At 73.1% G+C, this 57671-nt stretch carries 48 protein-coding genes (1 of these 48 running past the window's edge); 30 read left to right on the forward strand and 18 right to left on the reverse strand.

The window, feature by feature from the left end:
* Positions 1-134: 134 nt before the first annotated feature.
* Positions 135-968, reverse strand: a complete 834-nt coding sequence (locus tag ACFYZS_RS05195) for an AraC family transcriptional regulator (protein ID WP_389007002.1) — start codon at positions 966-968, stop codon at positions 135-137.
* 28 nt (positions 969-996) lie between these two features.
* Here ACFYZS_RS05195 and ACFYZS_RS05200 point away from each other — a divergent pair, with 28 nt between their 5' ends.
* The 4 genes from ACFYZS_RS05200 to ACFYZS_RS05215 all read left to right on the forward strand — a co-directional run bounded on the left by ACFYZS_RS05200 (position 997) and on the right by ACFYZS_RS05215 (position 4451).
* Positions 997-1470 (forward strand): DUF2000 family protein, encoded by a 474-nt coding sequence (locus ACFYZS_RS05200; RefSeq protein WP_389007004.1) that lies wholly within the window; start codon positions 997-999, stop codon positions 1468-1470.
* A 136-nt stretch (positions 1471-1606) separates the two neighbouring features.
* Entirely contained in the window at positions 1607-2611 is a 1005-nt protein-coding gene (locus tag ACFYZS_RS05205) for a hypothetical protein (protein ID WP_389007006.1), read from the forward strand.
* 96 nt (positions 2612-2707) lie between these two features.
* Positions 2708-3823: a C40 family peptidase gene (locus ACFYZS_RS05210; protein WP_389007008.1), complete on the forward strand. Its 1116-nt coding sequence runs from the start codon at positions 2708-2710 to the stop codon at positions 3821-3823.
* A gap of 73 nt (positions 3824-3896) precedes the next feature.
* Positions 3897-4451 (forward strand): GNAT family N-acetyltransferase, encoded by a 555-nt coding sequence (locus tag ACFYZS_RS05215; RefSeq protein ID WP_389007009.1) that lies wholly within the window; start codon positions 3897-3899, stop codon positions 4449-4451.
* On the opposite strand, the gene ACFYZS_RS05220 is transcribed toward ACFYZS_RS05215, so the two are convergent.
* Together ACFYZS_RS05220 and ACFYZS_RS05225 are read right to left on the reverse strand one after the other, a co-directional pair.
* Positions 4448-7147, reverse strand: coding sequence for a DUF6493 family protein (locus ACFYZS_RS05220; RefSeq protein ID WP_389007011.1), 2700 nt, complete (start codon positions 7145-7147; stop codon positions 4448-4450). The two genes, ACFYZS_RS05215 and ACFYZS_RS05220, sit on opposite strands and share 4 nt — an antisense overlap.
* The gene (locus ACFYZS_RS05225) at positions 7144-8571 is read right to left on the reverse strand and encodes an SWIM zinc finger family protein (protein ID WP_389007013.1); all 1428 of its coding nucleotides are present in this window, start codon (positions 8569-8571) and stop codon (positions 7144-7146) included. The genes ACFYZS_RS05220 and ACFYZS_RS05225 overlap by 4 nt, the downstream gene beginning before the upstream one ends.
* Before the next feature lie 280 nt (positions 8572-8851).
* On the opposite strand from ACFYZS_RS05225, the gene ACFYZS_RS05230 reads away from it, so the two are divergent.
* On the forward strand, positions 8852-10432 hold the full coding sequence (locus tag ACFYZS_RS05230; RefSeq protein ID WP_389007015.1) for an FG-GAP-like repeat-containing protein: 1581 nt from the start codon (positions 8852-8854) through the stop codon (positions 10430-10432).
* A gap of 129 nt (positions 10433-10561) precedes the next feature.
* Complete coding sequence (locus tag ACFYZS_RS05235) at positions 10562-11092, forward strand: 2'-5' RNA ligase family protein (protein WP_389007017.1); 531 nt, start codon at positions 10562-10564, stop codon at positions 11090-11092.
* 21 nt (positions 11093-11113) lie between these two features.
* Here the strand turns inward: ACFYZS_RS05235 and ACFYZS_RS05240 are convergent, their stop codons facing one another.
* Positions 11114-11485, reverse strand: a complete 372-nt coding sequence (locus ACFYZS_RS05240; RefSeq protein ID WP_389007018.1) for a winged helix-turn-helix transcriptional regulator — start codon at positions 11483-11485, stop codon at positions 11114-11116.
* A 90-nt stretch (positions 11486-11575) separates the two neighbouring features.
* Here ACFYZS_RS05240 and ACFYZS_RS05245 point away from each other — a divergent pair, with 90 nt between their 5' ends.
* Positions 11576-12415, forward strand: coding sequence for an SDR family oxidoreductase (locus ACFYZS_RS05245; protein ID WP_389007020.1), 840 nt, complete (start codon positions 11576-11578; stop codon positions 12413-12415).
* Positions 12416-12508: 93 nt separating this feature from the next.
* Here the strand turns inward: ACFYZS_RS05245 and ACFYZS_RS05250 are convergent, their stop codons facing one another.
* Complete coding sequence (locus ACFYZS_RS05250; RefSeq protein WP_389007022.1) at positions 12509-13474, reverse strand: amidohydrolase family protein; 966 nt, start codon at positions 13472-13474, stop codon at positions 12509-12511.
* A gap of 353 nt (positions 13475-13827) precedes the next feature.
* On the opposite strand from ACFYZS_RS05250, the gene ACFYZS_RS05255 reads away from it, so the two are divergent.
* From ACFYZS_RS05255 to ACFYZS_RS05270, 4 genes are read left to right on the forward strand one after another with little or no spacing between them, the layout of a single operon-like run.
* Positions 13828-14943, forward strand: coding sequence for a hypothetical protein (locus tag ACFYZS_RS05255; protein WP_389007024.1), 1116 nt, complete (start codon positions 13828-13830; stop codon positions 14941-14943).
* Positions 14940-15608, forward strand: a complete 669-nt coding sequence (locus tag ACFYZS_RS05260; protein ID WP_389007026.1) for a hypothetical protein — start codon at positions 14940-14942, stop codon at positions 15606-15608. Before ACFYZS_RS05255 ends, ACFYZS_RS05260 begins: the two co-directional genes overlap by 4 nt.
* 3 nt (positions 15609-15611) lie before the next feature.
* Positions 15612-16265, forward strand: coding sequence for an RES family NAD+ phosphorylase (locus tag ACFYZS_RS05265; RefSeq protein ID WP_389007028.1), 654 nt, complete (start codon positions 15612-15614; stop codon positions 16263-16265).
* Positions 16266-16280: 15 nt separating this feature from the next.
* Positions 16281-20261 carry a CHAT domain-containing protein gene (locus tag ACFYZS_RS05270; RefSeq protein WP_389007030.1) on the forward strand — a complete coding sequence of 1327 codons (3981 nt, stop codon included), beginning with the start codon at positions 16281-16283 and terminating at the stop codon, positions 20259-20261.
* A 47-nt stretch (positions 20262-20308) separates the two neighbouring features.
* Here the strand turns inward: ACFYZS_RS05270 and ACFYZS_RS05275 are convergent, their stop codons facing one another.
* From ACFYZS_RS05275 to ACFYZS_RS05285, 3 genes are all read right to left on the reverse strand, one after another.
* The gene (locus ACFYZS_RS05275) at positions 20309-22174 is read right to left on the reverse strand and encodes a caspase family protein (RefSeq protein ID WP_389007031.1); all 1866 of its coding nucleotides are present in this window, start codon (positions 22172-22174) and stop codon (positions 20309-20311) included.
* Between the two features lie 98 nt (positions 22175-22272).
* A complete protein-coding gene (locus ACFYZS_RS05280; protein WP_389007033.1) occupies positions 22273-22647 on the reverse strand; it encodes a VOC family protein in 375 nt (124 codons plus the stop codon).
* Between the two features lie 149 nt (positions 22648-22796).
* Positions 22797-23105, reverse strand: a complete 309-nt coding sequence (locus tag ACFYZS_RS05285; RefSeq protein WP_389007035.1) for a putative quinol monooxygenase — start codon at positions 23103-23105, stop codon at positions 22797-22799.
* 251 nt (positions 23106-23356) lie between these two features.
* Here ACFYZS_RS05285 and ACFYZS_RS05290 point away from each other — a divergent pair, with 251 nt between their 5' ends.
* Together ACFYZS_RS05290 and ACFYZS_RS05295 are read left to right on the forward strand one after the other, a co-directional pair.
* Positions 23357-23791, forward strand: coding sequence for a hypothetical protein (locus ACFYZS_RS05290; RefSeq protein ID WP_389007036.1), 435 nt, complete (start codon positions 23357-23359; stop codon positions 23789-23791).
* Positions 23792-24105: 314 nt separating this feature from the next.
* The gene (locus ACFYZS_RS05295) at positions 24106-24597 is read left to right on the forward strand and encodes a hemerythrin domain-containing protein (protein WP_389007543.1); all 492 of its coding nucleotides are present in this window, start codon (positions 24106-24108) and stop codon (positions 24595-24597) included.
* A 77-nt stretch (positions 24598-24674) separates the two neighbouring features.
* Here the strand turns inward: ACFYZS_RS05295 and ACFYZS_RS05300 are convergent, their stop codons facing one another.
* Positions 24675-25118, reverse strand: coding sequence for a DUF5709 domain-containing protein (locus ACFYZS_RS05300; RefSeq protein ID WP_389007038.1), 444 nt, complete (start codon positions 25116-25118; stop codon positions 24675-24677).
* Positions 25119-25275: 157 nt separating this feature from the next.
* On the opposite strand from ACFYZS_RS05300, the gene ACFYZS_RS05305 reads away from it, so the two are divergent.
* Positions 25276-25671: a hypothetical protein gene (locus tag ACFYZS_RS05305; protein WP_389007039.1), complete on the forward strand. Its 396-nt coding sequence runs from the start codon at positions 25276-25278 to the stop codon at positions 25669-25671.
* Positions 25672-25741: 70 nt separating this feature from the next.
* On the opposite strand, the gene ACFYZS_RS05310 is transcribed toward ACFYZS_RS05305, so the two are convergent.
* Together ACFYZS_RS05310 and ACFYZS_RS05315 are read right to left on the reverse strand one after the other, a co-directional pair.
* Entirely contained in the window at positions 25742-27556 is a 1815-nt protein-coding gene (locus ACFYZS_RS05310) for an IPT/TIG domain-containing protein (protein ID WP_389007041.1), read from the reverse strand.
* A gap of 543 nt (positions 27557-28099) precedes the next feature.
* Positions 28100-28543 (reverse strand): hypothetical protein, encoded by a 444-nt coding sequence (locus tag ACFYZS_RS05315; protein WP_389007043.1) that lies wholly within the window; start codon positions 28541-28543, stop codon positions 28100-28102.
* Positions 28544-28700: 157 nt separating this feature from the next.
* Between ACFYZS_RS05315 and ACFYZS_RS05320 the strand changes: the two genes are divergently transcribed.
* The 6 genes from ACFYZS_RS05320 (at position 28701) to ACFYZS_RS05345 (ending at position 35968) form a co-directional block, all read left to right on the forward strand.
* Complete coding sequence (locus tag ACFYZS_RS05320) at positions 28701-30425, forward strand: serine/threonine-protein kinase (RefSeq protein WP_389007045.1); 1725 nt, start codon at positions 28701-28703, stop codon at positions 30423-30425.
* 61 nt (positions 30426-30486) lie between these two features.
* Entirely contained in the window at positions 30487-30885 is a 399-nt protein-coding gene (locus tag ACFYZS_RS05325) for a nuclear transport factor 2 family protein (protein ID WP_389007047.1), read from the forward strand.
* Positions 30886-30956: 71 nt separating this feature from the next.
* Positions 30957-32174: a glycosyltransferase gene (locus tag ACFYZS_RS05330; RefSeq protein ID WP_389007049.1), complete on the forward strand. Its 1218-nt coding sequence runs from the start codon at positions 30957-30959 to the stop codon at positions 32172-32174.
* A 66-nt stretch (positions 32175-32240) separates the two neighbouring features.
* Positions 32241-33749, forward strand: a complete 1509-nt coding sequence (locus tag ACFYZS_RS05335) for a DUF4246 domain-containing protein (protein WP_389007051.1) — start codon at positions 32241-32243, stop codon at positions 33747-33749.
* A gap of 183 nt (positions 33750-33932) precedes the next feature.
* A complete protein-coding gene (locus tag ACFYZS_RS05340) occupies positions 33933-35510 on the forward strand; it encodes a purple acid phosphatase family protein (RefSeq protein ID WP_389007053.1) in 1578 nt (525 codons plus the stop codon).
* 185 nt (positions 35511-35695) lie between these two features.
* Positions 35696-35968 carry a hypothetical protein gene (locus ACFYZS_RS05345; RefSeq protein WP_389007055.1) on the forward strand — a complete coding sequence of 91 codons (273 nt, stop codon included), beginning with the start codon at positions 35696-35698 and terminating at the stop codon, positions 35966-35968.
* Here the strand turns inward: ACFYZS_RS05345 and ACFYZS_RS05350 are convergent.
* On the reverse strand, positions 35926-38421 hold the full coding sequence (locus ACFYZS_RS05350) for a SpoIIE family protein phosphatase (RefSeq protein ID WP_389007057.1): 2496 nt from the start codon (positions 38419-38421) through the stop codon (positions 35926-35928). The two genes, ACFYZS_RS05345 and ACFYZS_RS05350, sit on opposite strands and share 43 nt — an antisense overlap.
* 469 nt (positions 38422-38890) lie before the next feature.
* On the opposite strand from ACFYZS_RS05350, the gene ACFYZS_RS05355 reads away from it, so the two are divergent.
* The 5 genes from ACFYZS_RS05355 (at position 38891) to ACFYZS_RS05375 (ending at position 46741) form a co-directional block, all read left to right on the forward strand.
* Positions 38891-40540: a purine-cytosine permease family protein gene (locus ACFYZS_RS05355; RefSeq protein ID WP_389007059.1), complete on the forward strand. Its 1650-nt coding sequence runs from the start codon at positions 38891-38893 to the stop codon at positions 40538-40540.
* Between the two features lie 502 nt (positions 40541-41042).
* Positions 41043-42518 (forward strand): xanthine dehydrogenase small subunit, encoded by a 1476-nt coding sequence (locus ACFYZS_RS05360; RefSeq protein ID WP_389007545.1) that lies wholly within the window; start codon positions 41043-41045, stop codon positions 42516-42518.
* The gene (xdhB, locus tag ACFYZS_RS05365) at positions 42515-44914 is read left to right on the forward strand and encodes a xanthine dehydrogenase molybdopterin binding subunit (protein WP_389007060.1); all 2400 of its coding nucleotides are present in this window, start codon (positions 42515-42517) and stop codon (positions 44912-44914) included. The genes ACFYZS_RS05360 and xdhB overlap by 4 nt, the downstream gene beginning before the upstream one ends.
* 1 nt (position 44915) lies before the next feature.
* Positions 44916-45866: a xanthine dehydrogenase accessory protein XdhC gene (gene xdhC / locus ACFYZS_RS05370; protein WP_389007062.1), complete on the forward strand. Its 951-nt coding sequence runs from the start codon at positions 44916-44918 to the stop codon at positions 45864-45866.
* 191 nt (positions 45867-46057) lie between these two features.
* The gene (locus ACFYZS_RS05375; protein ID WP_389007064.1) at positions 46058-46741 is read left to right on the forward strand and encodes an N-acetylmuramoyl-L-alanine amidase; all 684 of its coding nucleotides are present in this window, start codon (positions 46058-46060) and stop codon (positions 46739-46741) included.
* A gap of 49 nt (positions 46742-46790) precedes the next feature.
* Here ACFYZS_RS05375 and ACFYZS_RS05380 read toward each other — a convergent pair whose 3' ends face one another.
* The 6 genes from ACFYZS_RS05380 to ACFYZS_RS05405 form a co-directional block, all read right to left on the reverse strand.
* Positions 46791-47225 (reverse strand): VOC family protein, encoded by a 435-nt coding sequence (locus ACFYZS_RS05380; RefSeq protein ID WP_389007066.1) that lies wholly within the window; start codon positions 47223-47225, stop codon positions 46791-46793.
* Positions 47226-47266: 41 nt separating this feature from the next.
* Positions 47267-47926 carry a GNAT family N-acetyltransferase gene (locus ACFYZS_RS05385; protein ID WP_389007068.1) on the reverse strand — a complete coding sequence of 220 codons (660 nt, stop codon included), beginning with the start codon at positions 47924-47926 and terminating at the stop codon, positions 47267-47269.
* A 115-nt stretch (positions 47927-48041) separates the two neighbouring features.
* Positions 48042-49835 carry a hypothetical protein gene (locus ACFYZS_RS05390; protein WP_389007069.1) on the reverse strand — a complete coding sequence of 598 codons (1794 nt, stop codon included), beginning with the start codon at positions 49833-49835 and terminating at the stop codon, positions 48042-48044.
* A 241-nt stretch (positions 49836-50076) separates the two neighbouring features.
* Positions 50077-51759 (reverse strand): hypothetical protein, encoded by a 1683-nt coding sequence (locus tag ACFYZS_RS05395; protein ID WP_389007071.1) that lies wholly within the window; start codon positions 51757-51759, stop codon positions 50077-50079.
* 188 nt (positions 51760-51947) lie between these two features.
* Positions 51948-52430 (reverse strand): hypothetical protein, encoded by a 483-nt coding sequence (locus ACFYZS_RS05400; protein WP_389007073.1) that lies wholly within the window; start codon positions 52428-52430, stop codon positions 51948-51950.
* Between the two features lie 35 nt (positions 52431-52465).
* Positions 52466-52960 carry a hypothetical protein gene (locus ACFYZS_RS05405; protein ID WP_389007074.1) on the reverse strand — a complete coding sequence of 165 codons (495 nt, stop codon included), beginning with the start codon at positions 52958-52960 and terminating at the stop codon, positions 52466-52468.
* Positions 52961-53351: 391 nt separating this feature from the next.
* Here ACFYZS_RS05405 and ACFYZS_RS05410 point away from each other — a divergent pair, with 391 nt between their 5' ends.
* From ACFYZS_RS05410 to ACFYZS_RS05430, 5 genes are all read left to right on the forward strand, one after another.
* Entirely contained in the window at positions 53352-54467 is a 1116-nt protein-coding gene (locus ACFYZS_RS05410) for an LLM class flavin-dependent oxidoreductase (protein WP_389007076.1), read from the forward strand.
* Between the two features lie 5 nt (positions 54468-54472).
* On the forward strand, positions 54473-55342 hold the full coding sequence (locus ACFYZS_RS05415) for an ABC transporter permease (RefSeq protein WP_389007546.1): 870 nt from the start codon (positions 54473-54475) through the stop codon (positions 55340-55342).
* A 72-nt stretch (positions 55343-55414) separates the two neighbouring features.
* Positions 55415-56458 (forward strand): ABC transporter substrate-binding protein, encoded by a 1044-nt coding sequence (locus ACFYZS_RS05420; RefSeq protein WP_389007078.1) that lies wholly within the window; start codon positions 55415-55417, stop codon positions 56456-56458.
* Positions 56445-57233, forward strand: a complete 789-nt coding sequence (locus ACFYZS_RS05425) for an ABC transporter ATP-binding protein (RefSeq protein ID WP_389007080.1) — start codon at positions 56445-56447, stop codon at positions 57231-57233. The genes ACFYZS_RS05420 and ACFYZS_RS05425 overlap by 14 nt, the downstream gene beginning before the upstream one ends.
* Positions 57234-57581: 348 nt before the next feature.
* Positions 57582-57671: the start of an ATP-binding cassette domain-containing protein gene (locus ACFYZS_RS05430; RefSeq protein ID WP_389007081.1), read on the forward strand. The gene runs 1800 nt beyond the window's last position; only the first 90 of its 1890 coding nucleotides appear in the window; its start codon is at positions 57582-57584; its stop codon lies beyond the right edge, outside the window.

Raw genomic sequence — 57671 nt, forward strand, 5'->3', positions numbered from 1 at the left:
CGCCCTGCGGGCCCCCGCCAGCACTGTGGGGCCACCCCCTAGGGGGTGTCCGCAAAGTCCTGGCGGGCGCCCCGCCAAGGTGGCGGACGTGCGGCACCGGACGCCGCGGGCGGTGCGTGGGAGTTGGCCGAGGGTCACAAGCGGGCGTAGCGCCCGGGGGTGGTGCCCACGACTCGCTTGAAGTGCCGGGTGAAGTGGGACTGGTCGTGGAATCCCGCCTCGACCGCCACCTCCGCGGCCGGGCGGCCGTCGAGGAGCAGCCTGCGGGCCAGGGCGACTCGGCGCGAGATGAGGTACTGGTGCGGGGCGATACCGAAGGCGGCGCTGAACGAGCGAACGAGATGGGCGGGGTGGGCCTGAATCAGCCCGGCCGCTTCCGGAAGGGAGATGCCCGCGACCACCCGCTCGTCGAGGAGTTCGCGCAGGCCGCCCGCGATGCCGTGGCGGTCGCCGGCCCGGGGCGATGCAGCGCGGCCGTCGGGAAGTTCGGTGCGCGGCCGGAGCAGCAGCCGCAGCCGTTCGCCGATGAGGGCCAGCCGGCTCTCCGCCTCGAATTCGTCACCGGGGGAGGTCAGGGCCCGGTGGAGCTGCCCGACGCGTCGGCGCAGGACCGCGTCGGCGAGGTCCGGACCGTCCACGGCGGCGCCGATGAAGCGCTCGTCCAGCACCGTCGTGTCGAGGTACACGACGCGCTTGCGGAACCCGTGCGAGGTGGCGGCGGAGCCGTTGTGCGCAACCTGGGGCGGGAGCAGGCTCACGGTGCCGCCCGGGGTGCCGCGCCGGTGGCGGTCCAGGTCGTAACGGACGGCGCCGTCATCGACGATCAGCAGCGTCCACTCGTCGTGGACGTGCATGGGGTACGCGTGCGCGGTGAAGCGGGCGTGGAAGACCTCGACGACACCCGCGACCCGCGGGCGCCAGGCCGAGACTTCCTGCTGGAGCTGCACGCAAAGAACGTACAAGACCATGCCGGGCCGCGCCCCGCAGTCTCATGCCATGAGCAATGAGACGAAGAACGAGAACAACGAGCAGGCCCCAGCGGGCGGCGCGGACGCGCCCGTGCGCTTCGACACCAAGATCACGGTGCTGCTGCGCGACGACCTCGAGACGTGGCAGCGACTCAATGTCACCGCGTTCCTCGTCAGCGGGCTCGGAACCGCCCTGCCCGAGGTGGTCGGCGAGCCGTACCGGGACGCCGACGGCACCCCTTACCTGCCGATGTTCCGCCAGCCCGTTCTGGTCTTCGAGGGCGGCAAGGAAACGGTGACGGCGGCGCACGAGCGGGCGGTGCGGCGCGGACTGCCGACGGCGGTCTTCACCTCGGACCTGTTCGGCACGGGCCACGACCGTGCGAACCGGGCAGCGGTGGCAGCCGTGGGCAAGGACCGGCTCGACCTGGTCGGGATCGCCGTTTACGGACCGCGCAACTCCGTGGACAAGGTCCTCAAGGGCGCCCGCATGCACGGGTGAGCGGCGCCCTGCCCCATCGGTACGGCGGGTCCCGCCGGGATGCCGCTGCATCACGAGCCGCCGGTGGCCCGCTGGATGGGGTCGTGGCGACTACGATGCGTGGGTTCGGCAGGGCAGGACGGCGGGGGTGCGTGGCATGAGCGGTTACGGCGGGGGCGGGTACGGGGGTCCGGTGGACGGCCCGGGCAGTCAGCCGCCGACGGGGTGGGCGGGCCAGGGCGCCACGGCTCCGCCGCCGGGGTATCCGTACGCACAGCCGACCCCGCCGCCGGGGTACCCGTACGCACAGCCGACCCCGCCGCCGGGGTACCCGTACGCACAGCCGACCCCGCCGCCGGGGTACCCGTACGCGTGGGGCGGCCATCCGCCGGTCCCGCCGCCGCGCGTCGAGCCCTCGCGGGGCCGGAAGATCCTGCGCGGCCTCTACAACCCGTTCTACGCCTCCCAGCTCGCCTTCCGTCCTTCGCGTCCGGGGATCGTGAGCGATCCGGAGGTCCGCAAGCTCCAGCTGTGGCGTACCGCGCTGGGGCTCGTGGCCTGGGTGGGCCTGATGGTCGCCTACAAAGCCGTCGTCAGCGCCGACGACGTCAAGGCCGCGGCGGACGACCGCTTCAACCAGAGCTGGTCCAGCGTTCTGGTGCTGGTCTGCACCTTCCCGGTGGTGGTCGGCGCGTTCGTGGCTGCAGCCCGGGGCGGGTTGCGGCGCATCTACCTGCGCCGGGCCCTGCGTTCGCTCGGCGCGGTGGTGGCCATCATGGCGTCCATGGGCACCTCGGCGCTCGCGATGGCCCCGGAGTTGGCGGGGCTGCGGGACGCCGTCGGACTGCCGGGAAAGATCGTCATCGGGGTGCTGTGCCTGTGGTCGATCGGTTTCGCCCTCTACGGCATCGGCCTGTCGCTCGTGCACGTCTTCCGAACCGCCGACATCCACGAGGTGGTGCCGCCGGTCCTCGCCGGCATCCTGGTGTGGGAGATGGCCCTCCTGGACGTGGTCACAGGCGCCTACCCGCAGGTCCCTGCGGGGGCCAGGGCGGTCTTCATCCTCGGCGCCCCCATCACCGTCACGGCCCTGTCCTGGTGGGAGGTGCACCGACTGCGCCGCCACCACGGGCTGACCGTCCGTACCGCGCTGGGGCGGTGAGCCTTCGTGGCCGGACCGCGGGGGGGCCGGCCGGGTCGGAGGGGTTCGCAAGGTTCGCAGGGTTCGCAGGGGCGCTGTCCTGGACAGGATCGACGCATGTACTCCGTGAAGACCGTTCTGACGGCCACCGCCGCGATGCTCCTCGCCCTCGCCACTCCGGCCGCGGCAGTCCCCGCGGCTCCCAACACCTTGGCCCGCCCCTCCGTTTCAACCGCGCCACCGCGTCCCTGCGACGGCGCCGCGACCTGCTACGTCGACGTGACGGTCGCTCAGGTCTGGGTGAGCCCCGAAGAGGTCCGGCCCGTGGATGCCAAAGCGACCACCAATCCCGCGGACATCCGCGGCTGGTTGACCGCCATGTCCCTGGACGAGCGGCGTGACGTCGCCGGGGAGACGCAGGCTCTCCACGGCGTCCGGGTGACCGTCGACCGCACCCAGTGGCACGGCGGTCTGCTCTGGGACCACGTGTGGGTGCACGGCCAGCCCACCCCCAGGGACCAGGCGGGACGGGGCGCCTACCCCGGCTGGATTCCCGACCGGCAGCTGACCTCGGAGCACCGGCGCCCGCCCGGCGGTACGCACGAGGAGCGCGTTGCCCGCCCCACGGCCCGGGGGTTCGCCACCGCCCAGGCCGCGCTGGCCGGCCGCCCCTCCGGGCAGGTGGGCGAATACTCGTACAACACGTCCTTCCCGGTGAAGCCCGGTCCGCTGCCCGGGGTCGTCGCCGCCTACTCCCCCAGCGGCGGCCGGCTGTTCTTCCGGGCCGACGACCTGGCGAGGGTGCCGGCCGCACCGAGCGGCGCGGACGTGGTCGCCGCCGCGCGCGCCTTCCTCGGTCTGCCCTACCTGTGGTCGGGCACCTCCGGATTCGGCTACGACTGCTCCGGCCTCACCGGCCAGGTCTACTCCGCCCTCGGCCTGACGATCCCCCGGGACGCCCAGCCGCAGTTCGACGCGGGCGGCGGGCAGGTACCCGCCGGCTCGGCCGCGGGGGTGCGGATCACCGGTACGGAGGACCTCAGGCCCGGCGACATCGTCGCCTTCCGCCCCGCCACCGGCACCGTGGTCACCCACGTCGGCATCTATTCGGGGACGAGGAACGGCGAACCCATGATGATCAACTCGCCGCGCACCGGTGACCCGGTCAGGGAGGAGCCGATCGGCTCCACCGGCCGCGTCTACGTGGGCGCCACCCGCTTCCTCACCCGCTGACGCGCGAATCGCGGCGCTGCGCCGGGGATTCGTCGTGTGATCTTCTGTTCGGATGAGCATCCAGCATCGAGCCATGTCGTCCCGTACGCCGTCGTCACGCGTTGAACTGTGCCCGCTCACCCTCGCCGACCAGGACGAGTTCTGCTCGCTCGTGCGGGCCAGTGCGGCGCTCCACCACCCGTGGATGCAGCTGCCCGCCACCGCGGACGCGTTCCAGGAGTGGATGCGGCGCTTCGACGACGGCACCAACCTGGGTTTCCTGATCCGTGTGCAGGAAACCGGTGAAGCCGCCGGCATGGTCAACTTCAACTCGGTCATCCGGGGCCGCTACCAGGGCGCGTCCCTCGGCTACGCGGCCTTCGCCCCGTCCGCCGGGCGGGGGTACATGGCCGAAGGGCTCGCCCTCGCCCTGCGGTACGCCTTCGACGACCTGCGGCTCCACCGGCTGGAGGCGAACATCCAGCCGGGGAACAAGGCGTCCTCGGCTCTGGTACGGCGCCTGGGCTTCGGTTGCGAAGGCCTCTCGCCCGCCTATCTCTACATCGACGGGGCCTGGCGCGACCACGAACGTTGGTCCCTCACCGCACCGGCCCCGTGGACGCCCGACCCTTCCCTCCCCCAGGTCTAGGGGGTCTCCTTCGGATCAGCGCCGTTGCGGTGCAGGGCGTCGCGGAGGCGGGCTGCCTGGGTGACCAGGCGGGAGCGCCCGGGGCGGGCGGCGGTTTCGGCGAGTCCGGCAGGGCAGGGCGACACGGCCCGGGACTGCTCCACGCACTCGGCGGCCGTCTCCAGCAGCTCGCCCGTACCGCGCGGATCGGCGGAGCCCGTGAGCAGGGCGGGCAGGAGTCCGGCGAGGACGGCCCAGGTCGTGGCGTGGGCGCCGGTCGCGGCCGCGGTGCGCAGCGCGTCGGCGAGACGGCTGGGCTTGACCGTGCCCAGGTCCACCAGCTCGGTGAGGTCGGCGCCCAGGCGTACGGCGTCCAGCTCGCCGCGGCCCGCGAGGGTGAGCAGGCCGTCGACCGCGCGGAGCCGGTCTTCGGCGTGGCGGGCGCCGAGCCCGGTGGCGACGGCCAGGTGCAGGGCCGGTCCTGCCGGGCCTCCGGAGGCGGCGAGCCCCGGCAGGATGTCCGTGCCGTCGCGGGCCTCGTCGACGGCGCAGGAGGTGACGGCCGGGAGGGACCAGGCGGCCAGGGTCTCCCGGTCCTCGGGCAGCAGCGCGATCAGGGTTTCGGGGGCTCCGCCGTCCCAGCAGCGGCCCTGCGCCGTGCGCGCCCGCCCCAGGGACCGGAACTGCTCCGGGAACTCCGCGATCACGGTGGCCCGTTCGCCGGTGTCCAGGGCGTGGCGGTCGGGTGTGCCGCCGAAGCGCTGGTACTCGGCCGGCATGGTGCGGCGGGTGACGGCTGCGGGGCGGCCGCCCTCGCCGAGCCAGTTGGCCAGCCGGTCCCCTTCGGGGGTGCCCAGGGCGGTCGCCTCCGGCAGGGCCGAAGCGTCACGGCGAACGCGGAGCAGGGCCTGTGCGAAGTCCGCCGGGGCGGGGGTCTCGCCCAGGCGGGCGTATGCGGCGAGCCGTGCGACGAGCACCTGCGGATCCAGGGCGCCGGTGCTCTGCGTGGGGGTGGCGAGCAGGAAGGGCAGCGGGCGGCTTCCGATGCGCTGCGCGGCCTCTGCCACGCGGGCGTGCCGCACGACGGCCGCGTCACTGTGGTGGCAGTCGCTGCGCCGGCTGAAGAGCGGCTGTCGGGGCCGCGCGGCGGGCCGCACGTCCAGGACGGCTGCGGCCACGTGCTCCAGCCCGGGGAGGTCGCCGGTGTACAGGTGGCGGCGCTCCGGGTCGAGCCAGTAGCGGTCGGCGAGCGCGGGCCGCAGAGCCTCGGCCAGGGCGGTGCGGTCGCGGTGGGCGTGGCGGACCAGGCCGTCCAGGGCCCGCTCGAACTCCTCGACCGTCTCGGTACGGGAGTTGACCACGGCGGCCACGAGCTCCACGGTCTCCGCGACCGTTTCCGGGGCCGGGGCGAGCGGTACGGGCAGCGGGGGCGGCGGCAGGAACTCCTCGTACGGGCCGGTGTCCTCGTCGGGAGCGGCGTCGGCGCCGAAGGCCTCCACCGCCCGCGCACGGTGGACGGGGCTCAGCAGGTGTGCGCGGTCGGCGAGTTCGGCGCGCAGGGCCTGGTCGTCGTCGCCGAGGTGTGCGGCGGCCAGCTTCAGCGCCCGCTCCTGGATGTCGGTGTCCGCATGGCCGAAGGCCTCGCCGAGCACCGGCAGCAGCTCGGGCGCGGCGGCCCGGTCACGGGCCAGGGCCTTGCCGAGGAGCACCAACTGGGCCCGTACGAGCCCGCGCTCGGGGCGGAAGAGCACGGCGGCTGACATCTCGGCCAGTCGGCCGGCGCTGACGTGCCCGGCCGCGGCGAGCCGGGCCACCACCTGCTGCGCGTGGCCGGCCACGGAGGAGGGGGCGTCGGCGGCGATCGCGATCCAGTCGGCGGTCCGCCCCCGCTCCTCCTCTTCGGTCGGCTTCAGGGCTTGCAGGATGGCCCGGTAGGGCTTCAGTACCGGGGCGGTGCCGCCGCGGAGCAGGCGGGCGGTGCATCCGTCGAGGAGGAGGGAGCGGTCGAGGAATCCTTCGTCGGCGAGGGCGGCCAGCGCGGTGGGCCACTGGTGGGGGTCGTCGGGCTCGCACTCCCGCGCGAGGGGGGCGACCGGTTCGGGGGTCTCGAACAGGCGCGGGACGAAGGCGCGGAGGTGGGGATCGCGGCGCAGTGCGTGGGTGAGCGTGCCGCGGGAGCTCCGCAGGGACGTCGCCCAGCCCTCGACGCAGCCGTCGGTGGTGGGCACGGGGCAGCCGGCCCGGCGGACGAGTTCGCTGATCAGCGGGTAGTCGTCCCGGGCGGTGGAGGGCCGCGCGGCGAGCCGGTGGGCGAGGTCGCCGAGCCACTTGGGGTCCCGGTCGGCCAGCGCCTCGACGAGTACGTCGTAGGGCAGCCGGCGCCGGCGGCGCATGTCGCGGCCGCCGATCCAGGAGGCCGCGGCGGCCGCGCCGCTCTGGCAGGCGGCGCCGGCGACCAGCAGGGCCGGGTTGATGCGGTCCCGCTCCTCCCAGCGGGCCCAGCCGTCGGCCCGCAGTTCGCCGCGCAGCTCCTTCAGTCCGGCCAGCAGGTCCCGGCGCCGGGCGCGGTCCAGGGGCTTCAGCAGGGCGGGCAGTGAGCGGGTGCGGCCGGCCCGGACGGCGGCGAGCACATCGGGCGTGTCGAGCGGGATGCCGAGTGGGGTGCTGAGTGGGGTGCCGAGTGGGGTGCCGGGCCGGGTGTCGGGCGGGGTGGTCATCGTGCGTCTCCGGGGGTGGTGGCGGGGGCCGAGGCGGCGGCGGCCGGGTACGGGGTCGTCGCGTTGCGCAGGGCCATGCGCGTCGCGAGGGCGTGCTTGCAGGGGCCGCGGCGGCCCCGGTAGTCGGCCCACCACTGGCAGGTGCAGCTGAGGGCGCCACCGGATTCACGGATCCGGTAGCGGCGTTCGCCGGAGGCCACCACGGCCGTGCCGACGCCGTCGAGGAGGACCGCGCCCTGCTCCAGAAGGGCGCGAGCGGCGACGAGGCGCGGGTTGTGGCGCTCGGCGCGCCGGGCGTCGTACGGCAGTTCGCGGTGGAAGTACGCGGCTTCGGCGAGGTCGTAACCGACCCGGCCGGCCGTGCCCAGACGGGTGAGGGCGGTCCGGACCCGCTCGACGGGGAGGCCGGACTGGTCGGCGAGGTCGGCCGGATCGATACGCGGCTCCCAGGCGAGCAGGACGGACAGCAGCTCCGCGTCCTCGGCGGCCGTGTCGGTGGCGAGGGCCTCCAGCACGCTGCCCTCGCCGGAGAACCCTCGGTCCGCCTCCGGGGAGAGCGTCAGCGTGAGCCGCATGCCGGGGAGCAGGACCTCCCAGGCGGAGGCGGTGGGCGCGGCGCCATCGCCCCGGGGCCCGTAGACGCGCAGGCCGGTGGCCTGTCGCAGGACGCGCTGCAGGGCGGCCAGGCGCTCCGGGCCGGGCAGGCAGACCGCTCCGGGCACGGGGCGCGTGGAGGGGCGCAGCGTCCGGCCCGCGGGCACCACCCACAGCGGCCCGCCCGCCGCACCGCCGCTGCCGGAGGAGGGGCGCGGCAGCGCCCGCAGGTAGCGGACGGCCTCGGTGGCGGTCAGCTCGGCCCGCAGGTCGAACCCGGCGGTGATGGCCTGGGACTCGGCGAAGCCGCGCAGCCACCGGTCGGGCAGGGGCACCTTCTTCTCGACCACCGGGCCGTCGAGGGTGGTGACCGCGAGCTCGTCCGGGCCGACGCGCAGGTGCAGCGGCTCGTCTCCGGCGAGGCGGGACAGTGCCTCGCGCAGCGGGTTGTTGACGTCGACGTTGGTGGTGCCGTGGCCGGTGTCCGCATCGAGGAGGGCTTCGGGCAGGACGTCGAGGCGGGCGTAGACCCCGCAGCATCCGGAGAAGGACTCGAAGCGCAGCCGGTCGCCGTTGGCCGTGACCACGGGGTCGAGCGAGGCCCGCTCGGTCCGCCGGAAGTAGCGGGCCCCGGCCACGTCGGCGACGGCCAGCAGAGCGCGCGCGGCGGCCTGGGGATCGCTCAGGAAACCGGCGAAGAACCGGGGGTGGGCCTCTGCCCCGGCGGGCGTCAGGCCGCCCGCCGTCTCCAGGCCGAGGAGCCGGTTCGTACCGTCTCCGGTCAGCGCGGAGGAGCCCGCGTAGGCGAAGGTGTGTGCGGTTCGCGTCATGTCTTCGACGCTACGGGGGGCCACTGACAACGCCGTTGGCGAAGCCGGGGGTCGTGCCGGCCACCCGCTCGGTGCCCGCGTCCGCGCGCAGGGGGCCCACCGCCGGCGAGCCGCCGCTGCCCGGCGGGATGAACGCCTCGCGGGACTCCGTCGAGCGGAGCCCCGCGGCGCATCGCGCACAATGGCTCCCGAGCACAGGCAAAGGCCCGCCGCCATCGGCCCCTTCCGGGTTCCCGTGGCCGCGCCGGGTCGGCGCCCTCCCTGAGACAAGGCAACCCTGATGAACAGACGCACCGCCTCCCTCCTCTGCGCGGCCATGGCCGCCGGCACGCTCCTGTGCGGGCCGGCCCCGGCCGGCGCCGCGCCCGGCGCGGAGCCGGCGGCCGGTCCGCAAGCGGTGAGGATCATGCCGCTCGGCGACTCCATCACTCTGGGCGCGGGCAGCTCCGACGGCTCCGGGTACCGCGGCCCGCTCTGGAACCTGCTGGCCCAGCAGTCCCGGTACGTCCCCGACTTCGTGGGCTCGGGAACCTCCGGCGGGGCCGGCGACGCCGACCACGAGGGCCACAGCGGCTACACCGTCGCGGGGATCCGGTCCGGCATCGACCGGTGGCAGGCGGGTGCCGCCCCGGACGTGGTCCTGCTCCACCTGGGCATCAACGACATCCGGCACCACCAGGCCGACCCGGTGGACACCGCGCACCAAGTGCTCGCGCTCGTCGACCGGATGCGGGCCAACAACCCCTACGTCACGGTCGTCGTCCAGGGACTCCTGACCGACACGCCGGGGTGGGAGCAGCAGACCTCGGCGTTCAACGCCGTCGTCCAGGCCGAGGAGGCGCCCCGGCAGGCGGCCGGGCAGCGCTTCCGCTACGTGCCGCCGCCCCGGATGGACAACCCGGGCGAACTGCCGGACCAGTTGCACCCCTCCGACTCCGGGTACCGGAAGATGGCCGCCGCGTACCGGCCTGCGATCGACGAGGCCGTGGCGGGCGGGTGGACGAGCCGGCCGTACGTCTCGCGCGCCGGGAACGAGTCGGGGGCGGACGGGCGCGTGCGGTGGGCGGACTTCGACGGCGACGGCCGGCCGGACCACGTGGCCATCGCGGACGACGGCAGGGTGTCCGTCCGTCTCAACCGGGGCGGCAGCACTCCCGGCGGCGCCGGCTGGGAAGATCTGGGCCAGGTCGCCCGGGGCACCACCACCGAGCGCCGGCGCGTACGGCTGGCCGACTTCGACGGCGACGGCCGCTTCGACTACCTCGTGGTGAACGCCGACGGTTCGGTCAACGCCTGGATCAACAAGGGCGGCGACAAGGCCGGCCAGGCCGGCTGGCAGGAGATCGGCCGGGTCGCCACCGGCCTGACCCAGGACCTCACCAAGGTCCGCTTCGCCGACTGGGACGGCGACGGCCGCACCGACTACCTGCTGTTCAACGACTCCAACAACCTCGACGTGTACCTCAACAGGGGCGGCGACACCTCGGGCACCCAAGGCTGGCGGGGCGTGGGACGGGTCACCACCGCCGTCAACGACCGCAACCGGGTGCGCTTCGCGGACAACGACGGCGACAACAGGGCCGACTACCACTTCATCAAGCCCGGCGGCGGAGTCGACCTCTACCGCAACCGGGGCGGCGACGTGACCGGGCCCAACGGCTGGGAATGGGCCGGGGAGATCGCCACCGGCGTCACGACCGACCACGGCAGGGTCCACTTCGCCGACTTCAACGGCGACGCCCGCGCCGACTACCTCGTGGCCGATCCGGACGGCGGTGCCTCCGTCTGGCTGTGGAACGGCGGCGACCCCGCCGGCCCGAACGGCTGGACCGGCATCGGCCGGGTCGTCGGCGGCAGCTGACCGGCCCCGCCCGCCCGGCCCCGAACTCGGCCCTCCCGGTGGCCCGGTGCCCCCGCGCGGCCCCGCACGCATTCCGACGGCGGGCCGCGCAAGGGGCGCAGGAGTGGTCTGGCCTGCGATGATGACGGCATGCCGGATCCAGGGACCACCGCCGTCGTCATCGCCTTGCCCGATGCCGCCCCGCTCCTCGACGCGGCATCGCGTATCGATCCGGCTCTGGTGCGCCGCGGGGTGCCGGCGCACGTCTCGCTCTTCTACCCGTTCGTGCCGGAATCCGCACTGACCAGTGAGGACGAGGAGGCAGTGCGTTCCCTGGCGGCGGGTTTTCCGGCTGCCGATCTGCTCGTGGAGGAGGTCGTGACGGCGCCCGGCTTCGTCGCCGTCACCGTTCCCGGACTGCAGTCGATCGTCGATGCCTTCCATGCCCGGTGGCCCGGGTTGCGCCCGTACAACGGCCGCTTCGGGGCACGGCCCGCCGCCCATGTCACGGTGGCCATGGGTGCGGACGACCCGATGACCGCCGCCCATGTCCGCGCCGCGATCGGCGGTCTGCTGCCGCTGCGCGTCCGTGCGGCGGAGGTACAGCTCGTGGCGCTGACGGAGGAAGGCTGGCGGTCGCGGTTCACCGCGCGGCTCGGCGGCGTCCCCGACGGGGCGTGAACGCCACCGGCCACTCCCCCGCTATTCCCCGTCGCGCGGCGGCAGTCGTCGCGTGATCCGGTCGAACAGGTCCGTCAGCGGTTCGCCGACGTCCTGGCCGAACTCGGTGAGCCCGTAGGTGACCTGGGGCGGTGTCGTCGGCTCGACCTCCCGCCAGACCAGGCCGTCCTGGACCAGCGCGCGCAGGGTCTGGGCGAGCATCTTCTCGCTGATGCCCTGGATGCTCTCGCGCAACTCGTAGAAGCGAAGGGCGTTGCTCCGCAAGGAGATCAGCACCCAGATGCCCCACCTGCTGGTCACGTGGTCGACCACGTCGCGCGCGGGGCAGTCGGTGTGAAACACGTCATACCGCTTGCCCGCCTCGGGCTGCCTGTCCTGCACGCTTCCCGTCATGTCATGAACTTACCTCAAGGTATGTCCTTACCAGAAGTTAGCCCCCCTTCTAGCGTGAGGCCACCAAGGACATCTGACGAGGAGTTGCTCATGATCGTGGTGACCGGGGCCACCGGGAACATCGGCCGGCCGTTGACGCAGGAGCTGGTCAAGGCGGGCCGGCAGGTGACGGCCGTCTCGAGGCATACGGCGGCGGTGCCGGACGGGGCCCGCCACATGGTGGCCGACCTGGCCGATCCGGCCGGCCTCAGGCCCGCGTTGGCGGGGGCGAAGGCGCTGTTCCTGCTGCTCTCCGGCGACCTGCACGCCACCGGAGCCGGCCCCGCCGACATCATCGGCGAGGCCGCGGCCGGCGGGGTCCGCAAGGTCGTCCTGCTCTCCACTCAGGGCGTGGTGACCAGGCCCTTCGGCCCGACGAGGATCGCGATGCGCGCGCTGGAGGACGCGCTGCGCGAATCCGGCCTGGAGTGGGCCGTCCTACGGCCGGGCGGCTTCGCCTCCAACGCCCTGTGGTGGGCCGAGTCCGTCCGCGCACAAGGGGTCGTCGCCGCGCCCTTCGGCGATGTCGGGGTGCCGATCATCGACCCGGCCGACATCGCCGCGGTCGCGGCGGCCTGCCTCCTGGACGACCGGCACACCCACGGCGTCTACGAGCTGACCGGCCCGGAGGTGATCACCCCGCGGGAACAGACGGAGGCCATCGCCGCCGCGCTGGGCGCTCCGGTGAGGTTTCACGAGCTCACCCGCGACGAGGCCAGAGCCGCCATGACCCGGAACATGCCGGCGGAGCTCGCCGACGACACCCTGGACATCCTCGGTTCCCCCAGCCCGGCCGAACTGCGGGTCAGCCCGGACGTCCAACGGGTCCTCGGCCGCGCGCCGCGCCCCTTCTCCGCATGGGCGACCCGCAACGCCGCCGCGTTCCGCTGACGGAGCGGGGCGCCCTCCACCCGTACATCCGGCGGGAAGGGCTCCCGCCCGGCCGCCCGGGGCGTCGTCGTGGTGCGAAGCCGAGCGTGTTTCTCAGGGGGTGAGGCGGGCGGCCAGGGCGGGCAGGAGGCGCAGGGCGTTGGTGCGGCCGATCTCGGCGCGCTGGGCCTCGGTCCAGCCGTCGAACTCGGCGAAGCCGTTGGTGTTCTCCGTGGTGTGGGCGGCGGGCATGAAGGGGTAGTCGCTGCCGTAGAGGATGTGGTCCGTGCCCGTGAGGCGGGTCAGGGCGGGGAGCGCGAAGTCGTTGGCGGACATCGCGATGTCGTAGTGGAGGCGGCCGAGGGTGCCGATGACGTCCTCCGGGGCGCGGTCCTTGAGGTACGCGCCGATGGTGGTGCCGTAGGTGAGGCGGCGGGCCAGGAAGGGGAGGGTGCCGCCGGCGTGCGAGAGGATCATCCGCAGGTCGGGCAGGCGGTCGAGGACGCCGTTGAAGAGCAGGCTGGCCGCGGTGCGGGTGGTCTCGAAGGTGAACTCGTAGAGGGAGACCGGCAGGTCGAAGGTGGCCAGGTCGCGGCTGGGCGGGGCGGCCGGGTGGACGTGGACGGCCGCGCCGCGCTCGGCGATCTCCGCGAAGAGGGGCTCGAACTCGGGGTCGCCGAGGTAGCGGTTGCCGTACGAGGTCAGGACGCCGGCGCCGTCCAGGCCGAGCTCGTCGAGCGCGTAGCGGAGCTCCTCGCGGGCGGCGGCCACGTCGGGGAGGGGCAGGACCGCGAAGGCGCCGAAGCGGGTGGGGTACTCGCGGACCAGCTCGGCGAAGTACTCGTTGACGCGGCGGGCCAGCTTCGGGGCGTCGTCGCCGTCGAGGAAGGTGACACCGGGGGCGGTGATGGACAGGACGGCGGCGGCGATGCCGTGGGCGTCCATGACCTCCAGGCTCTGCTCAGGGGTCCACGTCGGGTAGTCCACGCCGGGGATGGCCTTCCGGTCGCCGAGGGCCTCGGCGTAGAAGGGCGGGATGGCGTGGTGGTGGACATCGATCAGACCGGTGGGTGCGGGCATGCGGAGGCTCCTGGCGTGAGGACGGGGCCCGGCGAAGTCTTCGCCGTTCGATGGGCGTCGCGTGGACCATAAGGCCGCGGCGGGCGACCGGCCTCGGGCGAGGGCGTTCTCCTGTCAACTCCCGAATGGGGAGGGTCGGTTCGAAGACGCGCCGGAGGCGGTTCCGGGGTGCGGGCGCGGGCGGGCTCGGGGCGGTCCTCGCCCGTGGCGCGGCCGTCCGACCCGGATCCGACCCGGACCCGCCCGGCCGCGACCGGCGGGCGCCCCGGAGCCGACCGGGCCGCTGCGCACCATGGGAGAAGAGGGCCGGTTCCGGCTTGTACGGGGCGCGCGGGCGGTGCGATCCTTCCGCCATGTCGCCCACACAACTGCCGGACCACGGGGAAGTCCTCGCGGAGGTGAGGGAAGTGCGGCGGGCCGGGATCGTCCGACTGCGTGAGCTCCGGCTCCCGCTGCTCACCGGCATGTCGGCCGAGCAGGGGGAAGCCGGCTCCGGGGGTCCGCACTTCCCCGCCGTCGAGCGGCTGCTGCGCACCGCCGTCGCCGCCATGGGCGGGGGCACCCTCCAGGAAGCCGCCGAGTACAGCCTCGGTCTCGCCCGCGGCACCCGGGACTGGCCCCCCGCCGACCGGCGCAGGCGGGCCGCCCAGGTGTACGGGGTCAGCGTGGAGCGCTTCCGCAAACACCAGGAGCTGATGGTGCTCGGGCAGCTGGCCGAGCTGCTCGTACGCGGCCACACCGCGGGCTCCTTACCCGCCTTGCCCGGCGACGGCGCCGACCGTCCTCCCGTGCGCGGCGGGGCGAGCCGTCGACTGGCCCCCAGCCACCGGCCGGTCACCGTCCTCGTGGGCGGCCGCGAGCACCGGCTCACCCTGCACGTGCACGCCGCCGACCTGCTGCGCGACATCGACGTGGTGGTCTCGCCGTCGAACACCCACTTCGCCCTGCCCGAGCCGTACAAGTCCTCCGTCGCCGCCACCCTGCGTCGCGCGGGCGCCGTACGGGATCCCGCCGGCCGCATCGTCGAGGACCGCATCCGCGACGAACTGCGGGCCTGGACCGACCGGTACGCCCCGCGGGGACTCCCGGTGGCTCCCGGCACGGTCGCCGTGACCGGCGCCGGGGCCCTCGAAGAGCAGGGCGTCCGCCACATCCACCACGCCGCCGTGGCGGTACCCCGCCCCGGCACCAACGACTACGACGTCCTGCCGGCGGACGTCACCCGCGCCGTCACCCGCGTCTTCGCCCTGCTGGCGGGCGGCCCCGGCCGGACCTCCGTCTGCCTCCCCCTGATGGGCGCCGGCCGTGGCGGCCTCGCGCCCGCCGACAGCCTCGCCGCCGTCTGGACCGCCGTCGAGGCCGAGCTGGCCCGCGGCGGCGACTGGGACGTCCACCTCCTGGTGCGCAGACCCGAACGCGCCGACCTGGTGGCGGAGTTGCTCACGAACGCGGGGGGAAGCCGGACATGACCGACCCGTACGCGCGGCTGGCCGCCGCGGCCGCCGACTGGGACGAGCTGCGCCCCCGGCTGGACCCCGCCGCCCTGCGCCGACTCGCCCTCCTCCTCACCACGTTGCGCACGGAGACCGGCGGAGCGGCCCGGCGCGCGGCACTGCTCGCCGCCCGGCTGCTGGAGGAGCGGCTGCCCGACCGGTTCCCCGGCGAGAGCCGGCTCGCCGCCGCCCCCGAGGCTCCCTCCGCCGAAGCCCCCACCGCCGACCACCTCGGCTTCACCGCCGACGACCTGGCCGTCCTCGTCCTCGACGGGCACCGCATGGCCGGTCCGGTCCTCGGGGAGGTCCGCGACCGCCTTCTCGCGGCCCCCGCCCTCGGGGACGCCGAAGTCCTCGAGGGCGGCAGCGACCCGTACGCCCCGCACCTGATCCGGCTGCCCTCCTCCGGCGGGCTGGTCCGCCTGCCCGCCTTCCAGTTCACCGCCGGCGGCCGGGTCCGCCCGGTCGTCCGCGAGGTCAACCTCCTGTTGGGCGCTGCCGCGGATCCCTGGGGCGCCGCCGACTGGTGGCTCTCGCCGAACGCCTGGCTGGACGGGTGCGCGGCCCCCATCTCCCTGCTGGACACCCCTGACGAGCAACGGCTCGCCGGGACCGCCGCGTTCCTCGCCGAAGGGGAGTAGTCCGTGCCCAACTACCGGCCGCCCGCCGAGCCGGCCGGCACCCCCGCCAAGGTGACCCTCGCCGCCGGCACCCCGCTCTACCGGGTGCACTCCGCGCGCCGGCCCGGCGGCTCCTTCAACCCGGTCCCCGCCCACTGCCTCTACGGCGGCGGCCGCTTCGACTCCACGTCCTGCGACCGGTACGGCTACCTGTACGCGGGGCTCACCCCGCAGGCCGCCGTCAGCGAGAGCGTCCTGCACTCACTGCCCTTCGACCCGTCGGGCGCGGCCCGGCTGGTGCCCCGGGCGGCCGTCGCCGGCCGTCTGCTCTCGGAGCTGCGCCTGACGGAGTCCCTCGACGTCGTCGCGCTGGTCACGGGGCAGGATCTGGCCGCCGTGCACCAGGACGGCTGGCTGGTGCAGGCGGAGGCCCGCGACTACCCGTACACCCGCGACTGGGCGCACTGGATACGCCGGCACACCGACCCGTGGGCGCAGGGCTTCCTGTGGTCCTCCAAACGCGAGCCGGGCGAACGGGCCCTGGTCCTCTTCGCCGACCGCTGCCCGCCCACCGCCCTGGCACCCACCGGCGAGGACCCGGTCGACTTCACGACGCCCGAAGGCCGCCACTGGCTCGACCGGATCCTCCTGCCCTATCACGCGCGCCTCGCGCCCTGAGCCCATGGAGGACCCGTGCCCGCTGCCGCGCACCCCCTGAGAGCCGCCCGTGACGAGGTCACGGACGCGCTCGCCGCGGTACCCGCCGGCAGCGCCGAGGCGCAGGAACTGTACGGGCAGGCCGGTGAACTGGGCTACCGGCTGTACGTGGAGCAGGCCGACCCCGAGGACCGGGACCTCGCCGCCGAATCGTTCGCCCACGCCTTCCGCCGCCGGGCCGAAGGCCCGGCCTGGCCGCTGCGCCGGATCATGTACGGGCACCTCCTCGCCATGCGCCACGACGAGCGGCCGGGCCGGGAACTGGCGGCCGAGATCCACACCCTGCTCGCGCGGGGCCTACCGGAACTGCCCGAGGAGGCCGAACACGACGGGACGGCCGTGCTCGCCCGGTGGCTCCTGGCCTACATCACCAAACGCCGCGTCATGGACGGGCCCGGGGAGCCGGCCCTCCTCGACGAGGCCCTGCGGTGGGGCCTGGCCGCACTCGACGACACGGACGGCGAGGACGCGGACCTCCTGGAGGCCCTCGGCTTCCTCTGGCAGCGGCACGCCCTCGCCACCGGCGACACCGCCTCCTACACCCGCTCCGCCGACCACTACGCCCGGGTGCTGGCGGCCGGCGACCGGGAACGGGACCTTCCGCTGGCCCGCCTGTCGCGTGCGACGTCCCTCATGCTCCTGGGCCACCACACCGCCGACCGGGCCGTGCTGGAGGAGGCCCGGGACGAGATCCTGCGCGCGCTGGCCGAGGCGGGCGGCAGCCGCCCCTCCTGGGAACGGGAGGCACGGGTGCGGGCGGCCTTCACCCGCGTCGCCATCGCCACGACCTGGTCCGAGCGCTCGGAGGGCGACCGGGCCGCCGCCGAACTGACCGCTCTGCTGACCGCCGAGGCGGACATCGACGCGCTGCCCTGGTTCCACCTCGACTGGTTCGGCCGGTTCCTCGTCACCCGCGTCCAGCAGGGGCTCGACCCTGAGGCCCTCGACCTCGCCATCGCCCTGCTGACCCGGGCCGTGGACCGGTGGGAGCCCGCCGAGGGGAAGGTCACGCGCACCGCCCTGGCCCTGGTCACCGCACAGCACCTGCGCTACTTGACGGACCAGGACCCGGCGCGCCTGAGCGTGATGGAACGCGCCGGACAGCTGGCCCTGGAAGGCGAGGAACTCCCCTCCGACGTACGCGACCTGCTCCTCCTGACGGTTGCCGACGCGCGGCACCGCCAGGGGAAGGCCCGGTCCGACACCCTTTCGGGCGAGGAGCTCATGCGCATCTACCGGGACTTCCGAGAGCGCTACGCGCAGGGCGAGTCCCCGGACTTCACCTTCGACGAGATCCTGTACGGCGAGGACTCACCGGCCCGCGGTGCCTGGGAGCGCCGCTTCTCGGAGCTGTTCGACAGCTGGCGCGCGACGGAGCACGCATCCGAGCGGGCGGAGCTCGCGGCGCACCTCCTGCAGAACATGGTGGTCCTGGACCCCGGTGGTGACCGGATCGGCCCCGAGCGCGAGGCCGAACTGACCGGAGCCGTCCTCGCGTACGCGGACGAGAACCCCGCCTGGCGCGGCCACGGGTACGCGGTCCTGGGCAACCACCGCCTCGCCCAGGGCATGCTGAACGACAACGCGGCCCGGCTCGCCGAGGCGGTCGAGCACTTCGCGGAGGCCGCCCGGGCGGGCAACGACAGCCCCTGGCTGACGCACGGGGCCACCATCGCCTCGGGCATGCTCGCGCAACTGCACGGGATCACCAGCGGGGTGGTACCCGACCAGGCCGACTGGGACCGGCTGCGGTCCGCCCTGAGCCCGTCCCCGAAGGTGGACCGTCTGTTGCGCCTCCACCAGGCGGGGGCGCGGGCGGGCATCGCCGTCAAGCGGGGCGACCTGGCCGAAGCGGACCGGCTCGTGGCGGAGGTGGCCCGGGCCGTCGGCGAAGGGGAGGCCGACGACCCGGGCCGGATCGAGGCCTGGGCCATCCTGGAGAGCGCCCGGATGGTCCGCAACAACCTCGCGGGCCGCCTCGGAGTCCCCCTCCTGCGGGTGCCCGAAGGGCGGCCGTCGACGGGCGAACTGCTGCGCCTGGCTGCGAAGCTGCCCCGCGGGCACCGCGCCGGGTTGATCGGCGGCATGGCCCTGGCCTGGAAGCAGGACGCCCTGGTCACGGCCGACCTGCCCCGGATCCGCGAGACCCTCGCCCTCAGCGAGGAAGCCGTCCGGCTCAGCGAGCCGGGCGGCGAGACCTGGATCCGCTTCACCTCCGAAGCCGGCTCCGTGTACTGCACACTGGTCCTGGCCGGGGAACGGGCGCACTCCCCGCAGCGGGCCCACGACCTGGAGCGGGCCATCAGCCTCCTCGAAGGGGCCGTCGCGGCGATGGGCGGCCCGGAGCACCGGCTGTGGGCCGTCTCCCTCCACTCCCTCGCCCAGGCCTACCGGATCCGCTCGGCACCGGACCGCCGCGACCGCGAGCGCGGCCGCCGACTGGGGCTGGAGGCCATGCGCGGCTTCGTCTGCTCCGCGCTGCTCCAGTCCGGCACCCAGGACGCGGCCGAGGCCGCACGGCTGGCCACCGGCCTCTCCGAGGAGGTCGTCGGCTGGTGCGTGGCCGACCGGGCCTCTCAGGACGCCCTCCAGGCCCTCGACGCCTGCCGCGGACTGGTCCTGCACGCGGCCACCACCAGCCGCTCCGTCCCCGAACTGCTCACCGCCGCCGGCCGGGACGCCCTGGCCGCCGAGTGGCACGCCGCCGGCGCCGCGGACGACCCGGACTCCGCGCCGGGCGACCTGCGCCGCCGCGTGGTCCGAGCCCTCACCGAGGCCCGTACCCCGCTCCTGGACCCGCCCTCCCCCGAGGAGATCGGCGGGGCCCTGCGCGCCCAGGGCAAGGACGCCCTCGTCTACCTGGTGGCCGCCACCGCCGACTGCCCCGGCACCGCCGTCGTCGTCACCTCGCGCGGGGAGGTCCGCGGGGTGCGGCTGCCGAACCTGCGGGCGGACGCGGGCCCCCTGCGCGCGTACCGTCCCGGACAGGGCACCGCGCCGCGCGACATCGAACCCGTACCGGGCCACGGCCCCGCCCGCCCGGACCCGGCACCGCCGCTGCGGGACCGGCTCGACCGGCTCTGCTCCTGGGCCTGGCGGACCGCGCTGCGCCCGCTCCTCGGCCGTTTCGAAGTCCTCGGCCGGGTACCCCGGCTGGTGCTCGTACCGATGGGCCCGCTCGGCCTCGTGCCCTGGCACGCCGCGTTCGGCGATACGGGCACGGGCCGCCGGTACGCCCTCCAGGACGCGGAGATCTCGTACGCGGCCTCCGCGCGCCTGCTCTGCGAGGTCGCGGCCCGCCCCGGCGTCCCGCACACCGGCACCGCGCTGGTCGTCGGCGACCCCACGGGCGACCTGCCGTACGCCGGGGAGGAAGCCGACGCCGTCCGGCGGGCCTTCTACCCGGCCGGCGAGCACCTGGGCCTGCGCAGCGGCGACGGCACGCCCGGCGAGGTCTCCCGGTGGCTGCGCGAACGCGCCGACGGCGGGGCCGTCCTGCACCTCGCCTGCCACGGCACGGTCGAGGAGAACGGGCCCCGCAGCTCCTACCTCGCCCTCAAGGGCGGTGTGCTGACCGCCGAGGAACTGACCGGGGCCGTGCACGGTCCGCTCGGCCTCGTCGTCCTCGCCGCATGCCGCAGCCAGGTCTCGGGACGCGGTCTCAACGAGGCCTACAGCCTCTCCTCCGCCTTCCTCGTGGCCGGCAGCCGCTCGGTCATCGGCTCCCTGTGGCCGGTACCGGACGACGCGACCTCCGTCCTGATGTTCCTGACCCACCACTACCTGCGCCGCGAGCAGGAGCCGCCCGCGCGGGCGCTGCGCCGGGCCCAGCTGTGGATGCTGGACCCGGACCGGAGCGTGCCCGAGGGCATGCCGCCCGCGCTGACGGCCCGGCTGGCCCATCTGGACCCGCACGACCTCACCGGCTGGGCCGGCTTCACCCACCTGGGACAGTGAGGGCCGGGCCGGGTCCTCCGGATCCGGCGCGATCCGAATGGCCCGGCCTACGGGACCACCGTGCGCAGGGCCAGGGTGCCGGCCGCCCACTGCCCCGGGCCGAAGGGGGCCGCCGGCAGCAGGTCCCGGCCTCCGGAGGACCGCCCGGGTCCGGTCAGCCGCAGCAGGCCGTCGGCCGGCGCGCGACGGGGCGCGGCGGTGCGTACGGCGTCGGCGTCCGGCTCCCAGCGGCTCAGGTGGAACGGCACCGTGTTCAGCTCCCCCTCGGCCACCACCAGCGTCAGCCAGTCCCGTACCGAGGCCCCGGAACGCACCGGCCGCGACGCGGGCAGCACCAGGTGCAGCGGTTGCCCGTCCAGGGCGTGGCCGGTCATGCCGGGGCCGATGAACTCGCCCGGGAACAGGCCCGTCCCGGCGCCGAACCGGTCGTCGAGGCTGACCAGTACGCACCACAGCGGCCGGGGCCCGGTGTTGCGCAGCCGCACGGTGACCCACGGCTCGCGCCGGCCGGTGTACGAGAGGACGACCTCGCCGTTGCCGTCGGGCCGCAGCGGCTCGCCGTCGCGGGCCTCCCAGGGCAGCACCTCGATCCTGACGTGCCCGCTCAGCGGCGACAGGCCGGAGCTGAGGTCCCGGATCCGGTGCCAGTGCACCAGGCGGGTCAGGCAGTCGCCCAGCCGCACCGCGTCCGCCTCCGTGGCCAGTGGCAGTGGCGGCACGTACGGCGCCCCGTCGCGGCGCAGCACCCTGGCCCGTGCGCCCCGCACCTCGACCCGCAGCAGCAGCCCCGCAGCGGCCTCCTCCGCCGAACCGGCCGCCACCTCGCGCAGCAGCGGGGACACGGGCAGGGGGACCGTCCCGGCCCCCTCCCCGTCGAGGACCACCGCAGCGGGGGGCAGCGCCAGGGCGGACAGGGCCACCGCGTGCACCGACCCCGGCTCCGGAACCCAGCCGTCGGGAGCGACCAGCGTCCGGTCCGCCCGCACCGCCGTGGCCCGGACGGGGCCGCCCGGCGCCGTGAACTCCGTGCCCGCGCCACCGGTCAGGCCGTGCACCCGCCCGCAGTCCACCTCCCACCCCTCCGGGCCCTCGCGCAGCAGGTACGGGCTCGGCCAGCGGGCCGGGCCGCCCAGCAGCGGCCGGTCCGCGGGACCCCCGGGCTCGGCCGGGAACAGCACCGGCTGCTGCCGCTCCACCAGCCGGCGCACCCCCGCGTCCGCCTCCGCGAGCAGCTCCCGGACGGTGGTCCCGGGCGCGGCCCGGCGCAGCGCGCGTGCCAGTGCGTACGAGAACACGCCTTGCGTGCGCGGACCGTCGGGCCCCTCGACGGACCGCTCGTACGCGGGCTGGCCGATCCGGCTCGCCGCCAGCAGCACGTGGCCCGGCGGCCGGGCGGGCCCGCTCAGGTCTCGCGCGCCGACGGCCGGCCGCCACTGCGGCAGCGGCGGCAGCGCACGGGCGACGACCCCCTCTTCCTCACGGCTGGCGCCGCCCGAGAAGCAGCAGTCCAGCACCGCCACCACCCGGGCACCGCCCGCCGCCGCCCCGTCGAGCAGAGCGCCGAGCCGTTTGTCCGGCAGCGGGCCGTCCGCGCACACCAGCGCCTGGCAGCGGCCGGTCGGCTCCAGCAGCAGCTCCTGCGGGGTGAGCGCCGGGTACTCCGTACCGTGCCCCGAGAACCACAGCAGCGCCGTGTCCCCGGCACGGGCCCGCCCGAGGTGGCCGACGATCCCCTCTTCCACGGCGGCGGCGGTGGCCGCGCCGTCGGTGAGGACACGGGCGCGGACCCTGCCCGGGGCGGCCGCCTCCAGCACGGCGCGGGCACCGGCCACGTCGTTCAGACAGCCGCGCAGACCGGAACGCGCCGCGGGGTACTCGTTGATGCCCACGAGCAGGGCGTACACCGTCTCCATGGCCCCAGTGTCATCCGGCCGGGCGGGCGGCCACTGGCCGGAATCCGGTCGTATCGGGGGCGGTTGTGGGGCGGAGGTGGCTCAAACGACGCCGTGGATCAGTGAAGGCAGAGGCAGAACGGGTGGCCTGCCGGGTCGGCGTACACCCGCCAGTTCGCGTCCGGGCGAAGCCGGTCCGTCCGCTCCAGCACGACCGCGCCGAGGGCCAGCGCCCGCTTCTCCTCCCCGTCGAGGTCGTCCACGTCGAAATCCAGGTGCAGCTGCTGCGGGTGCTGCTGGCCGGGCCATTCGGGCGGCCGGTAGCCGTCCACCCGCTGGCAGGCCAGCGGCGTCCCGTCGAACCCGTGCACCTCGACCCAGTCGGGGTCGTCCGGGGTCGCGACCACCCGGCCGCCGAGCAACTCGGCGTAGAACTCCGCGAGCCGTACCGGATCGGCGCAGTCCAGCGCCACCGCCTGCAGCTTTCGAATCATTTCCGATCCCCCTGGTTCCTCGGCGCCTTCCGGCGCCCTTGTGTACGGGAGGGGTCGTACCCGCCGGCCCGGCGGACATGCCGGCGGTGGCGCCGCGGCGGGACGACCGGGAGGACGACCGGGAGGATACCGGCGCGCGGCTGCCGACGTCAGCCGATGCTCTGCCGGTCCTGGACGTCGCAGTCGGTGTAGACCGGCGGCCTGGTCATCAGCGTCGAGAGCTGCTGAGCCAGTTCGTTCGTCTCGGGCGCGTTGCTGTTGGCCATGGCGGCCTCGTACGAGTCGAACTCGACCAAGGCGAGGTAGCGGTTGGGGTTGGCCCGGTCCTTGAGTAGGGTGCGGGAGTCGGGGGCTCCGCTCCGGCCTTCCGAGCGGGCCCGCTCCTCGTAGGAGCGCAGGAGGTCGCGCACTTCGTCGATGCGCTCGGTCTCGAAGTCGATGATCTGGGCGAACTTCATGCTTCCGGTTCCTCCTGGCGCGCGTGGCGGCCTCGCGGTGAGGTCTTCGCTGCCGCCAGCAAACACCGCCGCGCGGGCCGACCCCCGTCTCACACGCCCGCCGACGGGGCGATTCCACGAGGTTGGCCGGTAGCGGGCAGGCCGGCCGGCGCACCTCCGAGGCCTGCCCCCGGCCCTGACGCGACCCCGGTTTGACATGCCTCGGAGGGGTGGCAGGGTGGTAGCTGGGGTCATCTCTGGGAGGCTCCGCAATGGTTTCCTGTGAAGCATGGCGTTCGGCGGCGCGGCAACTGCCGCTCAGGCTCACGGCCGGCGTGTTCTTCCTCAATTCCGGGCTGTCGAAACGCGGTGCGGACGAGGCCACGGCCGAGGGGCTCCACCAGTTCGCCGCCGGGACCTACCCGTTCCTCGGCGAGCAGGACGCCCAGAAGTTCGTCCGCCTGCTCTCCGCCGGGGAGCTGGCCATAGCCGCCACGCTGCTCGTGCCGATCGTGCCCGCCGCTGTCGCCGGGGTGGCGCTGACCGCCTTCTCCGTCGGCACCCTCGGGCTCTACCTCCGTACGCCGGGCATGCGCCAGGAAGGCAGTCTGCGTCCCACCGAGCAGGGGATCGCGCTGGCCAAGGACGTCTGGCTGCTGGGCATCGGCGTCTCCCTCATCGCCGAGGGCGTGAAGGAACACCGGTGACGCTCCCCGACCGGGCCGTTCCGCCGGTCCGGGTCTTGAGCCGGGCGACCACGTCGCGCACCGGGAGCGCCTCCCGGGCCGCGCGGGCCGAGGGGGGCCCGGGGTAGACCTCGTGGTCCAGGACCTCGCTGCGCTCACCCACGCGCGACGGGGTCCGCATGAACCCGCCGGACTCGGGCAGTCGCCCCTATGCCCGCCGCGCCGATCCCGGCCGGCGGGATCCGTACCCGGGGCTCCGGAGGGCGCTGGTACCGCTGGTACCGCCGGCAGGGGCCGGGACGACCGAGGAGGCGAGCGGTATGGCGGGAGAGCGCATGGACCAGGACCAGGACGTCGTCGCGGTGATCCTCAAGGACCACCGCACCATGGAGGAGCTGTTCCGCCGCATGCGGAGCGTCGAGGCCGACCGCGCGGCAGCGAGGGAGAAGTTCGCGGCCCTGCTCATCGCGCACGGCGAGGCCGAGGAGGCAGAGGTCTACGGGGCTCTCAAGCGCTTCAGGGGCGTCGACAACGAGGAAGTCGAGCACGGCGAGGAGGAGCACGCCGAGGGCAACGAGGCCCTGCTCGCGCTGCTGGAAGTCGACGACGTCGGCTCCGAGGAGTGGGACACGCGGCTGGAGGCCCTGGTCAAGGCGGTATCCCACCACCTCGACGAGGAGGAGCGGACGATCCTCAACGGTGCCAGGGAGAGCGTTCCCGACGAGCGCAGGGCCGAGCTGGGCGCCGCGTTCCTGCGGGAACGCGAGAAGCAGCTGGCATCCGACTGCGGCCGCGTCGAAAACGTACGCAAGATCGTCGGCCGGTGAGCCGGCCGCCGGCGCGGGCTTCTCGGCCGTACGCGTGACCCGGCCGGGCCGGGTGCGACGGGCCGCGGCCCGCTCCGCTACGGCCGCCCCTCGTTCTCCTCCTCGTCCAGGTCCTCGATGAGGTGCACGGCGGCCTCCTCCGCGGAGGCGGCACCGGCATCGATGCCGACGTCCTGCGCGAGCATGCTGTTCCCGTGGGGGAACGAGGTGACCGGGGCCAGCCGGCCGGCCCGCGCGCCGCCCGCCTGCGGATCCACGGGCTCTCCCGCGCCACCCGTCAGGTCCCCGATCCCGTCGCCGTCGGGCATCTCCCACTCGGGAAGCTCGCGGGCGAGGCGCTCGTCGAGGCTGTCCCCCCGCTCTCGTGTGAAGAGCCGCTCGGGCGGCGAGTAGCCCTGATCGATCAGGGCATCGGTGCCGGGTTCCCCGACGCTGTCGTCCATGTCCGGCTGACGCTCGGAGGGCTCGTCCTCGGGCTGAGGCTGGTAGACCTCGTCGCCGTGTGCTTCGGAGTCGCTCATGACCTTGGCCTCTCTCTTCGTCGCAGCACCGGTTCGGGGCGCGCTGCTCGCCCTCCTGGCGTCTCCCCAGGAATGCGCGGAACACGCGGCGCGGGGCGGGCCCGCGCAGTGGCCAGACCCCGCCCCCGGCCGGCGAGCACGGGCTACGCTCCGCAGGATGGAACGCGCAGAGGTACTCAAGCGGGTGATCGGCATCCTCACCGAAGCCCAGAACATCCGCCGGGCCGTCGAATCCGGCCAGGACGACGACGGCTACGGCGACGCCCTCGGCGATGACGACGGCCCCGCCGCGACGGCGGGTGTGGCCACCACACTCCTGAACGAGATGCTTCCTTCCATCAGTGTCCCGGCCGACGCCTCTCCGCAACAGGTGGCGGCGCTGGTGGCCGAAGCGCTGGGACCGGCCCTGCACACGATGGTCTCCGGATTCAGCCTGGCATTCACCAGCCTCGCGATCGCGCACGACAGCGGCCGCACGGACGTCACCTCGATCGAGGTCCTGCGGGAACTCGCCCTCGAAATCGAGGCGGGTACCTACGACGAAGGGGCGTAGGGCCCGGTCCCGCGAGCCGGCGGGCTCGCGGGACCGGGGCCGGTCCTGGAGGGGACGTGGTCCCGGGGGGTCAGGGGCAGGTGGCCAGGAGGACGGAGACGACCGTGCAACTGGCGGTCGCGCCGTCGTTGAGCGGGTTGGGGTCGGACGGAGCGGACACGGTACGGGTGGCGGTGACCGAGACGCGGCCCAGCGAGAGCAGGCCCAGCGGTACCCGGAACGTCTTGGCCGAGGCGGCGCCGGCGGCGATGGTGCCGTAGCCGCAGGTCACGGTGGTCCCCATGACGGTGCACCCCGGGGAGAGCCCGGTGGCGGAGGAGCCCTGCGGCAGGGTCGCGGTGAGCGTGGCCGAGGTGACCGTACCGGGGCCGGTGTTGTGGGCGGTCAGGGTGTAGGTGAGGTACGGGACGAGGAGGCTGAGGCCCGGCTGCGCGGCCAGGTCGACGTCGATGTCGGCGGGCGGGAGCTGGTAGGTGTACCGGCCCGCGCCGACCGCGGCGCTGGTCCCGCCCGGCGTGGTGACCTGCACGTCGACGGGGCCGGCGGCGTGCGCGGGTGCGGTGGCCGTGCAGGTGGTGGCGGTGCAGGACAGGGCGCCGGCCGGGTTTCCGGGGCCGAAGGTCAGCGAGGTGGCGCCGCTCAGACCGGTCCCGGTGACCGTGACGACGGTCCCGCCGTCGGTCGGGCCGGCGGAGGGGCTGAGCGAGGTCACCACGGGTACCGGAAGGTAGCTGTACCGGGCGGCGGGGGACGCGGCACTCGTCCCGGCGGGCGTGGTGGCTTGTACGTCCACCGTCCCGGTGCCGGCCGGTGCGGTGGCGGTGCAGGAGGTCGGGGTGCAGGAGACGGCGGTGGCCGGGTTGCCCGCGCCGAAGGTGATGACGGCGCCCGCCAGATTCGTGCCGGTGACCGTCACCGCCGTGCCGCCCGCCGCGAGGCCGGTGTCCGGGCTGATGCCGGTGACCGTGGGCGCGTCGCGGTGGAAGGCGAACACGATCCGGCCGTCGCCGGCGTTGGCCCCGTCGGTCAGGACGACCGGTGAGCCGGGGACCGTGCCGGAGACCAGGCTGGATCCGCCGCCTCCGCCACCGCCTCCGCCACCCGTGGTTCCGTACCGGCCGCCGGCACCGCCGCGGCCTCCCCCGCCGTAGCCCGCTCCGCCGCGCCCGCCGGCGCCGGTCGGGTTGAAGACTCCCTGCGCGGCGGCGCCGCCGGAGCCGTTCGGGTAGGCGCCGGGCGAACCGTTCGCGCCCTCGTTGTCGGCGCCCTGCCCTCCCGTACCCGCCGCGCCGCCTGCGGTGTCGGTGCCCGGGCCGCCGCCCGTACCGCCCTGCGCGTCCGGGACCAGGCCGTGGCCGTCGGCGCCCGCGTGGCCGCTGTCGCCGCCGGCCGCTCCCGGGTAGGCCGGGGAACCGATGCCCGCCCCGCCCGCGCCGCCGCCCGAACCGGCCGTCAGCAAGGGGGTGTTGGAAGCCGTGGTCACCGCGACGAGGGCGCCGCCGAACCCGGACGCGCCGAACTGGGGGTTCGCAGTGGCGTTGGCGCCGCGGCGGCCGACGGTGACGTTGAACGTCTGCCCGGCGGTCGCGGGGAGGGTCGCCACCAGGTGCGCGCCCTTGCCGCCCGGTGTCCCGTCGAAGGTGTTCCCGCCTCCGGCGCCGTCGAGGGTGACCACGGCGCCGGACATGCCGTCGGGCACGGTGAGGCTTCCGGAACCGCCCGCCGTGCAGGTGATGGTGGTGACGGCATCCGCCACGACCGGGGCGGCGCACACCCCTTCCGCCGCCGCCGGAACCGCCAGAGCCGTCAGGCCGCCCGCGGCCAGCGCGAACGACGCGGCCACGGCCGGCAGCCGGTGGCGCCACCGGGATCTCGGTCCGCTCACCACAGCAGTCGATGACATCGAAGCCTCCCCCTCTGAGCTGCGCCCGACGGCGGCCGGAGGCGAAGACTCCTGGGAAGCCGCGGCCGGACGCTCCGGCACGACGAACCGGAGCGCCGTCCCGCACACGGAGCCGCCCACGTTCGCCGGTGTCACCGGCCCCTCGCGGGGCGGGAGCCCTGTGACACCGGCGGAAGCATCGCAGCCGCCGAGGAGGGACGCGGGCGAAACGCGAGATGATGGCGTCGGCCCCACGGAAAACGCCGACCACGGGGACAGCGGCGCTTACGATACGAAGTTCCGCTCCCCCACCGCTGGTTGCGGAGGCCGCCGCCGACGTCCTCAGCGGGTGGCCCGGTCCGCTGCTTCGCGGGCGATGTCGGCGCAGAGGCGGCAGCAGCGGGTCCGGGTCCATGGCGCGGGTGAGTTCGGCTGATCCCTCGACGGCCAAAGGCAGTTCCTCGAGGAACTCGGCCGGGGCGGCCACGGCCGCGCCACCCCATGACGCTCCAGGGCACACCAAGGAACTCCCGCGAGCCCGGCCGGTCACCGCGGTCCCGGCACGACGCGGGAGCCGGCCGCCGGTGCGGTACCGAAGCGGGGGCACCGTCGGCAGACCCGGCCGCTGCGCCGCACGGCGGACGGCCGCCGCAGACTCAGGTGCCCCGCGGCGCAGCGAATCCGGTGCGGGGTGTGGACGCCGAGCCAGAGGGGTTCCAGGAGCACCGCGCCGACGGCACTCAGGCGTTCGAGGAATGCGGCCGACGCGGCGGACGGGTCCTTGCGCGCGCACGTACGGCACAGACCCTGCCCCTGCTGGACGTTGGACGGGCGTGGGGTGCACAGGTGGCCGGCCGGGCAGCGGACGCGGTGCGGAGCGGCGTTCCCCAGCCAGACGGGTTCCAGGAGCTGCGCGCCCGCCTCGGCGAGGCGGGCTCGGAAGGCGGCTTCGGCACGTAAGGAGTGGGCGGGGCGACGGGGCTGGTACACGGGCTCCCCCGGGGACGGTGCACGAGCGGCGAGCGGCGAGCGGATGGACGGCGAGCGGACGGACGGACACCGATCATTCCACCGCCCGCCGATCATGCATCTACGCTTGTGACCGGTCGCATCGTCGCGAGTGACCGGTCGTGGAACGGAGCATGTGGTGCCAGCGGGCCAAGAGGGGCAAGAAAAAGACGGGGACCTCGTCGGCAAGGTACTCGGGGGGCGCTACCGGGTGACCTCCGTGGTCGGCCGCGGCGGCATGGGAGTGGTGGCGCGGGCCGTCGACGAACTGCTCGCCCGGGAGGTCGCCGTCAAGGTGCTGCGGGCCTACACCGACGCGAGCGAGTCCGAACTGGCCCACCTGCGCACCCGGATGGAGCGCGAGGCACAGGCAGCGGCCCGCATCCGGCACAGCGGGGTGGTCACCGTGCACGACGTGACCCAGGAGCGGGGCCTGCCGGTCATCGTCATGGAACTCGTCGACGGACCCTCGCTCGACGACGTGGTGACGCAGCGCGGCGCGCTCGACCCGTACGAGGCCGCCGCGATCGGCGCCAAGCTGATGGACGCGCTCGACGCCGCGCACCGGGCGGGCGTCCTGCACCGGGACGTGAAGCCGGGCAACGTGCTGCTGGAGCGGGGCGGCCGGGTCGTGCTCACCGACTTCGGCATCGCCACGATGGAGGGATCCGACGACGAGGCGATGGCGAAACTGACCCGCAGCGGGCAGCTGGTCGGCTCGCTCGACTACCTGCCGCCGGAGCGCGCGCAGGGCAGGGAGCCCGGCCCCGCCTCGGACATCTGGTCCCTCGGGATGACCCTGTACGCGGCGGTGGAGGGCGTCTCGCCCTTCCGCCGCACTTCGGTGTGGTCCACCCTGGCCGCGATCGTCGCCGAGCCGCTGCCCGCACCCCGGCGGGCCGGGGCGCTCGCTCCGGTGCTGATGGCGCTGATGGCGAAGGAGCCGGCGAGCCGGCCCACCGCCGACCAGGCCCGCGTGATGCTGGAGCGGGTGGCGGCGGGCGGGGCCGCGGCGCACCCCGCGCCGCCGGTTCCCGCCGCCGGGACGGCGACCCCGACGGCGCCGTCCGTCGTGGGGCCGGCCGTCGGCTTCGGTCCGCCGCCGGTCGTCGGCGGTCCGGTCGCCGGTGGTCCGGTCGCCGGTGGTCCGGGTGTCGGTGGTCCGGGCGATGGCGGTGTGGGCGCCGCGCCCGCCGTATCGTTTCCTCAACCCCATGTCCCCGCTCCTTACAGCGGGTTCCCCCCGCCGGGCCGGCCGCCGACCGCCGCACAGAACTCCGAGACCGCGCACCGGACGCGGCGCAGCCGTTTCGCGATGGCCGCGGCGGCCGTCGCGGTACTGGCCGCCAGTGGTGTCGCCTATGCCGTGACCACGGGGGGCGGCGGAGACCGGACGCGGGCGGTGGCGCCGACGCCCGCCACCGGTGGCGGCTCCCCGGCGGCCGACGGCCGGCCGGGCGCGGACACCCCGGAGCCCTCTCCCTCCGGCTCCCGGACCCACGCCAAGCCGACGCCCTCCGCCTCGAAGAAGCCGAGCACGGCAGCGCCCTCCTCGGCGGCGTCCTCGCCCGCCCCGGCCCAGCCGGGCCCCGTACCGACGGGATGCACCGGCTGGACCCACAAGGACCCGAAGCCGGGCACCTACGGCTACATTTCCGGCGACCACCACCTGCTGGCCGCGCCGTACCAGAACTGCCCCGCCGGCGCCCTGGTCAAGAACGGAACGAAGCTCTGGTACCACTGCTACGCCGTCAACTCGTACGGCAACCAATGGACGTACGTGCGCGTGGACGGCACGAACACCAGCGGGTGGCTGTACAACCGCGACCTCACCGGCCAGAAGGGCTCGTCCCCCGCGTGTTAGCGCCGGAGGCCATCGGCACCGTCGAGCGCGTCATCCGCGGCCCGCACCGCATGATGGAGGCATGGGTGACCGCGAGGACTTCCTTACGTGGATCAAGACCGACCTGTACCGGGCGGAGACCGCGCTGCACGACGGCGACCCGGAGCCCAGGCGGGCGCTCTGGTCGCGCGCGGAGCCGGTCAGCGTGCTGGGTGCCTGGCGCAACGCCCGCGGCCGGGCCGAGGTCGACGCCCTCTTCACCGCCCTCGGTGCGTCCTTCTCGCACTGCACCTCGTACGCGTTCGAGCTGCTGGCGTACGACGTCGTGGGCGACATGGCCTACACGGCCGGCCTGGAGCACGTAAGCGCTTCCGTCGACGGGGAACCGCGCACCTACACGCTGCGGGCCACCCAGGTGTACCGCCGCGAGAACGCGGTGTGGCGGGTGGCCCACCGCCACGGGGACACGGTCACGCAATGACGCCGTGACGGGATGGCCTCCGCCGCTGCCGCAGCCGCAGCCGCAGCAAGACCCGCATACGAGGTGCACGCATGAGAATTCTGATCGCCACGGCCGGCTCACGCGATGATGTCGCTCCCTACACCGGGCTGGGCAGCGCCCTTCGCGAGGCCGGGCACCAGGTGGCTCTCGCCGCCACCGGTTCGTTCGCGCCCCTGGCCGAGGAGGCCGGGCTGGAGTTCCGTCCGCTGCCCGCGGAGCCCCGGGCGCACGGCGACGTCGGGGGCACGCGCGAACCGGCGCGGGCCGCGGCCGCGGCCGCGTTCACCGCCGACCTGGGCGAGGGGTTCGCCGACGCGGTCGCCGAGGGTACGGACCTGCTTCTGCTGTCGGCCACCACCGCCCCGCTCGGCTGGCACGTCACCGAAGCCACCGGGATACCCGGCCTCGGCACGTACCTGCGGCCCACGGCCCCCACCGGCGACTTCGCCCCCACCGCGAGGGGAACCAGGTCACTGGGCCGACTCGGCAACCGGACCGCCGCACGCCTCGCCCTGCGCAGGACCGACCGCGTCTTCACCCCGGCCGTCGCGCGCCTGCGCGAACGCCTGGAACTGCCCCCGTTGTCCGCCGCGCGGATGCGCCGCCGCCAGAGCGCCGGCAGCTGGCCCGTGTTGCACGGCTTCAGCACGGCGCTGCTGCCGCGCCCCCGCGACTGGTCGCACCACCTGAGGGTGACCGGTAACTGGTGGCCCTACGTCGACCCGGGCCGTCGGCTGCCCGATGCACTGGAGGACTTCCTCGCTGCGGGAGCGCCACCGGTGCTGGTCGGCCTCGGCAGCATGGCCGCGGGAGAGGGGGAACGTCTGGGCGGGATCGCCGTACGGGCGCTGCGGCGGGCCGGGTTGCGCGGCGTACTGCAGTCGGGCAGCGCCGGGCTCGCCGCCGACGGCGACGACGTCCTGACCATCGGCGACGTCCCGCACTCCCTGCTGTTCCCGCGGCTGGCCGCCGCCGTCCACCACGGCGGCGCCGGCACGGCGGCCGCGGCCCTGCGCGCCGGGATCCCGTCCGTCACGGTGCCGGTCGCCGCGGACCAGCCCTTCTGGGCAGCGAGGCTCGCCGCGATCGGTGCGGCCCCACCCCCGGTTCCCTATCGCACCCTGACCGCCGAACGGCTCGCCGATGCCCTCGCCGCCGTGGTGCGGGATCCGTCGTACGCGAAGGCATCCGCGGCAGCCTCACGGCATATGGCGGTGGAGAACGGCGCGGACGCCGTCGTGACGGCTGTGCGCCGGCTGGCCGGGTGAGTAGTGGACCCGGTCCGCTGAACTATCCTTCCCACCACCGCACACCGACTCGGAGGACCGAGGGATTTGACCGGCCTGTCTGCTTTCCCGCTGCCCTTTCACGCATCCCGTTCCATATCGTTCGCGACACCCCGAACGCTGCGGGAACTTCAGATGATCCAGTGCAGCGCACACATTCGGGCGAAGCCCGGGTGGTTCGACAAGATGAAGGATGCCGACGTCGTCGCCAGGTGGACGCAGGAAGCGCTCGCCCAGGGCCTCACCGAAGCCCAGGTGCGTTACGTGCTCGCCGAACTCGCGCATTACGCCGCGCTGCGGGACGAACGCACCGGCATCGAGGTGTCCGCCGTCGACGGGGTGTGGCAGTCGGACACGCTGGTCGACGGCTTGCTCAGGTCCCGGCTGCGCGAGGCGGTTCAGGTTCTGGAACAGGTTCCCGAAGCGGACAAGGACTGGCACCCCGGCTCCGACGGCCAGGTACTGGATCTCGTACACCCCTCGCTGTTCTGCCTGGTGCGAGAGGCGAGCGGCGCTCCCGAGCGGGCTTGGCTGAATCCGACGGACCGCTATTCGAAGTACGAATTCTCGGAGAAGTTCCAGTGGCTGCCCACGGACGTCGACGTCACCGACGACGGCGAGGTCGCCTTCCGTTCGTACGTCAACAACGTCCACCCCGATGATCACCGTGAACTGGCCTCCGTCCTGCCGGACTTGTTCGCGCGCCTGCTCCCGCTGCTGGAGAACGTACTCACCGATCTGCGCCATCCGCGGCCCTTGCGCATCGAGGCGGATCCCTACGGGTGGTACGACTCGGAGCCCGAGTATCCGAGCAAATCCTCCTACCCCGATGACGAGGCCTACGCGGAAGCCCGTCGTGCGTGGGAACAGGCACAGGACGACTGGTGGGAGAACCGCCGCCCGGTCGTCCCGGACGCCCCGGAGTTCACCCCGCCCGAGGCGCCCGACGCCTCCGCCCGGGTCAGCCTGCGCGGCCGTCGCCTCCAGGTCATCGTCAAGCTCGCCACCCTTCACCTCACGCCGGACAAGCCCGAGTACCCCGGCGGTTCCTGGCACGTCGAGGGGATGATGAACGAGCGGATCGTCTCGACCGGCATCTACTACTGGGACAGCGAGAACATCACCGAAAGCCGGCTGGGTTTCCGGGCGGCTCTCGACGACCCGAACTACGAACAGAACGACGACAACGGTCTGCGTGAGGTCTACGGCCTGGAGGACGAGGACGCGCTGAACCAGATGCTGGGATCGACACCGACCCCCGCGGGCCGCTGCGTGGCGTTCCCGAACATCCTGCAACACCGGGTCGATTCGTTCCGCCTCGTGGACGCCACCCGTCCGGGACATCGCAAGATTCTCGCCTTCTTCCTGGTCGACCCGTCGGAAAGGATCGTCTCGACACACGATGTGCCGCCGCAGCAGCCGTGGTCCGAGACCTCGACGATGACGCTCGAGCAGGCGAAGGACTACCGCGAACAACTCATGCGGGAACGCAAGTTCTTCGTCGCCGAGCACAACGAGCAGCTCTACGAACGGGAATTCTCCCTCTGCGAGCACTGAAGCCGGGTCCGCCGGGCGCGCCACCCCGGGAACGGACCGGCATCGGTGTCCGGCATCGGTGTCCGGCACCGGACCGGGGTGGCACGAAGATGGGCATTTCCGGGGATTCTCATGGGGGTTCCGCCCCCGTCCGTTCACCTCCCGGCGAACTCCGCGTCGTCTCGGACGATGAGGTTTACGGCCATGGACCTTCCCGATTTCGGTATCCCCCAGAAGCTCGCCTCCCGGATGAGCATGGCCGAGCAGCACGAATACCTGCGTGCGAAGTTCACCCGGCGCGGCGCGCTGCGCGCGGGTGCGGTGACCGCGGCCGTCGCGGGTGCCGGCCTGGGCGTCGGCGCGGCCTCGCCCGCGTACGCGGCTCCGACCGCGCTGACCTCCACCGAGCGGCGCGGTGTCGACGGCGCCCTGGCCGCACCCTTCGCACGGCACCTGCAGTACGGCGCCGACCCGAAGACGCAGATGCGGGTGTCCTGGCAGGTGCCGTTCGCGGTGAAGAAGCCGTACCTGCGCGTCGGCACCAGCCCCTGGGCGCTGAGCGTGAAGATCGATGCCGAGGTCCGGCACCTGAGCACCCCCGTCCTGAACGGCGGCAAGATCGCCGCGGCCGAGCAGTTCTACCTGCACGTGGGCCTGGACCGGCTGAGGCCCGGCCAGACCTACTACTACGGGGTCGGGCACGACGGCTTCGACCCCGCCGACCACCGCAACCTGGGTACGCTCGGCACCTTCACCACCGCCCCCTCGCGCGCCGAGAACTTCACCTTCACCGCCTTCGGCGACCAGGGCGTGAGCTACCACGCACTCGGCAACGACGCGGTGCTGCTGGCCCAGAACCCGGCCTTCCACCTGCACGCGGGCGACATCTGCTACGCCGACTCCTCCGGTTCGGGCACCGCCGGCGACACCTATGACGCGCGGGCCTGGGACCAGTTCCTGGCCCAGACGGAGACGGTGGCCAAGACCGTGCCGTGGATGGTGACGACCGGCAACCACGACATGGAGGCCTGGTACTCGCCCCAGGGCTACGGCGGCCAGAACGCCCGCTGGTCCCTGCCCGACAACGGCCCGGACCCGGTCAACCAGCCCGGCGTGTACTCGTTCGTACACGGCAACGTCGCGGTCATCGCACTCGACGCGAACGACGTCTCGTACGAGATCCCCGCCAACTTCGGGATCAGCGGCGGAAAGCAGACCGCGTGGCTGGACCGCCGGCTGGGCGAACTGCGCCACCGCCGCGACGTGGACTTCATCGTGGTGTTCTTCCACCACTGCGCGTTCTCCACCACGAGCGCGCACGCCTCGGAGGGCGGGGTGCGCGACGTGTGGGTGCCGCTGTTCGAGAAGCACCAGGTGGACCTGGTCATCAACGGCCACAACCACGTGTACGAGCGGACCGACGCGATCAAGGGCAACAAGGTCGGCCGGAAGGTTCCTATCGGCGAGCGCACCGACCCCACGCAGGACGGCATCGTGTACGTCACGGCCGGCGCGGCGGGGCGCTCGCTGTACAGCTTCCCGGTGCCGGACTCGTACGAGGGCCACGTCGCGGACCGCGACGGCGTCGAGTCGTACCGGTGGGTCAAGGGCGGTACGAAGGCGACCGAGACGGTCGAGTGGTCGCGGGTGCGGTACACCAACTACTCCTTCCTCGCGGTCGAGGTCGAGACGGGCCGCTCCCCGAAGCTGAAGGTCAGCGCACTGGCCGAGACGGGCCGGCGGATCGACCACTTCGAGATCCAGCGGGGGCGCGGCCGCTAGTGCCCCTCGCGGCGCACCCGTCTCCGAAGTGAACGAAGCCCCGGGCCGGCGGCCCGGGGCTTCGCCACGAGGCACGTGTCCCTTCCGAGCGCGCGCGGGCCGTCGACCGGCCACTATTCTTGGTCGTCCTCGTCCGCAGGCAGGACAAGCCGCCACACAGCGCAACGGACAGCATCGGAGACGCCATGGCGATCACCCTGCTCAGCATCGCCCTGGTGGTGGCCGCCCTCGTCATCAGGACGGCGGTCGCCGAAATCCGCCATCCCGGCAGCGGACGCAAGCACTGGAAATTCCTGACCAGCCCACGGGCCCTCGCCACCGGAGCCCTCACCGCCCTGCTGCTCGGCCTCCTCGCCTGGACCACGGCGGGACCCGTCGCGGCGGCCTGGGCCGTGCTCGCCGGCGTGCTCGTCGCCTACGTCGCCGGAACCGACGAACGCGACGGACGCGACGACTGACCGGGAGTACCTTCCGCTGCTGCGGCGAGGGGGAGCTCCGTCCAGACGGTCTTGCCGTCCCGGGTGTAGCGGGTACCCCAGCGTTCGGTGAGCTGAGCGACCAGGAAGAGACCGCGCCCGCCCTCATCGGTGGTTCGCGCCCGTCGCAGATGTGGAGCGGTGCTGCTGCTGTCGGACACCTCGCAGATCAGGCTGCGGTCGCGGATGAGCCGCAGGGTCACCGGTGTGCCGCCGCCGTACCGGTAGGCGTTGGTGACCAGTTCGCTGACGACCAGTTCTGCGGTGAAGGCCAGCTCCCCCAGGCCCCACGTGTTCAGCGTGGTCTCCGTCAGGTGCCGTGCCCGGGCGGCCGCGGTCGGCTCCGCGGGCAGTTCCCAGGAGGCGACCTGCTCCGCCGCCAGCACGCGGGTGCGTGCCAGGAGCAGTGCGACGTCATCCGGCGGGTGATCCGGCAACAGGGCGTGCTGCACGTCCGCGCAGGTCTCCTCCAGTGAGCGGCCCGGCCGGGACAGGGCTGCTCGCAGCCGCTCAAGCCCCTCGTCGAGATCGAGACCATGGGCCTCGACCAGGCCGTCCGTGTACAGGGCCAGCAGACTTCCCTCGGCGAGTTCCAGTTCCGCGGATTCGAACGGAAGTCCGCCGAGACCGAGCGGCGGCCCCTCGGGAAGGTCGGGCACGCTGACCGCGCCGTCGGAGGTCACCACGGCCGGGGGCAGGTGGCCCGCCCGGGCCAGGGTGCAGCGCCGGGAGGTGGGGTCGTAGACCGCGTAGAGGCACGTCGCGCCGACGATCTGCCGGCCCCGCGAACGTCCGCCCGCGAGCTCCTGCTCATCCGCCAGGCGGTTCACCAGGTCGTCCAGGTGCGAGAGGACCTCGTCCGGAGCGTAGTCGAGGCTGGCCAGGGTGTGCACGGCCGTGCGCAGGCGGCCCATGGTGGCCGCGGCGTGCAGACCGTGGCCGACGACATCGCCGACGACGAGGGCCACCCGTGCTCCGGAAAGGGGGATGACATCGAACCAGTCGCCGCCGACGCCGGTGGCGGTCTCGGCCGGCAGGTAGAGGTGCGCGACCTCGACCGCGCTGTACTCGGGCAGCTCCTGCGGCAGCAGGCTGCGCTGCAACGTCACCGCGGCCTGATGCTGCTGCGTGTAGCGGCGGGCGTTGTCGATGCACAGGGCGGCCCGCGCGGCGAATTCCTCCGCGAGCGTGAGGTCGTCCTCCTCGAACGGCTCGGGCCGCTCGGCCCGCCACAGGCTGAGCAGGCCGAGGAGCAGACCACGGGCCGTCAGCGGTACGACGATCAGTGAGTGTGCCTCAAGGCCGAAGGCGCGTCGGGTTCGCTCCGGATCCTGGAAGTACCAGCCGGGGCTGCTCCGGAGCACGGGTTCGAGGATGGGCTGCTGTTCGGCGAGGCACCTGGCCTGCGGGGTACGGGGGTCGAAGTGGAAGACCTCTCCGGTGGAGAACATCACCCGCAGCGCCTCCGCCATGACCGAGTGCACGGCCATCCTGCGGACCGGCCCGCCGCCGGCCTCCTCGGCGGGTTCTTCGCCTCGGACCACCGACTCCAGCAGATCCACCGAGACGGCGTCCGCGAGGTCGGGGACGGCGACGTCGGCCAGCTCCCGGGTGGTCTGGCCGAGATCAAGCGTGGTCCCGATACGAGTGCTCGCCCGGTTGAGCAGCGCGAGCCGCCGCCGGGCCCGGTAGCGGTCGGTGACGTCCTCCACCAGTTGGGTGACGCCGAGGATCTCGCCGGAGGGGTCCTGCATCCGGAATGCCGACACCGACACCACCCGCTCGTGGTCGGGGTCGCTCCTCAGGCGGCAGGGCTGCTCGGTGAAGATCAGGGGGGCGCCCGTCTCCAGCACCCGGCGCAGTCGGGTCTCGATGATCTCCACATCGGGCCCGATGAGGAAGTCACCGATGCTCCGGCTCCGGATCTCCGCCGTGGAGAGCTGGGTGAACCGGGCCAGCGCCCGGTTGATCCGCAGAATGCTGAGGTCGGGGGCGTGGACGGACAGGCCGATCGGAGAGCGCCGGAACAGGCCGTCCAGAACCGACCGGTCCGTCTCCCACCGGAGCACCTCCTCCGCCGGGGCGACGACGAGGAACCACTCGCGGGCCGAGCCGGCGCGGATCACGGCGCGGGCGCGGAAGCCCAGCTCCACCCGTCGCCCGCTGCGGTGCAGCACGGGCAGGATGCCGGACCAGCCGCCGTCGTGCCGGCACGCGGCCGCCGCGTCCCGGACCGCTTCACGGTCACGGTCGTCGAACAAAAACTCGAAGGCCATACGGCCCAGCACCTCATCGGGCAGGTATCCGAGGTGCTCCTGCGCGCGCTCGCTCCAGCCGACGACCCTGCCGTGCTCGTCCAGGACGGCCGAAGCCGAATTGTGCAGCGCGAACGGGTCCTCGGGCGCCTCGCCCGACCGGGGCGCTGGTGCGTCCATCACTGCCACCCTTCGACCTGCCGAACGGACCGCACAGCGACTACTGCCGCGATGACTACCCAGAGTGATCAGAGACCGGGGATTGAGCAGTCGACTCCATTTCAGTATCGCCGCGCCGCTGTCCGTCGGCAGGGGGTCGTCCGCCGAAAGGCCCCTTCGGGCCCGGCCCAGGCCGCCACGGCCCCCCGCCGCGCCGAAGCGCCGGGCCCGGGCAGTCGGCCGGCGGAGGTGGCGCGGATCGCGCGCTCAGGGGCGTACGCCGCCGCTCCCGACTGCCGCAACACGGTGTTCACCACAACGCGCACCCCGGGGTAACAACCGCTTTCTAGCGTGACCGACCGTGCGACCGCAGCCGTGAACAGGGCTGCCGGAAACCACTCATGACGGCCCATCGTCCCCGTCCTGCCAACGGCGCCACACGGGGCTCCGCACCGCATCACCTGCACCCAGCCCCAACGGGAGGCGTGGCATGAGCACCACCGAGTCGCGACGGACCACGGCAGAGGCGAGGAGTACCCCTGCCGACCAGGCGGTCAAGGAGACGCTGGAGGACTACACCCTCCGTTTCGCACCGCGCAGTTACCGCCGCTGGACACCCATGGTCGTCGCCACCACGGCCCTCGGCGGCATCGCCTACATGGCCGACTTCTCCATCGGCGCCGGCATCGGCCTGGCCCACGGCACCGGCAACGCGCTCGTGGCCATCGCCGTCGCCGCGGTCGTCATCTTCGTCACCGGATTCCCACTGGCCTACTACGGCGCGCGCTACAACATCGACCTCGACCTCATCACCCGCGGCTCCGGCTTCGGCTACTACGGCTCGGTCGTCACGAGCGTCATCTTCGCCAGCTTCACCTTCATCTTCTTCGCGCTCGAAGGCTCGATCATGGCCCAGGGCCTCAAACTCGGCCTCGGACTGCCGCTGTGGCTCGGGTACGCCGTCTCCACGCTCCTGGTGATCCCGCTGGTCGTCTACGGCATGAAGGCGCTGAGCACGCTCCAGGTGTGGACCACCCCGATCTGGCTGCTGCTCATGGCCGGCCCGCTGGTCTACCTGATCGCCGAGGACCCCGGCACCGTCGACCGCTTCCTGGCCTACCCCGGCACGAACGGCGACGGGGCCGTCAACACCGCCTCGGTCATGCTCGGAGCGGGCGTGTGCCTGTCCTTGATCGCGCAGATCGGCGAGCAGATCGACTACCTGCGCTTCATGCCGCCCAAGACGGAGGCGAACAAGCGCACCTGGTGGACCGCCGTGGTCATGGCCGGCCCCGGGTGGGTCGTGCTCGGTGCTCTCAAGCAGGCCATCGGCGTCTTCCTCGCCGTCTACATCATCGCCGAGGTCGGACCGGCGGCCGCGCCCGAGCCCATCCAGCAGTTCCGCAGCGCCTTCGACGCGATGATGCCGTCCTGGATGGTCATCCCGCTGGCCGTGGCCCTGGTGGTCATCAGCCAGATCAAGATCAACGTGACGAACGCGTACTCCGGCTCTCTGGCCTGGACGAACTCCTTCACCCGCGTCACCAGGCACTACCCCGGCCGCATGGTCTTCGTCCTGGTCAACCTGGGCTTCGCGCTCGCCCTGATGGAAGCCGACATGTTCAGCTTCCTGGGAAGCATCCTGGGCTTCTACTCGAACTGCGCGATCGCCTGGGTGGTCACCGTGGCCACCGACATCGGCATCAACAAATACGTCCTGAAGCTGTCCCCGCTCCAGCCGGAGTTCCGCCGGGGCATGCTCCACGCGGTCAATCCGGTCGGTGTCGTGGCCTTCCTCGCCGCCTCCGGCCTGTCGATCGCCATGTACTTCCACCTCCTCGGCGACACCCTCCAGCCGTACTCACCCGTGGCCGCGGCCGTCATCGCCTTCGTCCTCACCCCGCTGATGGCCGTGGTCACCAAGGGGCGCTACTACGTGCGCCGCACCGACGACGGCATCGACGAGCCGCTCCTGGACACCGACGGGAACCCGAGCGCGGCCACCTTCGACTGCCACGTCTGCCGCCTGCCCTACGAGCGCCCCGACCTCGCCGCCTGTGTCACCCACGACGCGGTCGTCTGCTCGCTGTGCCTGAGCACGGACAAAGTCGGCGACCACGTCCTGCCGGCCGCCGTGTAGGGCAACCCCGTTCGGGGCCGGGGCGGATCCGCCGGATCCGATACCCCGGCCCCGGGACGGAAGTCGGCGGACCAACGGATCAGGTCCGGGCGCAACTGGTTGCGCGTACGAACATCCGCCGCACGGCGTGGCCCCCGCTCGGGGAATCCACCCACATGCGCTTGACCGATGAACCTGCGGCGACGTAACTTCGACCGCACCGACTCGGGAGCACTACTGGAAGGAGGCGAAGCCGGATGTCGAACTTCTCCGAGCTGCTTCGCCTCGCACACCAGATCGCCTGGGCCCCCGGTCGTGTCGCACACGGCTGCTGAGCAGCCCCCTTCCCGGCGCGCCTGATTGCGGCCCGGGCACCTTCCCCTCTCTGTCACCCTTCACGGCACGCCGTTGCGTGTCGATTTGTCGCGCTCTGAGTTGTCGAGCTGCGACCATCGAAAGAGAAAGCTCCTGAAATGGCGACTTGGACAGTGACATCGGCCGCGCGCCGAAATGCGAGTGCGCCGTGGTAGCGGCGCGGATCACGGTCAACGGGAAAGAAACACCGATTGCACCGGCCGCACCGCACACCACCGCGCTGGATTTCCTGCGCGACCGCGGCCTCACCGGCACCAAGGAGGGCTGCGCCGAGGGTGAATGCGGCGCCTGCTCGGTCCTGGTGGCCCGTCCCGGGGTGGACAAGCCCACCGACTGGGTGGCGGTCAACGCCTGCCTGCTCCCGGTCGCGGCGCTCGACGGCCAGGAGGTCATCACCTCCGAAGGCCTCGCCACGGCCGGCGAGCCCGGTACGCCGGCCGCGTTGCACCCCGTGCAGGAGGAGATGGCCGTACGCGGCGGCTCCCAATGCGGTTACTGCACACCGGGATTCATCTGCAGCATGGCCTCCGAGTACTACCGGCCCGACCGCTGCGCGCACCCCGACCCGTCCGACGACACCGGCACCGGCACCGGCACCGAGCACGGTCCGAACGGCTTCGATCTGCACGCGCTGAGCGGAAACCTGTGCCGCTGCACCGGCTACCGCCCGATTCGCGACGCCGCGTTCGCCGTCGGCACGCCCACCGAGAACGACCCCCTGGCGCGGCGCCGCGAGCAGTCGCCGCCCGAACCGGTCTCCACCGAATACACCAGGGACGACAGTACGTTCCTGCGGCCGGGCAACCTCGCCGACGCACTGCGGCTCCTGCGCGAGCGGACCGACGCGGTGGTCGTAGCCGGAAGCACCGACTGGGGCGTCGAGGTGAACATCCGCTCCCGTCGGGCCCCTTGCGTGGTCGCGGTCGACCGTCTGCCCGAACTGCGCGGGATGCGCGTCGAATCCGACCGCATCGAGATCGGCGCGGCGCAGACGCTCACGGAGATCGAACGCCGCCTCGACGGCAGCGTCCCGCTGCTGGCGGAGCTGTTCCCGCAGTTCGCGTCCCGACTCATTCGCAACAGCGCGACCCTCGGCGGCAATCTGGGCACCGGGTCCCCCATCGGCGACAGCCCGCCGGTGCTGCTCGCTCTGGAGGCATCGGTGGTGCTCGCCGGCGTCGACGGTGAGCGCGAGGTCGCCCTCTCGGACTACTTCACCGGCTACCGGCAGAGCGTGCGCCGCCCCGGCGAGCTGATTCGCGCGGTGCGCATCCCGCTGCCGCTGTCGCCCGTCACGGCCTTCCACAAGATCGCCAAACGACGCTTCGACGACATCTCCAGCGTGGCGGTCGCCTTCGCGCTGGACATCGAGGACGGGATCGTACGCAAGGCACGCATCGGCCTGGGCGGCGTGGCCGCCACCCCGATCCGCGCCCTCGCCACCGAGGCGGCCCTGGAGGGCGAGCCGTGGGCGGCGCAGACCGTCGAGGCGGCGGCCCGGGTGCTCCGGGCCCAGGGCACACCGATGGACGATCACCGCGCCAGCGCCGGCTACCGCTCCGCGATGCTCGGCCAGAGCCTGTTGAAGCTGTACGCGCGAACCACCGAGGCGGTGTCGTCATGAGCCATTTGTCCGAGCGTCCCGAAAAGCCCGTCGTCGGTGTCTCGATGCCGCACGAGAGCGCCAACCTGCACGTCACCGGCGCCGCGCTCTACACCGACGACCTGGTCCACCGCACCAAGGACGTACTGCACGCCCACCCGGTCCAGGTCATGAAGGCCCATGGCAGGATCACCGCGCTGCGGACCGAGCCGGCGCTGGCCGTGCCCGGTGTGGTCCGCGTGCTGACCGGCGCCGACGTTCCCGGCGTCAACGACGCCGGGATGAAGCACGACGAACCGCTCTTCCCCGATGAGGTCATGTTCCACGGCCACGCCGTCGCCTGGGTGCTCGCCGAGACCCTGGAGGCGGCCCGGCTCGGAGCGGCGGCCGTCGAGGTGGAACTCGACGAGAAGCCCTCCGTGATCACGCTGCGGGAAGCGATCGAGGCGGAGAGTTTTCACGGCGCCCGGCCGGTCATGCTGACCGGTGACGTGGACGCCGGTTTCGAGGACTCCGCGCACGTGTTCACCGGCGAGTTCCAGTTCTCCGATCAGGAGCACTTCTACCTCGAGACGCACGCGGCGCTGGCCCAGGTCGACGAGGGCGGGCAGATGTTCGTCCAGAGCAGCACCCAGCATCCCTCGGAGACGCAGGAGATCGTCGCCCACGTCCTCGGCCTGCACAGCCACGAGGTGACCGTGCAGTGCCTGCGGATGGGGGGCGGCTTCGGCGGCAAGGAGATGCAGCCGCACGGGTTCGCGGCCGTCGCCGCGCTCGGCGCCATGCTGACCGGCCGGCCGGTGCGGGTACGGCTCAACCGGACCCAGGATCTGACCATGTCCGGCAAGCGCCACGGCTTCCACGCCACCTGGAAGATCGGCTTCGACGCCGAGGGCCGCATCCAGGCCCTGGACGCCACCTTGACCGCGGACGGCGGCTGGAGCCTGGACCTGTCCGAGCCCGTGGTGGCCCGCGCGCTGTGCCACATCGACAACACCTACTGGATTCCCCACGCGCGCGTCACCGGTCGCATCGCCAAGACCAACAAGGTCTCCAACACCGCCTTCCGCGGCTTCGGCGGGCCGCAGGGCATGCTGGTGATCGAGGACATCATGGGCCGGTGCGCGCCCCTGCTCGGCCTGGATCCGATGGAGTTGCGCGAACGCAACTTCTACCGGCAGGGGCATGCGACGCCGTACGGACAGCCGGTCACCCATCCCGAACGGATCTCCGTCGTCTGGCGGCAGGTTCAGGACGACGCGGGCATCGCCGATCGCAAGCGCGAGATCGCGGCCTTCAACGCCGCGCACCCGAACACCAAGCGGGCGCTGGCGATCACCGGGATCAAGTTCGGCATCTCGTTCAACCTCACCGCCTTCAACCAGGCCGGCGCGCTGGTGCTGATCTACAAGGACGGCTCGGTCCTGATCAACCACGGCGGCACCGAGATGGGGCAGGGCCTGCACACCAAGATGCTGCAGGTGGCCGCGACCACGCTGGGCATTGCGCTGCACAAGGTGCGCCTGGCCCCGACGCGCACCGACAAGGTGCCCAACACCTCCGCGACCGCCGCCAGTGCCGGGGCGGACCTCAACGGCGCGGCGGTCAAGAACGCCTGCGAGCAGCTGCGCGGGCGGCTGCTGCAGGTGGCCGGAACCCAGCTGGGTGCGAACGCCGCGGACGTGCGCATCGTCGAGGGCGTCGCACGCGTCCTCGGCAGCGACAAGGAGCTGGCCTGGGACGACCTGGTGCGCACCGCGTACTTCCAGCGGGTCCAGTTGTCGGCGGCCGGCTTCTACCGGACCGAGGGCCTGCACTGGGACGCGAAGGCGTTCCAGGGCTCGCCGTTCAAGTACTTCTCCTACGGCGCCGCCGCCACCGAGGTGGAGGTGGACGGCTTCACCGGCGCGTACCGGATCCGGCGGGTGGACATCGTGCACGACGTCGGCGACAGCCTCTCCCCCATGATCGACATCGGTCAGGTCGAGGGCGGTTTCGTGCAGGGCGCGGGCTGGCTCACCCTCGAGGACCTGCGGTGGGACGCCGGCGACGGGCCGCACCGCGGTCGGCTGCTGACGCAGGCCGCGAGCACCTACAAACTGCCGAGCTTCTCGGAGATGCCCGAGGAGTTCAACGTCAGGCTGCTGGAGAACGCCACCGAGGAGGGCGCGGTGTACGGGTCCAAGGCGGTGGGCGAGCCTCCGCTGATGCTGGCCTTCTCGGTGCGGGAAGCACTGCGGCAGGCGGTCGGGGAGTTCGGGCCCTGCGGGATCAGCGTGGAGCTCGCCTCCCCCGCGACGCCGGAGGCGGTGTACTGGGCCATCGAGGCAGCCCGCGAGGCGGGCGTGCGGTACGACGGTCGCGTCCCCGACGGCAGCGGGGCCCCCGCCGACGCAAGCGCTGTGAGCAATGCCTGACATGAGCTGGGTGGCCGCGGTCGCGCGGTTGCGGGCGCGCCGGGAACCCGGCGTGCTCGTGACCGTCGCGACCGTGCGCGGCCACGCACCCCGCCGGGCCGGTGCCAAACTCGTCGTGGGACGGACCGAGACCTGGGGTTCGATCGGCGGCGGCAACATCGAGGCCGTGGCCATCGATCGGGCGCGCGAGCTGAACCGCGCGGCCGGTCCGGATCCGGAGCCGGAGCTGATGGAATTCGCCCTCACCGACAAGGTCACCGGCCGGCACGGCGTGCAGTGCTGCGGCGGAGCCGTCACCGTACTGCTCGAACCGCTGCCGGTGGTCCAGGCGGTGGCGGTCTTCGGCGTCGGGCACGTCGGACTGGAACTGGCACGCATCCTGGCCCGCCACCACCTCGACCTGCACCTGATCGACACCCGCCCGGACATGCTCACCGACGAACGACTCGGCGTGCTCGCGGACGCGGTGGCGCAGATCCACGTGCACCACACCCCTCTGCTCCCGGAGGAGGTGCTCGCGGAGCTGCCGCCCGGCGCCCACGTCCTGATCATGACCCACGATCACGCCGAGGACGCCGCACTGTGCGACGCCGCCCTGCGCACCGCGGGTCTCGGCTCGATCGGGTTGATCGGCTCGTCCGCCAAATGGGCGCGGTTCCGCCGGCGCCTGGCCACCGAGGGCGGCCACGACGCCGCCGCCATCGACCGGATCAAGACCCCGATCGGAATCGCCGGGATCACCGGCAAGGAACCCGCCACGATCGCGGTGAGCGTCGCGGCCGATCTGCTCCGCTCCTTCGAACAGGACCGCATCCCGGAGCGGCACGAGGAACGGCACGAGGCCGTGCCGGACCCGGTTGCCGCGCTGCCCTGCGCGCGCCCCGTCGGCGCTTCCGCACGGCCCGATACGGCGGCCCCGGCGGAGAGCAGGTCGAAGAGCCGGGCTTTGTGAGCACACCCGCCGGGCTGTCATGAAACGGTCATGATCCGGTCTCATTCCGACACCAAAGGTCGGCAAGTATTCCGGTGGAGAGCGTTCAGCCCAGCGAAGGATCCACCGATGCTCCGTTCCCGACGGGCGTTCACGTCCGAGCCTCGCGGCGGGACTTGCGGTCCCCGCCCCGTCCGTGCGGGGCAGCTCGCGTGACCCACCGCAAACCGAAGCCGCGACTGCTCTCCCGCCGCACCGCGATGGTCTGCACCAGCAGCGGACTCATCGCCACCGCTTTCGGCGTCGTCGGCTTCGGCAGGGACCCCGGGCCCGTCCGGACGTACGCGCGGGAGGAGGGCGAGTCGGCGCCACCTCCCGAAACGTCTCCCGCGCGCGGGCAGGCGTGGATGCCGGACGTCAACCGCAGGCCGCTGGAGGTGAACTTCACTCCGGGCGGGATCAGGGAGATGCGGGGGCTGGTCCTGCATGTGCAGGAGGGCGAGAACTCGCTCCACGATCGTTTCAGCGACCCGGCAGTGGAGTGTTCCTCGCACTTCTGGGTCTCGCAGGCCGGCGAGATCGAACAGTACGTCTCCGCGCACGACCGGGCCTGGGCCCAGGGCGCCGGGAACCCCTCGTGGCTCTCGGTGGAGACCTCCGGATTCGCGAGCCGGCCGCTCACCGCGCGGCAGGTGGACGCGGTCGCCCGGATCTACGCCTGGGGCATGGCGCAGCACGGCTGGCCCCTCGAGCCCGCCTCGACGCCGCTGGGCCTGGGGTTCGGCGTCCACAGCATGGGCGGCCGGGACTGGGGCGGCCACGCATGCCCCGGCCCCCTCCGCTCCGCCCAGACGGGGGCGATACTCGGCGCGGTCCGTACGAGGTACCCCCGGTAGAGCGGAGGTCCAGGGAGGTGGCTCCCCACCTCCCTGGCCCGCAGGTCATTCAGTCGACGCAGAACTCGTTGCCCTCGATGTCCAGCATCGGGATGCACGACTCGTTTTCCTCATCGGCGTACAGCGTTCGCACGTGGGTCGCACCGAGCGCGACCAGTCGTGCGCACTCGGCTTCGAGTGCGGCGAGGCGTTCGTCCCCCACGAGCCCGGTGCCGACCCGGACGTCGAGATGCACCCGGTTCTTGGCGGTCTTGCCTTCGGGGACGCGCTGGAAGTACAGGCGGGGGCCCACGCCTGAGGGATCACTGCAGGCGAACCATGAGCCCTGCTCCTCGGGAGGCAGGGTGCGGTTGTATGCGTCCCAGGTGGTGAAGCCTTCCGGTGGCGATGGTGCGACGTACCCCAGCACTTCACACCAGAAGCGAGCGACGCGCTCGGGATCCGCGCAGTCGAAGGTGACTTGAAATTTCTTGATCGCTGACACCGCCGCACCGTACCGCGCATCAGGGGGACCCTGCCTCTCATTTACGACCCGGGACCTCGCACGGCGCTTGTCAGCGGGGCCAGTTCGCGCCATCCCAGCGTCTCGTACAGGGCCCGTCCCTCCGGCGTCGCGCCCAGCACGCCTTTCGCGGCTCCCTGTTCCGCGGCCGCCGCGGTGAGGTTGCGCATCACCAGGCGTCCCAGGCCGCGGCGCTGATGGGCCGGGTCGGTCTCCACCTGGTCCACGACGGCAACGAGGCCGGTGACGGCGATCTGGCCGCGCGCGGCGAAAGCACCGTCGGCGGTGCGTACCAGGACGCGGGTCACGCCGGCACGGGTCCAGGTGTCGATCCGGTATCCGTCGGGTGTCCCGGTCAGGTCTCGGCCATGGGCGACGGGTAGCGGGGCGGACATCAGGTGGCCGGCTCCGCCGGCGAGGTGCCAGCCGGGGGCGAGCCAGGGCTCGAGTCTCTCCGGTGGGACGAATGCCTTCAACCAGATGCCGGGGGCGGTCGAATGCTCGGTGACCTTGCGGACGGTCGCTTCGTCCGCGGAGTGCAGGACGTGGCGCATGACGTGTCCGGGTGCGCCGACGTCGACGGTGAAGCCCCAGGCATGGGGCACGGGTTCGGCTGCGCCGCGCGAAACGGTCCAACCGTCCACCCATGCTCGTACGGCCTCGGCCGTGTGCGCGAAAGGCAACGTTCCTCCCCGATGAGGTAACAGATGAACTCCTAGGTTGATTATTACATCAGGGGGTCGTGGCGGATGTGCTCCCGGTATGGGTCCGGTCCCGGGAGCACTCCGTCGGGTCAGGTCACGGACAGCCGGTGCCCGTCCCGGGGTTGGTGCAGACGTCGGTGCCGGGGCCGCCGTTGTTGCTGTTCGTGCCGGTGCCGCCGTCGAGGGTGTCGTTGCCGACGTCACCGAAGAGGGAGTCGTCGCCGGGGCCGCCGGTCACGGTGTCGTCGCCCGGGGAGCCGTGGAGGGTGTCGTCGCCCGCCCCGCCCGCGATGCGGTCGTTGCCGGGGCCGCCGGTGATCGAGTCCGCCCCCGGGCCCGCGCATACGAGGTCGTCGCCCGCACCGCTGTTGATGGTGTCGTTGCCGCCGTGGGCGAGGATGACGTCACGTGCGGGCGTGCCGTTGATCTGGTCGTTGCCGGGGGTGCCGGTGATGGTGGGCTGTTCGCCGAAGCAGGTGACCGCGCCGACGGTGGTGGTCTCCGTCGCGGTGTCGTTGGCCGGGGTCGGGTCGGAGACCGCGCCGGCCACACCCGCCGTGTCGACGGCGAGGTCCTCGGTCGTGGTCGTCACGGTGATGGTCCGCGCGGCGCTCGCTCCGGCGGTGAGGGTGCCGATGCCGCAGGTGACGACGTTCGGGGTGGCGCCGGACGCGGTGCACCCGGGAGACGCCGAGACGAACTGCAGTCCGGCGGGGAGGGTGTCCTGGAGGACGACCCCCTCGGCCGTCTGCGGGCCGTTGTTCGTCGCGGTGAGCGTGTACGTGACGTTCTGGCCCTCCACGACGGGGTCGGAGCCCGTGTCGGACTTCGCGACGGCCAGGTCGGCGTCGGTCAGGTGGAGGTGCCCGATGAAGCTGGAGGTCTCGGCGAACCAGATGTCCTCGTCCGGGCCCTTGGTGATGCCCCAGGGACCGCGCTCCGAGGAGGGCAGGGGGAATTCGGCGATGACGCCGGACGTGCTGATCCGCCCGATCTTCCCGCTGTTGCGTTCGGTGAACCACAGGCTGTCGTCCGGCCCCGCGGTGATGTCCTGGGGCTGGGGCGAGGGTCCGCCGTTCGACGGTACGTCGTACTGGGTGATCACGCCGGAGGTGCTGATCCGGCCGATCCGGTTGCCGCCGAACACGGTGAACCAGAGGTTCCCGTCGGGGCCCGTGGTGATGTCGGTCGGGCCGCCTCCGCCGGGGACCGGGTACTCGGTGACGACGCCGGACGGGGTGATGCGGCCGATGAGGTTGGCGCCGATCTCGGTGAACCACAGGTTCCCGTCAGGGCCGGTGGTGATGTAGGACGGCTGGCCGGAGCCGGCGGGCAGGGGGTACTCGGTGAGGGCGCCGGCGGTGGTGATGCGGGCGATGCGGTGGCCGTTCTGCTCGGTGAACCACAGGGCCCCGTCCGGGCCCGCGGTGATGCCGGTGGGCTCGACGAACTGCTCGGGGAGGTGGTACTCGGTGACCGTGCCGCTCGTGTCGATCTTCCCGACGCGGGAGTCGAAGTGCTGCATGGTGAACCAGACGTTCCCGTCCGGGCCCGTGGTGATGTCGTGCGGGGTGCTGAACTCGCCGGGCAGGGGGTACTGGGCGATGAGGGTGCCCGTCGGGCTCATCCGGCCGATCTTGTTGCCGACCGCCTCGGTGAACCACAGGTTGCCGTCCGGGCCGGTGGTGATGCCGACCGGGGTGCTGGGGGTGGGTACGGGGTACTCGGCGATGCCGACGGCGGCCCGGGCCTGCGGCGCCCCGGCGGCCAGGGGGAGGACGGCGGCCACCAGAATGCCGGTGAGCAGCGCTGCCAGACCGGGCCGGCGGCGGGGTTTCGGCCGCCGGGGCGCCCCTGGCCCTGGCGCGTTGCGGGTGGTGGGAGACATGGCGAGCACCTTTCGGTCGCGTGGGAACGCGCCCGTCCTACCAAGGCCCGATCGTTTCTTCGGATGCGGTGGCACCCGCGGCGCGCCGGACCCCCATCCGCATTTCACCCGTTCGCAGCAGCCCCGGCCGCGGCGCGTGCGCGGCGTCGGCCGAGCAGGAGGCCGGCCGGCGCCGGGCCACGGCCGGGTCCTGTGGAGCCGGCCGTGCCCGCGCACCCTTTCCCGTCCGCGCCGTCGGCCGTCAACTGTCCGAGCGGAATGCCCCGTGGACGCGCAGGTCGCCGTTGATCGCGACCAAGTCGTCGCGGGTGTGCATGATCCAACCGACGTCCGCGTTACGGACCGACAGGTGCCCGTTGGCGTTCACCTTGCCGATGAACAGCGAGTCCCCCTGGACACGCAGGTCACCGTTGATCGATATCTTCCCGTCGTTCGTGTGCATGACCCAGGCCCCCGCATTGCGGACCGACAGGTGTCCGTTCGCGTTGACCCTTCCCTCGAACTCCGACTCGCCGTGGACGATCAGCCGCGGCGGCCCGTCCTGCGTCTCCAGCACGTTGTCGACGGTCAGCCCTCCCTGGAGGGTGAGGCGTTCCTTGACCCGGGCCCGATGGGTGGCCAGATCGTTCAGGTCGGCCTTGTCGGCCGCAACGGTTCCCCACTGGCGGTTTCCGGCGCCCTGGAACACGTTCAGCCCGGCGGCCGGGAACTCGATCCATCCGTCGGCGGCCGTGCGGCCCTGCACCCACTTGGTGTTGACGCCGTTCAGGTCCGCCTTGTCGGCGGCGACGGTCCCCCAGTCCTGCTTTCCGTCCTTGCGCACGTTCACCCCGGACTGCGGGAACTCGATCCACCCCTTGCCCGCGTCGCGGTCCCCCACCCACTGGGTGTTGGTGCCGTTCACGCTGATCTTGTCGGCCGTGACGGTACCCAGGTCGTCTCCCGTGCCGTGGCCGACCTTGATCCCGTCCGACGGGAACCGGATCCACCCCGCATCGCTGTCCCGGCCCCGTACCCGCGTCGCGGTCACCGTCTCCACGTCGGCCGTGGCCGCCGCCATGGTGCCCGGCGCCCGGGCCTCGTCCTGCAACTGCGCGCCCCGCGCGGTGAAGGTGATCCGGCCCCTGTTCCCCGTGCCCTCGACCCAGGGGGTGTGCACCCCGGTCGTCGCCGTCACGCTCTCGAACTCGGGGCTGCGCAGGTGGACGGTGGTCGTGAGGAAGGAGCCCGGCTGCTGCGAACCCGGGGAGGTGGCCATCAGGGTGTACGTGGCATCCCGCTTCGGCTCCCGGCCCGCCTTCGGCGACCACTCCCAGCCGGAGGAACCCTTCCTCGACGTGACGGTCTCCGGCGGCCCGTCCGGACCCTGGATCCGGTACGTGAGCGTGTCGGGACCGTCCCACCGCAGGACCACGTCGCTGCCCGCGGCAACGAGGGAGTCCTTGGGGCGGAAGTTGCGCGGGGCCTTGGACACCTGTTTCAGCAGCCCCAGGGTCACGGGGTTGCTCTGTACCCTGGCGCCGTTCGCCGCCCTCTCCGTCACGTGCAGCAGCACCAGTCCCGGCGTGCCGGAGACCGGGAACCCGTCGAGTACGAGAACCATGGAGCCGGCCTTCTGGAACAGCGTGTTGGGGCGGCCGGTCACGGTGAGGACGCCCGTGTCGCCGTCCCAGACGACCAGCGGGTCTTCCCCTTGCTTCGTCGCGGTGTTCTGTTCGACCCGTGCGTTGATCGCCTTCGGATGGAGCGTCAGGTCACCCTCCGCCGGACCGGCGGGGACTCGTACCTCGATCGAGTACCAGATCACCTCGTCCATGGTCGGATTGGAGACGACGATGTGGACCGCTCCCTGCGATTCGTCGCCTGCCTCCGGAACCTGGAGCGGAGCCGGGTTGGTGAGGATTTCGTAGTTCAGAGAAGCCATCGCTGAAGACCCCCTGCCTCTGCTGTGCGGACGCTCGCCCCCCACGGACGCAGCCCTTTCAGCAAAGCGCCAACCGGACAAGCGGCGTACCCGAACCGGCCCAACCGGCGCGAATCAGACCCACACTGACCGAATCGGGGATCCCTCGCCTTTCCGACCCGGGGAAGCTGCCCGGTGTCAGCCGCTGTTCATCCCCGCGGCCGGCGGATGAGGTGGGCGCGGCGGGCGCGACGGGCGGCGGCGAGGTCGAGCACGTCGTCGCCGGCGATCCGGGGCGGGTTGTCGAGACGGACGGCGTGGCTGCGCAGTATCGAGACCAGGTGCCGGCCGGCCGACGGGGTTTGGGCGGGGATGCCCCGGTCGAGGGCGGCGTCGAGCATGCCGGCCAGCTCCTGGGTGTGGTGGGCGAGGGCGGCGGCCGCGAGCCGCGCCGCCTCGGCGCGGCGGTGGCGGCGGGTGAGCTGCCGGGTGAGGGTGGCGAGCGTTTCCCCGGGCAGGGCGGCGAGGGGCCGCCCGGCGTCGAGCTCGTCGGCGAGTCGGCGCAGCATCGCGGCGGCGGTGGCGCGCGGGAGGTTCGAACGGACGTCGGCCGGGCCCCGGTTCGGAAGAGTGACGATCAGGCGGTGGGTTTCGAGGGAGGCGACGGTGACGTCGTCGGGTGTGCGGTTCACGGGGGCGGGGCTCCTGGACGGGGTCGAGGCACTGCTCACGCGCGGGTGAGGGCGTACTGGTAGGCAACGCCCTCGTACATGATGGCGCCGGTCAGGTCGGTGACCCGGGGCGTGCCTCCGGTACATCCCGCCGTCGCGAGCGTCGGGCCCCACGGGGTCTCGAACAGGAGCCGGATCCTTCCGGACCGGTCCTCCACCAGACCGGGGGTGGAGGTCACGGCGGCCTCCGAGAGGGCGGGGTGGGTGAACTCCGTGCGGACGAGCCGGTCGGGGACCACCCCTGCGTAGGACTGCGGAGTGACGGTCATGGCGATGGGTGAGGCGCCCTGGGCCACGGTCAGCGTGCCGGCGAAGGCGGTGTCGGCAGTGCCTGCCGCGGTGGCCAGGTAGTCCGTGAGCAAGCCGCCACAGGTGTCGGAGGCGTCCACGCCCCCGGTCTTGTCGCCGACGGCGTGCGCGGAGGGAGCTGCGAGCAGGGCGGCCGCGGCCGTCAGGGCGATGAAGGCGAGACCGCGCATGGTGTGGTTCATGTTCCGCCAACGATCGAGTGGCGTGATCGTTTCGGTCCATGCAGGTGGACGCGGAAGGCCGGCCCCCGCGGCTCCCGACATACGGGACGGTTTGGTCCAGCATTCGGACTCCGCTTGCACGGGCGCGAGCCGCGCCGACAGGATACGGCCATGGCCCCCGTACTCGTATCGCGTCGTCACGTGGATCTGCTGCGTGTTTCGACCATGCTGTGTCGGGCCGACTTCCCCCGTGCGCACGGCTGTTGAGCCGCTGATCCGCCGCTCCTGACATCGCACGGACGACCGCGCGCCTCTCGCGCGCCCCATTCCGCCTGCCCTCCTGCTCGTGCGCACGTGTCACCCCTCATCGGCGATGACACGTGTCACGTCGCTGTTTCGACGAGGTCCCCTCATGCCGGAAAGCCCTCTCCTGCTCCACTGGTTCCTGCCCACCGGCGGGGACGGCCGCGATCCCGGAGGCGTCACCGCCGTCCAGGGCCGCACCGGAGCCGCCACCCGGCGGCCCGCGGACATCCCCTACCTGACCCAGGTGGCCCGGGCTGCCGAACAGGCCGGATTCCACTCGCTGCTGACCCCGGTGGGGCTCGGCTGCGTGGACCCCTGGATCCTCACCGCCGCGCTCGCGCAGCACACCACCCGCATCGGCTTCCTGGTGGCGTTCCGCGCCGGTTTCGCCAGTCCGACCCTGATCGCCCAACAGGCCGACGCCTTCCGCAGGTTCGCGGGGGGACGGATCGCGCTGAACGTGGTCACGGGGGGCGATCCCGCCGAACAGCGCGCCTACGGCGACCATGTGGAGCACGATGCCCGCTACGCCCGTACCGAGGAGGTGATGACGGTCCTGCGGGCCCTGCTGGACGGCAAGACCGTGGACCACGACGGGGCCCACCTGCGGATCGAGGGCGCCCGGCTCACCGGTCCCCAACTCCGCCACCCCGTACCGCTGTACTTCGGCGGGGCCTCGCCCGCCGCCGAGGAGGTCGCCGCGCGGCAGGCCGACGTACAACTGCTGTGGGGCGAGCCGCCTGCCGCCATCGCCGCGCGCGTCGACCGGCTGAGGGAGCGGGCCCGGGCGGCCGGCCGCACCGTGCGGTTCGGACTGCGGGTGCACGTGATCAGCCGGGACACCGCCGCCGAGGCCTGGTCGGAGGCGGACCGGATCCTGGGCGGGATCGACCCGGAGGCCGTGCGGGCGAGTCAGGAGCGGTTCGCCGCCATGGACTCCACCGGGCAGGCGCGGATGACGGCACTGCACGGCGGGGTCGTGGACGCCGCCCGTCTCACGGTCGCCCCGAACCTGTGGGCGGGCATCGGTCTGGTCCGTGAGGGCGCCGGGACCGCGCTGGTCGGCTCGCACGACGAGGTGGCGGCCCGACTCGCCGAGTACCGGGCCCTGGGCATCGACGAGTTCGTGCTCTCCGGCTACCCGCACCTCGAGGAGGCGTACCGGGTCGGCGAGGAAGTGGCCCCGCGGCTGCGCGCCCTGACCGGGACGGCCGCCGCATGACCGCTCTGACGACGGCCGCCGGGACGGAGCGCCGCCCGCTGCACGGCCGGGATCCGGCCGGGGCCGCGCCCCCGCGGCGGAGCCGCCTCCGCGAGGCCTTCCGCTGGGGCGTGCTGCGGACCGCGGCCCTCGCGGTCCTCCTCGCGGCCTGGCAGGCAGTGGTGTCCGCCGAGGTGTGGCCACGGGTCCTGGTGCCCTCTCCCGGCGACGTGTGGCGGCAGTTCGTCCTCGCCTCCACCGTGCACGACGGGGTGCGCGGCTACGGCGGCCATCTGCTGGTCGAACACCTCGGGGTGAGCCTCGGCCGGATCGCCACCGGCTCCGCGTACGCCGTGCTGGCCGGGGTGCCGCTGGGCCTGCTGATCGGTACGGTCCGACCGCTGGCCGTCGTACTGGAACCGGCGGTGACGTTCCTGCGGACCCTGCCGCCGCTCGCGTACCTCTCGCTGCTCGTCATCTGGTTCGGCATCGACGAGGCCCCGAAGATCTGGCTGCTGGTGATCGCCGCGCTGCCGCCGATCGCGGCGGCCACCGCGGCGGCCGTCCGGACGGTGCCCGGCCAACTCGTGGAAGCCGCGCGCGCCTTGGGGTCGGGGTCGACGGCGCTGCTGCTGTCCGTGCGGCTGCCGTCCGCCCTGCCCGAGATCCTCACCGGCATCCGTATCGCCGTCGGTGTCGCGTACACCTCGGTCGTCGCGGCGGAGACCATCAACGGCGTGCCCGGCATCGGCGGCATGATCCGCGACGCGCAGCGCTACAACCAGACCGCCCTGGTGATCGCGGGCATCCTCGCCATCGGGCTGTCCGGGATCGTGCTGGACGCACTCCTCCGGCTCGTCGAGCGGCTCGCCGTGCCGTGGCGCGGCCGCTCCTGATCCCCCCTCGCCTTCGCTCCGCCCCGTTCTGCCCCTCCCTTTCGTCGTCCGACTTCAGACCGGAGACCATCCATGCCCAAAACCCTGTCCCGCCGCACCCTCCTGCTCGCCGCGGCCGTCACCCTGACGGCCTCCGCCACCACCGCGTGCGGGGGTGGCGCGGACGCGGCCGGCGACTCCGCCGGGCGGACCACCGTACGGATCGCCTACCAGGCGATACCCAACGCCGACCTGGTGGTGAAGAACCAGCGGCTGCTGGAGAAGGCCCTCCCCGAAGTCGACGTGAAGTGGGTGAAGTTCGAGTCCGGGGGCGACGTCAACACGGCCGTCATCGCCGGGGCGGTGGACCTCGGCCTGGCCGGGTCGAGCCCGGTCACCAAGGGCCTGTCCGCGCCGCTGAACATCCCGTACAAGGTGGTGTGGATCCACGACCTGATCGGGGACAACGAGGCACTCGTCGCCAAGCCCGGGATCGGTTCGGTGAAGGAGCTGGCGGGCAAGAAGGTCGCCACCCCCTTCGGATCGACCGCCCACTACTCGCTGCTCGCCGCGCTGGCCGGCGCCGGTGTCGAGCCCTCGGCCGTACAGACCATCGATCTCCAGCCTCAGGACGCGCTCGCCGCGTGGAAGCGCGGGGACATCGACGCCGCGTACGTGTGGACGCCGACCCTGGGCGAACTGACCAAGGACGGCAAGGTGCTCGTCACCAGCCGTGAACTGGCCGGGCAGGGCAAGCCCACGGCTGATCTGGGTGTGGTCACGAACACCTTCGCGGCCAAGCACCCGGAGGTGGTCACCGCCTGGCTCAAGGCACAGGACCAAGCCGTCGCGCAGGCGCGCACCGCACCGGAGCAGGCCGCGAAGTCCATCGGCGCGGAGCTCGGACTGCCGGCGGACGAAGCGAAGCGGCAGCTGTCGGAACTGGTGCTGCTGAGCGCGAAGGAGCAGACCGGTCCCGAGTACCTGGGCACGCCGGGCGCTCCTGGAAAGCTGGCGGCGAACCTGCACGACGCCGCCGTGTTCCTGAAGGGGCAGAAGGCGGTCGACGCGGTGCCGGACGAGGCGGTGTTCGGGCGGGCGCTCGCGGTGGAGGAGCTCGGCCGTGCCGCGAACTGACGCTCCCGCCACGGAAGTCGCGGTCGTCGACCTGGCGGGGGTGTCGGTCAGGTACGGCTCGGCCAAGCAGCCGGTCGTGGCGCTCGAAGGCGTGGACCTGAGGATCCACGCGGGCGAGTTCGTCGTCCTGGTCGGGCCGTCCGGCTGCGGCAAGACGAGCCTGCTGCGCGTGGTGGCGGGCTTCGAACGGCCCGCCACGGGCCGCGCCCTCGTCCGGGGCGCGCTCCCGCGGCCGGGCGCGGGGGCCGGGGTGGTGTTCCAGCAGCCGCGCTTGTTCCCGTGGCGCACGGTCGGCGGCAACCTCGGCTTCGCGCTGGCCCGGCTCGGCGTGCCCCGCACCGAGCGGGGCGGCCGGATCGCGGAGCTCCTGGACCGGGTGGGATTGCCCGGCATGGCGGGCCGGCGGACGTGGGAGCTGTCGGGCGGCCAGCAACAGCGGGTGGCGCTCGCCCGGGCTCTGGCGGCGGAACCCGAACTGCTGCTCATGGACGAGCCGTTCGCCGCGCTCGACGCGCTGACCCGGGAACGGCTCCAGGAGGAGGTACGGACCTTGGCCGGGCGGCTCGGTACGACGGTGCTGTTCGTGACCCACTCGGCGGAGGAGGCGGTGCTGCTGGGCTCCCGGGTGCTGGTCATGGCGGCGGGGCCGGGCCGGGTGATGGCGGAGCTGCCGGTAGGCCTGGCCCGAGAGCCGGACACGGACGTCTCCGCGCTGCGGGCCTCGCCCGAGTTCGCTCGGCTGCGCGGCCGCCTGGCGGAGATCATGCGCGGCTGAGGGCCGCCCCGTGGCGCGGCGAAGGCATCCACCCCGTGGGCGCGGTGGGTGCCTTCGCCGTTCCCCGACACCGCCGTTGCGCCACGTGATCGGACAAGGGGCCGGGCCCCCGGCGCGTGGCTCCCCCGGTGTCGCGCACATCCGCCGCCACCCGGGAGGACATCGGCGTTTCGGCCAACACAGCCGAGCACCACGGGCGTTGCGCCGGGAGGGTCGATGCATACCGCACGCTCCGGCACCCGCCGAATCCCGGGGTTCGACGTCCGGCCGAAACACATGTGTTCGATATGCCGACTCGGTCGTTGAGCCTCACGACCACGCCGGACGACCGTCCAGGGGGACCCCACGTTGACCTCGGCCGCCACGAACCAGCAGCAGCACACCGCGCCGCCTCCGCCCCCTCCGGCGGAGATCACCTACAGCGGGCAGTACTCCGTC

Origin of the sequence: Streptomyces sp. NPDC001903 (assembly GCF_042891345.1) — a bacterium.
GTDB lineage: Bacteria > Actinomycetota > Actinomycetes > Streptomycetales > Streptomycetaceae > Streptomyces.

Coding starts and splice junctions, on each gene's coding strand:
- ACFYZS_RS05195 (WP_389007002.1), bottom strand. CDS start 968: ATGGTCTTGTACGTTCTTTGCGTGCAGCTCCAGCAGGAAGTCTCGGCC.
- ACFYZS_RS05200 (WP_389007004.1), top strand. CDS start 997: ATGAGCAATGAGACGAAGAACGAGAACAACGAGCAGGCCCCAGCGGGC.
- ACFYZS_RS05205 (WP_389007006.1), top strand. CDS start 1,607: ATGAGCGGTTACGGCGGGGGCGGGTACGGGGGTCCGGTGGACGGCCCG.
- ACFYZS_RS05210 (WP_389007008.1), top strand. CDS start 2,708: ATGTACTCCGTGAAGACCGTTCTGACGGCCACCGCCGCGATGCTCCTC.
- ACFYZS_RS05215 (WP_389007009.1), top strand. CDS start 3,897: ATGTCGTCCCGTACGCCGTCGTCACGCGTTGAACTGTGCCCGCTCACC.
- ACFYZS_RS05220 (WP_389007011.1), bottom strand. CDS start 7,147: ATGACCACCCCGCCCGACACCCGGCCCGGCACCCCACTCGGCACCCCA.
- ACFYZS_RS05225 (WP_389007013.1), bottom strand. CDS start 8,571: ATGACGCGAACCGCACACACCTTCGCCTACGCGGGCTCCTCCGCGCTG.
- ACFYZS_RS05230 (WP_389007015.1), top strand. CDS start 8,852: ATGAACAGACGCACCGCCTCCCTCCTCTGCGCGGCCATGGCCGCCGGC.
- ACFYZS_RS05235 (WP_389007017.1), top strand. CDS start 10,562: ATGCCGGATCCAGGGACCACCGCCGTCGTCATCGCCTTGCCCGATGCC.
- ACFYZS_RS05240 (WP_389007018.1), bottom strand. CDS start 11,485: ATGACGGGAAGCGTGCAGGACAGGCAGCCCGAGGCGGGCAAGCGGTAT.
- ACFYZS_RS05245 (WP_389007020.1), top strand. CDS start 11,576: ATGATCGTGGTGACCGGGGCCACCGGGAACATCGGCCGGCCGTTGACG.
- ACFYZS_RS05250 (WP_389007022.1), bottom strand. CDS start 13,474: ATGCCCGCACCCACCGGTCTGATCGATGTCCACCACCACGCCATCCCG.
- ACFYZS_RS05255 (WP_389007024.1), top strand. CDS start 13,828: ATGTCGCCCACACAACTGCCGGACCACGGGGAAGTCCTCGCGGAGGTG.
- ACFYZS_RS05260 (WP_389007026.1), top strand. CDS start 14,940: ATGACCGACCCGTACGCGCGGCTGGCCGCCGCGGCCGCCGACTGGGAC.
- ACFYZS_RS05275 (WP_389007031.1), bottom strand. CDS start 22,174: ATGGAGACGGTGTACGCCCTGCTCGTGGGCATCAACGAGTACCCCGCG.
- ACFYZS_RS05280 (WP_389007033.1), bottom strand. CDS start 22,647: ATGATTCGAAAGCTGCAGGCGGTGGCGCTGGACTGCGCCGATCCGGTA.
- ACFYZS_RS05285 (WP_389007035.1), bottom strand. CDS start 23,105: ATGAAGTTCGCCCAGATCATCGACTTCGAGACCGAGCGCATCGACGAA.
- ACFYZS_RS05290 (WP_389007036.1), top strand. CDS start 23,357: ATGGTTTCCTGTGAAGCATGGCGTTCGGCGGCGCGGCAACTGCCGCTC.
- ACFYZS_RS05295 (WP_389007543.1), top strand. CDS start 24,106: ATGGACCAGGACCAGGACGTCGTCGCGGTGATCCTCAAGGACCACCGC.
- ACFYZS_RS05300 (WP_389007038.1), bottom strand. CDS start 25,118: ATGAGCGACTCCGAAGCACACGGCGACGAGGTCTACCAGCCTCAGCCC.
- ACFYZS_RS05305 (WP_389007039.1), top strand. CDS start 25,276: ATGGAACGCGCAGAGGTACTCAAGCGGGTGATCGGCATCCTCACCGAA.
- ACFYZS_RS05325 (WP_389007047.1), top strand. CDS start 30,487: ATGGGTGACCGCGAGGACTTCCTTACGTGGATCAAGACCGACCTGTAC.
- ACFYZS_RS05330 (WP_389007049.1), top strand. CDS start 30,957: ATGAGAATTCTGATCGCCACGGCCGGCTCACGCGATGATGTCGCTCCC.
- ACFYZS_RS05340 (WP_389007053.1), top strand. CDS start 33,933: ATGGACCTTCCCGATTTCGGTATCCCCCAGAAGCTCGCCTCCCGGATG.
- ACFYZS_RS05345 (WP_389007055.1), top strand. CDS start 35,696: ATGGCGATCACCCTGCTCAGCATCGCCCTGGTGGTGGCCGCCCTCGTC.
- ACFYZS_RS05350 (WP_389007057.1), bottom strand. CDS start 38,421: ATGGACGCACCAGCGCCCCGGTCGGGCGAGGCGCCCGAGGACCCGTTC.
- ACFYZS_RS05355 (WP_389007059.1), top strand. CDS start 38,891: ATGAGCACCACCGAGTCGCGACGGACCACGGCAGAGGCGAGGAGTACC.
- xdhB (WP_389007060.1), top strand. CDS start 42,515: ATGAGCCATTTGTCCGAGCGTCCCGAAAAGCCCGTCGTCGGTGTCTCG.
- xdhC (WP_389007062.1), top strand. CDS start 44,916: ATGAGCTGGGTGGCCGCGGTCGCGCGGTTGCGGGCGCGCCGGGAACCC.
- ACFYZS_RS05390 (WP_389007069.1), bottom strand. CDS start 49,835: ATGTCTCCCACCACCCGCAACGCGCCAGGGCCAGGGGCGCCCCGGCGG.
- ACFYZS_RS05395 (WP_389007071.1), bottom strand. CDS start 51,759: ATGGCTTCTCTGAACTACGAAATCCTCACCAACCCGGCTCCGCTCCAG.
- ACFYZS_RS05405 (WP_389007074.1), bottom strand. CDS start 52,960: ATGAACCACACCATGCGCGGTCTCGCCTTCATCGCCCTGACGGCCGCG.
- ACFYZS_RS05410 (WP_389007076.1), top strand. CDS start 53,352: ATGCCGGAAAGCCCTCTCCTGCTCCACTGGTTCCTGCCCACCGGCGGG.
- ACFYZS_RS05420 (WP_389007078.1), top strand. CDS start 55,415: ATGCCCAAAACCCTGTCCCGCCGCACCCTCCTGCTCGCCGCGGCCGTC.